This is a genomic window from Pseudomonas sp. DF11, assembly GCF_058148565.1.
On record NZ_JBYVYN010000008.1, the window covers coordinates 113,143 to 168,472 of the forward strand.

A 55,330-nucleotide genomic window follows, 5' to 3' on the forward strand; every position below is an offset into this window, starting at 1 on the left:
GCTCAGGCGCTCGGCCGCCTCGCTCAGGCGCTGGATTGGTCGGGTCAGGAGTTTGGCGCCGTACCAGGCCGCGACGATCAGGAACACGAATTGAAAGGTCAACGGCACCACCGGGCCACCGAACCAGGGACGTGGTGGACGGTTGGGGGGCGGGCCGTATCGCGGAGGGGCTTCGCCTTGTTGGTTCATGCCAGGTGGCGGTCCGGGTGGCGGCTGGTCGTAATGGAAAAACCAGGCAAAGGCCAACAGGTGCGCCAGGACAATCGCCAGCAGGAGCACGCCAAACAGGCGGCCGAACAGGGAGTCCAGGCGCAGTCGCATCAACCGATGTCCCGGGCGTCGAACAGGTAGCCTTCACCGCGCACGGTCTTGATCAATTGGGGGGCCTTGGGGTCGTCGCCCAGCTTCTGGCGCAGGCGTGATACAAGCAGGTCGATGCTGCGATCGAAGGCCTCGATGGAGCGCCCGCGAGCCGCGTCCAGCAGTTGCTCGCGGCTGAGCACCCGGCGCGGTCGTTCGATGAAAACCCACAGCAGGCGGAACTCGGCGTTGGACAGCGGCACCACCAACCCATCCACGGAGATCAGCTGGCGCAGCACGCTGTTGAGCCGCCAGTTGTCGAAACGGATATTGGCCCGCTGCTCGGTGCGGTCGTCGCGCACCCGACGCAGGATGGTCTGGATACGCGCCACCAGTTCCCTGGGTTCGAACGGCTTGGCCATGTAGTCATCGGCGCCAAGCTCCAGGCCGATGATGCGGTCGGTGGGCTCGCAGCGAGCGGTGAGCATCAGGATCGGGATGTCCGATTCGGCGCGCAGCCAGCGGCACAGTTGCAGGCCGTCTTCACCCGGCAGCATCAGGTCGAGCACGACCACGTCGAAGTGCTCGGCCTGCATCGCCTGGCGCATCGCCGCGCCATCGCTCACGCCGCTGGCCCGTATGCTGAAGCGGGCCAGGTAATCGATCAGCAGCTCGCGGATCGGCACGTCGTCATCGACGATCAGCGCGCGGGTACTCCAGCGCTTGTCATCGTCGGATACTTTTTGCTCGTCAGAATTTGCAACAGGGGTGTTCTGCATGGATGCATCATCTGCCAGGTAAGCTGCCAACCGCAAAGCAGGCGGCGAGGTTGAGGCTTCAGCATAGGCTTCGTGCCGCGGGGCGTGAAGCGCTGAAAGGACGGGGTGCGGCGCCAGACGGTAGCGTGCCTGCGTGTTGCGCGCATGTCATGAATGTATCGGCTTCGACACAAAGTCCGGTATCGTCCATGCTGCTCTGGACGCGATGATGATTTACCGATCATCGGGTCCCGCACGGGCGCTGGTTCCGCTACAATGCGCGCCGATTTCGACTTGCCTGAGAGCCCGCTCATGTCCGCCTGCCAGACGCCCATTATCGTCGCCCTGGATTTCCCTACCCGTGACGCCGCCCTGAAGTTGGCCGACCAGTTGGACCCTAAACTCTGCCGGGTCAAAGTCGGCAAGGAACTGTTCACCAGTTGCGCTTCGGAAATCGTCGGGACCTTGCGTGACAAGGGTTTCGAAGTATTCCTGGACCTGAAATTCCACGATATCCCCAACACCACCGCCATGGCCGTCAAGGCTGCCGCGGAGATGGGCGTGTGGATGGTCAACGTGCATTGCTCCGGCGGCCTGCGCATGATGGCGGCCTGCCGCGAAGTGCTGGACCAGCGCAGTGGGCCGAAACCGTTGTTGATCGGCGTGACCGTGCTGACCAGCATGGAGCGCGAGGACCTGGCCGGGATCGGCCTGGACATCGAGCCTCAGGAGCAGGTGCTGCGGCTGGCGGCGCTGGCGCAGAAGGCTGGCCTGGATGGCTTGGTCTGTTCGGCCCTGGAAGCCGGCGCCTTGAAAGCGGCCCATCCGTCGCTGCAACTGGTGACCCCGGGGATTCGCCCGGCGGGCAGCGCCCAGGACGACCAACGTCGCATCCTGACCCCGCGTCAGGCACTGGATGCAGGGTCCGATTACCTGGTGATCGGCCGTCCGATCAGCCAGGCGGCTGATCCGGCCAAGGCGTTGGCGGCGGTCGTGGCCGAACTGGCCTGACCAAACCCTGAAGATCCCTTGTGGGAGCGGGCTTGCTCGCGAAGGCGGTGTGTCAGTTGGCATAAATGGCGCCTGACACACCGCCTTCGCGAGCAAACCCGCTCCCACAGGTGTCTTGTGACTAGACCTTCAATACCAGTTTCCCGAAATTCTCCCCACTGAACAATTTGGTCAGTGTCTCGGGGAACGTCTCCAGCCCTTCGACGATGTCTTCCTTGCTCTTGAGTTGCCCCTTGGCCATCCAGCCGGCCATTTCCTGCCCGGCGGCGGCGAACTGCGCGGCGTAGTCCATGACCACGAAACCTTCCATGCGCGCCCGATTGACCAGCAGCGACAGGTAGTTGGCGGGGCCCTTCACCGCTTCCGTGTTGTTGTACTGGCTGATGGCGCCGCAAATCACCACGCGGGCCTTGAGGTTCAAACGGCTGAGCACGGCGTCGAGGATGTCGCCCCCGACGTTATCGAAATACACATCCACGCCCTTGGGGCATTCGCGCTTGAGGCCGGCGTGGACGTCTTCGTTCTTGTAGTCGATGACGCCGTCGAAGCCCAGCTCATCGATCAGGAACTTGCATTTATCGGCTCCGCCAGCGATGCCCACCACACGACAGCCTTTGATCTTGGCGATCTGCCCGGCAATGCTCCCCACCGCCCCGGCGGCACCCGACAGCACCACGGTCTCGCCGGCCTTGGGCGCGCCGACGTCCAGCAAGGCGAAATAGGCCGTCATGCCGGTCATGCCCAGCACGGACAAATAACGTGGCGGCGGCGCCAGTTTCGGATCGACCTTGTAGAAACCCCTTGGCTCGCCGAGGAAATAATCCTGCACACCCAACGCACCGTTGACGTAGTCCCCGACCGCGAACCCCGGGTTGTTCGAAGCGATCACCTGGCCGACACCCAATGCCCGCATCACTTCGCCGATGCCGACCGGCGCAATGTAGGACTTGCCCTCGTTCATCCAGCCGCGCATGGCCGGATCCAGGGACAGGTATTCGTTCTTTACCAGGATCTGGCCGGCTGCCGGCTCGCCCACCGGGACTTGTCGATAGGTGAAAGTTTCGCGGGTCGCCGCGCCTACCGGGCGCTTGGCGAGCAGGAACTGGCGATTGGTCTGGGCAGTCATGGCTGGCACTCAAGATGAATGGAGTCTTGTTGATAGACCTTCGAAGCATTTGCCGCAAGGTTTGCTGATCCAGCGAATGCAGTTCGATCCAACCCAGTGATAGTTCGCCCAGGGGCGTTATCACTGGCGCCCATGAATGCTCAAACGGCAATTGGATAGTGCTGCCGCGTCATCGGGACCTGTGACTAGACTGGCGGCATCCCCCGCATTCTTCGAGGAACAGACAATGAGCATGACGTTTTCCGGACAGGTCGCCGTGGTCACTGGCGCAGCCGCAGGCATTGGCCGCGCCACGGCGCTGGCGTTCGCGGCCGAGGGCCTGAAAGTGGTGGTGGCCGACCTGGACGTGGCGGGCGGCGAGGGTACGGCGCAGTCGATTCGGGAGGCGGGCGGCGAGGCGGTATTCGTGCGCTGCAACGTGACGTTGGAAAGCGATGTACAGCATCTGATGAACGAAGTGATCAATACCTACGGTCGCCTCGATTATGCCTTCAACAACGCCGGGATCGAGATCGAGAAGGGCAAGCTGGCCGATGGCACTGTCGATGAGTTCGACGCGATCATGGGGGTCAATGTGAAGGGCGTCTGGCTGTGCATGAAGTATCAGTTGCCATTGCTGCTGGCCCAGGGCGGCGGCGCGATCGTCAATACGGCCTCGGTGGCTGGTTTGGGAGCGGCGCCGAAGATGAGTATCTATGCCGCGTCCAAGCATGCGGTGATCGGCCTGACCAAATCGGCCGCCATCGAGTACGCAAAGAAGAAAATCCGTGTGAATGCGGTCTGTCCGGCGGTGATCGATACCGACATGTTCCGTCGTGCCTATGAGGCGGACCCGAAAAAAGGCGAGTTCGCCAATGCCATGCACCCGGTGGGGCGTATTGGCAAAGTCGAGGAAATCGCCAGTGCCGTGCTGTATTTGTGCAGCGATGGCGCAGCGTTCACCACGGGGCACTCCCTGGCGGTGGACGGCGGGGTCACGGCTTTCTGAGGACGGTCTGCCAAGGTTGTAGGAAATAGCCCGCACTGGTTGCGGGCTTTTTCTTGGGCGGCGCGAAAGTTCTTGGAAGGGACCATCAATGTGTTTCAAAGAGTGAGAATCAGCGGTTTTGATGATGTTGTCTTACATCGTCTGGCGGCGGCCTGTGCTTAACTGTTTCCGGAAATAAAACAAACGCTTAGGAGCTTGGTTACTCATGGAATTGAGAATCGACCGACAGGCCCTGGTGCCCGTCGTGCAGCAGATTGTCGATGGGCTGGCGGGCTGGATCCGACAGGATGCGGTGCAACCGGGGACTCGGCTGCCATCCGTCCGCCAACTGGCGCGGGAGAACCTGCTCAGCCAGTCCAGCGTCAATGAAGCGTGCGAACGCCTGGTCGCCCAAGGCCTGTTGGCGTCCCGCCATGGTTCCAGTTTCTTTGTCGCACCACCCCCTTCGCCCGTGCACGAGCCCACTGATCAGAATCGACAGCCAGACACGCTTGCCGATGGGGGTGACAGCGCGCAATGGGAATTGAAGCTGGGATGTGGCGGGTTGCCCGAGAGCTGGCGTGAAAGTGATGACCTGGGCTATGCGATCCGTCAGGTCACCCGTACCGACATGGCGGGGTTGTTCAACTACAGCACGCCGTTGGGGCTGCCCGCCCTACGCGAGCAACTGTCCAGGCGCCTGAAACAATTCAGTATCGAGGCCGATAAAAACCGGATCCTGACCACCACCGGGGCGACCCATGGGTTGGACCTGATCGTACGGACACTGTTGCCGCCAGGCTCCTGTGTGATGGTGGAGAGTCCCGGCTATTCAAACCTGTTCGACCTGCTCAAGTTGCACAAGATCGACATGATCGAACTGCCCAGGACTCCGCGCGGCCCGGACGTCGATGCGCTGCAAGAGCTGCTGGCGATGCACCGGCCCACAGCGCTGTTCGTCAACAGCGCCTGCCACAACCCGACCGGCAGCAGTCTGGCTCCGGCCGTCGCTCAACGGCTGCTGCAACTGACGAAGGAGCACGCCGTGCTGGTGATCGAAGACGATGCTTATGGCGACTTCCAGAGCTCGGCACGGACCCGGCTGGCGGCGCTGGATCCCGATGTGGTCTACGTGGGCAGTTTCTCGAAAACCCTGAGCAGTTCCTTGCGCGTCGGTTTCGTGGTGGCCGGGCCATCCATCATCGCGCAACTGAGCGAGGTCAAGGGCATTACCAGCATGGGTGGGTCGCGGTTCTGTGAGTCGGTCCTTGCCTGTCTCCTGGCCAATGGGGCCTATCGCAAGCTGGTCCAGCGCCAGCGCCAGCGTCTGGGCGCCGATATGGCGGTGTTGTTACAGGTATTGGAGGACGCCGACTGGGAGGTCTTTGGCAAACCGGCCGGTGGGCTTTTCATCTGGGCAAGACCGCCATTGTGTGACTACGCTGGAGTACAGCGTCTGGCCAAGCGGTTCGGCGTGCAGCTGTCTTCGCGTACTGCGTTCAGTCCTTCGGGCGCCAACAGCGACTGGCTACGGATCAACGTGGCCTATGCCCGTGACCCCAGGGCGCAGGCATTCTTTCGGGCCACAGCTCTGGATCGACCTCGAATGTCCTGAAAACGACGTGGCTGTAGCTTTTTGCCATTATTCCGACGCCAGCATCTTGTGTTGCAGGGCGTCTCGTTGCGAATCTGCAATCAACACACACTGGCAGAGGACTGAGCGCAATGATTTCGGCCGTGCAAGGACGTTTTGCCAACCTGGGTATGGCAAAGAAACTGGGTATCGGGTTTGTCCTGGTGTTGCTGCTGACCGCCGTGGTCGCGGCCATCGGTGTCTGGTCCCTGCAGACCATCAGCTATCGCTTCGACGGCCTGAAACAGATGTCGTCCCTCAACAGCGGATTGCTCAAGGTCCGGCTGCTGGAGCAGGAATACGCCTCGCGTTCCGACCCCAAGACCGCCGATGCCCTGCGCCAGGGTGTCGATGGGCTGGTGGTCCAGGCGAACGAACTCAAGGTGCAGTCGGCTGCCAACGTGCCGGTGATGAACGACGTGGAGCAGGCGCTGGCCGCGTATCGCAAGGCGTTCGACGAATTTGTCGGGTTGAGCCAGAGCAAGGACCTGGCGCTGGAAATGGCCAGTTGGTCGGTGTCCAGCGTCGCCAATAACCTGGATGTGTTGCAGGCCGGGCTGGCGGATGACGGCGCCTATACCTTGAAAGACACCGAAGGCAAGGAGGGGGCCGAATTCATCGAGCAGGCCAACCAGGTCAGCGAAGTGTCGCGGTTGATGTTGCAAGCCATGAATGAAGCGCGGGTCCGCCTGGACCAGAGCCGCAAGGGCAATGTCGAGGGCGCCGGGCAAGGCAGCATCGAACAGGCCGAGCAGGCGATGAAACTGGCCGAAGCACTCAAGACCACCGTCAAGGACCCGGGCTACCAGACCGTGCTCAATGAAGTGGCCGGGCATATTGGCGGTTTCAATGATCAACTGGCCGAATACACCGGCCTGTTGGCAAAGGAAAAAGTCGTCTACCAGCAACTGCACGAGCGCGCCGCCCAGGTGGTGGAGCGGGTGGACCAGGCCTTCAGTGCCGAAGACCATGCCATGCAGGCCGAACTGAAGAAAAACTCGCTGCTGATCATCGGTTCGTCGGCCTTGGCGTTGCTGGTGGGATTGATCGCGGCGTGGGTCATCACCCGGCTGATCGTGACGCCGTTGCGCAGTGTCATTCGTGTTGCCCAGCGGATTGCGGCGGGCGACTTGAGCGCCACGGTCGAAGTGACGCGCCGGGACGAAATTGGTCAGTTGATGCAGGCGATGCAACAGATGGGCGAGGGGCTGAGCAGTATCGTCAGCGGCTTGCAGGCCGGTATCGAGCAATTGGCCAACTCGGCCCAGTCGCTGTCGGCCGTGACTGAACAGACCAATCTGGAAGTCAGCAGCCAGAAAGAGGAAACCGAGCAGGTCGCTACGGCGATGAACCAGATGACGGCCACGGTGCATGACGTGGCGCGCAACGCCGAAGAAGCGGCCCAAGCGGCCCAGACCGCCGACGACAAGGTCGAAAGCGGCCAGCAGGTGGTGCGTCAGAGCATGGTGCGCATCGAGCAGTTGGCCGATTCGGCCACCTCGGCCAGCTCCAGCATCGAAAGCCTCAGCGCCGAGATCCAGAATATCGGCACGGTGTTGAGTGTGATCAAGAGCGTGGCCGAGCAAACCAACCTGTTGGCGCTCAATGCCGCTATCGAGGCCGCCCGGGCCGGGGAGCAGGGCAGGGGCTTCGCGGTCGTGGCCGATGAGGTGCGGGCGTTGGCCAAGCGCACGCAACAGTCCACCGAGGAAATCGAACGCCTGGTGAGCGCCTTGCGATCAGCGGCCCAGGCTTCCGTGCAGCAGATCCAGAGCAGCGGCGAGTTGGTGAAAATGGCGGTCAGCGATGCACTGCAGACCGAAAGCGCCTTGGGTAGTATTGCGGCAGCGGTGTCCTTGATCCAGCAGATGAACCAACAGATCGCGGCGGCGGCCGAGCAGCAGAGTTCGGTGGCCGAAGAGATCAATCGCAGTGTCACCAGCATTCGCGCCAGCGCCGATCAATCCTCCCTGGCGATGCGTGGCAATGCCGCTTCCAGCATCGAGCTGGCGCAGTTGGGGGTTGAGCTGAAAGGGATGGTGGGGCATTTCAGGTTGTGATGGAGCCGCGGGAGCAGCCGTGGCGAGGGGATGGGATAAATCCTCTCGCCAGGAAGGGGAAGGCTTGATAGCCCGGCCCGAGTATCAGTCGTAGACCTTTTTCTTCTTCCACTCGTCGTTCATTTCGTCGTCCTTCAAGCCTTCGGTCAACTGGTTGACCTCGCCTTCGACCGGCTGGGTACTGGCCAGGACCTGGGCATTGGCGCGGGCCAGGAGCTTCTCCAGGTAGGCCAGTTGTTCGGCGTAGACCTGTGGTTCCTGTTGCTTGCGCAGGTATTGCACGCCGCGCTCGAAGGCCAGGCGAGCCTGTCCAGGCTGCTCCTGCTGTAGGGCTTGCTGGCCGAGATTATTGAAGAATTCGATGTGCAGCAGCACCAGGATATGTCGTACTTCACGAATCCAGCGCTTGGCTTCGTTAGGCGGCAGGAAACCGTCCTGGGCGGCGCGGGTGATCTGGCCATGCAAGGCCTCGAGCAGGAAACGTACGTCCTTGGCCTTGGCTTCGGTCTGGATCGGCGCCGGCGGATTGTTCACCGGGATCGATTCACCCTGGGCGGCCAATGCACTCAGCTCGTCCAGGCGTGCCTTGACCGCAGAGTTGGTTTTTTCCAGGTTCAGCAAGCGCTGGCAGACATTCATCTCAAGGCGCGTCATCAACAACTTCAGGGCAGGCGTCATCAACTGCCCGGGGAAGGTTTCGGTGAGTTCGCCACAGCGGCGCATCCGGTCGTTGAGTTCTACCTTGGTGCGGGCCTTTTCCAGCTTGTTGTTCTCCACCACGTGGTTCATGTAGCCAATGGCGATCAACAGGGCGATCCCGGCTACGACGAGCAGGGTGATCATGAGTGGTGTCACCGGTAAGACCTCTTTATTAGGGTACGCATGTCATGAGTGTAGTGGCTTGGCTTTTAAGCGCATAGGCCCGAGCGACGCGATTAGACGGGCGTCGTGCTGTTTATAGGAAGCACAACCGGGTGAATGCACATTGCCATCATTTGCCGGACACGACTATAGCGCCCCGGCGGGTGACAGAATATAGGCGCCAGAGACTGGACGAGCAAAATGTCCGGATCCGTCCCTTAAACAGGGCGAAGTCATTGATTTAAATAAATTTATATCTGGGGGTTGACGACCCTTCAATCCATCCATAGAATGCGCGCCACTTACAGCGTAAAGCACTCAGCCAAACACTGTAAGCAGTGAATGTTGTACGTGTGTCCCCTTCGTCTAGTGGCCTAGGACACCGCCCTTTCACGGCGGTAACAGGGGTTCGAGTCCCCTAGGGGACGCCAATGCGGGAATAGCTCAGTTGGTAGAGCACGACCTTGCCAAGGTCGGGGTCGCGAGTTCGAGTCTCGTTTCCCGCTCCAATTTTAAACAGCGTTGCTTTCGGGCAAGGCTGAGTGAAACCAGAACCAACTCTTCGGATGCGGATCTGGGCACTGGAATACACACCATGTATTCCGGGCAGCGTGTCCCCTTCGTCTAGTGGCCTAGGACACCGCCCTTTCACGGCGGTAACAGGGGTTCGAGTCCCCTAGGGGACGCCATTTGCGGGAATAGCTCAGTTGGTAGAGCACGACCTTGCCAAGGTCGGGGTCGCGAGTTCGAGTCTCGTTTCCCGCTCCAAATTCAAAAGAACGCCGCTCATTGAGCGGCGTTTTTTTATGCGCGTGCAGAAGCCATTTCGTTAAAAAGCTTAAGGCAATCCATCACAGAGTTTTCCAAGCACGCGGGTCTTTCTATTCCTGCCACTAATGACAGGTTGCGCAAACTGGAAGATTCAGGGGCATCAAGGGCTATTGCGCCCAGTTAGATCCCATCAAACTGGCGGCATATCAGTTGTCGTCCGCATCACTACGCTCAAGCCGGCGAAGTCCAAACTAATAGCGACGCTCGCTCACATGCCCGAAGTGTCCTGTCCATTCCTATCGAGAGAAGCAAGCTCTCCCCCGTGAGCCAGGGCTTCTGTGGGGCAGGGGCGGGGAGTGGTCGATCGACGAGGTCACTCCCCGGCCTCTAGCTCCGGCAGGGATGGGGATGCTTATGCGGCCAGCGAGACATCCATACGAGTAAGAGCATCATGGCGGCGGGGCAGAGAGTGACCGTCAACAAACCGATGTGCAAATCCGAATGCGCTGAAACAATCCCCACAAGCCATGGAATCAGACTGCATCCGGCATTACCCGCGGCGGTCAGCACAGAGAACATGGTTGCGCCACCTTGAGGGTAGGCATCTGCCGTAATGGCAAGCATCGTTGGCCATAGACAACTACCTGAGAAGCCTGCGGCGATGGCAGCGGTTAACGCTATCGCGGGGTTGGGTGCAAAACTGATCACGAAAAACAGGGCGACGGTAACGGCACAGCAGCCCAGCATCAGGGAAACGGCGGGTATCCGCTCTTGCAGCAAGGCGGCGGCAATGCGCCCGAGGGCCATGCCTACTGAAAAACCGGCAAGCGCAAAGCCACCCACTTCTTTCGAATAGCCCAGTCCTTGTTCAGCAAAGGCGGGTAGCCATTGGGACAGGCCCGTTTCCGTAGCCCCACCCAGGAAGATCGCGATCATGCAGGCAATGAAATAGGGCTGCCTGATAAGCGTGGGCATGGATTCACGTTGCACGTGTTCCTGTATCAGGGGGGGCAAGGTTAATCGCATGAATAGTAGAAAGGTTGCAAGCGGGGCAATGATCAGGCCCAAGGCAACCATGCGCCAGGAAATATCCCACTTCAACGCGATGCTTGCGATCAACACGGCACTTACCGCACCGATGCAGAAATACGAATGCAGCCAGTTCATGGCGGCACTTCGGCGTTCGGGTTGCAGGGCTGCGACAATGGGGCTGAGGATCATATCCAGTACACCCGCACCGAAACCCATGATGGCAACAGCCAATAGCAGGAAGGCATAGGAGGGGGCGAAAGCCACAAGGCCCAAACCTGACGCAGTGGTCATCAGTCCGAAGAGAATGATGAGCCTGGCGTTCCCTCTGTCTGCCAATGGCCCGGTGATCAGAATGGCGATTATGAAACTGAGGAACATGACTGCGGGAATTCGCCCCAGTTGCTCCGTTGTCAGCCCTGACGAGGGGCCGAAGGCATCACTGAACGTTGTCAGATAGACCGGCAGAAAGTTGAGTGCCATGGCCAGACACATCATGGCGGCATAACAAGCGTAAAGCGCGTAGCGATTAGTGGGCGCAGACAGCATCAGGTATAGGACTCTTGAGATTAGAAACGTGGAGCGCCGTGTGCTTTCCAACAGCATTCAGTCCATTCAATCTCTGAGAAGTGTGCTGCGAAAGACGAATCGCCTGGGCTACTGGCAAAAAAGCCGAATTGGACAAGTTCTTCTGCGTGAAACAGGTGGAACATACGCATCATGCAGAAATCTTTCCCATCAACCGAATTTTCAAGGAGGAAGTCGCTGCCTCTTCGGCTCAGACGGTAATACATGGTCTGGGTGACCCGATCGAAATCAGCCATGGACCAGTCCGAAAAGCCATTATTGGTCACGACAGAGAACAGTTGTTGGAAACCGTTTTTCTGATACTCGATGCCGCTTTTCATCCAGTTGTCTTTATCTTGATAGATGAAAAGGCCGCATTGGTCGAAGTAGGTATCTGAAGAAAAGGATACCTTGGCTTTCAATGTCCAGTAGCGTTCCTGGCTTGCAACCACGATGGCGGGTGCATTGTCATACTCCAGGCCATAATAGGTGCCTCGCCAGAAGTCAGTGTCGGGCGAAGTGTGGATAATTATTTCCCGGTCGCTGATGGACGAACGCTCGGGTACGTTAATCCAGGTCCAGTCTGAAATGTTCAGTGTCTTCATACTTTTTATTGCCCGGAAAACCAATGGTTTATTTCACTGTGCTGGTGCACACATAAATCCGCCGCGCTCAGGTTCTGCTGCCCAGAGTTGGGGTTGAGCAAGCCAATACAAAACATGGTGGCGGCCTTTGCCGCCGCGACGCCATGGGCGGAGTCTTCAATCACCACACAGGACGAGGGCGGAATACCCAGGCGCTTGGCAGCCATGAGAAAAATCTCGGGATCCGGTTTGCTATGTTTAACGTCATCGCCACAAATGACTTCATTGAAAAAAGGTTGTAGCCCGGCGTTACGCAAAATAAGCTCGACGAGCTCTCGAGGTGAAGAAGAGGCGACTGCACAGGGTATTCCGGCTTGATTCAATGCGCCGAGAAGTTCTGTCACGCCTGACATGGGAGGCAGGGGGGCTGAATTTAATACCCCCATTAACTGCCGATGATGCTCTGACATAAGACTGTGCAGAGAATCCGCAAGCCCGTATTCGGTTTTGATGGCACTCCACATATGACGCTGCGTGGTGCCTACGAAACGTGACAGTTCTGCCTCATCAAGCACTACGCCATGCCGCGCATAAGAGTCTCTTTCCTGTTTCATATAGACAGGTTCACTATCAACCAGAACGCCATCCATATCAAAAATGAATCCCTGAATAGCCAGCATCAATGTGCGCTCTGCTGTTTAGGGGCACGCTTGAAATGTAAGAAGTTATAGTTCGGGCGTGCTTCGAATTCGTGCAGTCTGAATGATTTAGTCATTTCAATATCTTGGAAACCTTCACCGTCTATTAGCGTAGTGGTGTCTGCCCCACCGATAATGATGGGTAGTTGCATGAGCATGATTTCGTCGACCAAATCGAGGTTGAACACCTGCCAATTCAACTGGCCGCCACCCTCGACCATGATGTGGTTTATTCCGCGGGCTTCCAGCATCGGGAAAAGCTGTTTGAAATCGACTCGTGCGTTGCCTGCAAAAAGCACCTCTTTACCGTGGGCGCGGATTTGCTCGACCATCTCGTGGTCACGAGCCTGTTCTGTGGTCGCGATGATCGTGTGCTCGGGGGAGCTTAGAATTTTTGCCGATGCTGGAAAGTTCAGCGATGTCGTCGGAATGATACGCACAGGGTTGCGACCGCTCCCGTACCGATTGGTCAATTGGGGATCGTCGGTGATAATCGTGTTACGACCGACCATGATCGCATCGACTTCGCCACGAAATTTGTGAATAAAACGCATGTCCTCATCGTCGAAGTGCTGAAAGAGCGGTTTGCTCGATGCTTCATTGCCGAGGGTCAGTTTGCCGTCAATGGAAATCTGACTAAATACAGTAACTTTCATAAGGAAGAGTCCACTTGGAGTGCTTGTGAGTCTTAGCGCGACAGGTACTTGGGGTTGGGTGTGAAGACGCTTTTTATCGTGGGGGCGCAAGGATCATTCAATAAACTGTCAAATACCGCTGAATACGCTTCAAGGGGATAGTGATGGGTGACCAATTTTCCAAGTTCAGGAAGTCTATGGGCAATACGCAGCGCCAGGGGGAAGTGCTGGTTGTATTCGCCCGCGGCAATGATGCTGATGGCGTTGACCAGAAAATGTTTTGCAGGGAGCGAATATTTATAATTCCCATTAAATCCGAACAGGACAATCCTACCGCCTCGGCTAACCCTGCTGGCGGCTGTCTCGAGCTGGTTACCCACGGTATCGATGACGACATCAAATTTTTCTTGGTTTTGCCCAAGGCTCTCAAGTTCCTGGGGATGAACGATGTCCAAGCCCAAGGAGTGCCCGAATTCAATTCGAAATGTATTCAAATCGGTAGCGCGGGTATGGACGCCTATGCCGCGCAAAAGTATTTGTGCGACCAGGCTCATTGGGCCTGATCCCAGAAGCAACACCCGTTCTCCCGCCTTGATGGACGCTTGCTCGATGTTGTTCAAGATACACGCTACGGGTTCAATCAAGACGGCTGTTTCCCAGCTCATGTCGTCTGGGATGCAGTGTACAAAACGCTCGTGTGTGATAAATCGCTCTGCAAATGTACCGTGCTTGTTGACCCCGGCGATGTTCAGGCCCGCATTTGAACCACCACTGCATAGATGGGTTTTGGCTGAGTTGCAGTACGCACAATTGCCGCAATATTCGTTAGGGTCTACAACCACACGCATACCTTTACGCGTGCGGGTAACATCTGCTCCTACATTGACAACGACGCCGACCGCTTCGTGACCACGAACGATTCCCACCTGTCCTTCTTCGCGCCCTGACAGTACCGCCAAATCTGTTCCGCAGATACCGGATAGAACAATTTCTATTTCTACACCGTCGGCGGGCAGCGTTTTGAATTCGTCGAGACTCACCAAGCTCAACTTTTGCGCGCTCACTAAACTGATTGCCTTCATATACCCATCAGCGCTCTATTTGATTTTTGGATGAGGCATGCCAACTAGAGAACTCGCTCCGCTGTACCTGGAGCGGTCCACGGACGAAGCCTGTTAGTCCATTTGGAAACGGCCGGCATTATGCAAGGCTGACAGAGTTGGTTTCAGTCTAAAAAGAATTACCGATAACGACATGATGATTCGTATTGTTTCAGCTCGGCAGTCCAAGCGCCGAAAATATGGGCAATGTATTATTTTTTCTAATCTGCCGGAGTGCGAATTTTATTATTTGGATACAAGTTGCAGGCGCTATGGAACTAAAGAAAGTGAGAAACCCTTTCATCCCTCAAGGCTATGCACCAGGTTTTCAATCGCTTCCAGGGCCGCCTCATCCGGAGGCTGCGGTGCAGGACTTGCGTTGCGCATCTGGTACGCGAGACGGTATTCGCTGGGGGTGCAATTGGCGTATTGCTTGAAAGCGCGGGCGAAGTAGGACGGGTCCTTGAAGCCCGCCTCATAACCGATGCTGGTGATGGGCATCTGACTGTTGTCGAGCAGTTCCTTGGCAAAGCTCATGCGTTTGTTCAGCACGTAGTCGGTGAAGCCGAGCCCATTGGCTTCCTTGAACACCCGGCTGAAGCGAAACGTCGTCATGCCACAGCGTTTGGCCAGATCGCGTTGATCGATGCTTTCGCGAAAATGCTGGTCGATGTACAGCATGATGTGATTGAGGGCCTGGTGCTTCTGGTGTCCTGCGGTCAGGCGGATGCTGTCCGGCAGGGTTGGGGAGTGATCGATCTGCGAGGTCTTTCCCCGGCCATTGGCAGTGCGGCGCAGCTCGCACAGTTGCATCACGGCCGTCAGGTAGCGTTTTCTCTCGGAGGCAGACAGGGGCAACACCATGTATTCCCAGACGCTGGAGCGCATGGCCCATACCGCCAGTTCTTCGGAGTGCTGCACAGTGAACATGGTGATGGGGATGGCGGGAGCGGTTCGCTTGATCTCCAGCAGGCGCCGCAGGCCTGGGGTGTCCGGGCGATCGAAGTGGATGCAGATCATGTCGACCTGTTCCCCGCTGGGCAGCATGGCGTTTTTTGCCAGCGTGCAGTCGCACGCGTCCTGGAACTGGGCGACGAGTTCCTGGGTGGACCGATCATGAGTCAGATCGAACCATAACAGCTTCGGCTTTTCAGTCGGGATTGAGGCCATAGGACGACTACTCACAGGTTCTTTCTGCCCTTTAGCTAGCAGTATTGTCACTGTGCTATCACTTCGCCGAATAAATTTTTATAAAAATTCGCTCCTTTAGCGCCATCCCCCATCACGGGATGCGGGTGAGCGCCCGTCTGTGCAGTGGCGTGGATGGATTTTCCGACTCCGCAGCCTTTCTCGTCCCCCGCAAAAAAATCCTAGCGATGTGCAAAATCCTCCTAACGGCTATCACCACCTGCTGACTAGGGTTGCATCAGGCAGTTCGCAATGTACTGCCTCTTGAGAAAACAACCCCGATGAGGTGTGCGAAATGACTCTTCAAGCAATCAAGGCTTCGGTACTGAAGTTCGCCAAAGATGAAGATGGCCTGACCATTGTGGAATACGCCGTGGCCGGTGGGTTGATCACCGTATTGGTGGCCGCAGCGTTTGTTCTCCTGGGCGGTGCCGTGAATACCAAGATCCGTGCACTGTGCCAGGCGGTCAACGGCAACGTTGCCTGCTGACAGCGGCAACTCGCGGGGACACGGCAACTTTCAAGGAATAACGCTTGCGACTCTTTTGCAGTGAGTACAACGAATAAATCAAATGGACTTCGCGCTGTCCCCTCCAACTTAAGTTCGTAGCAGTACTACTTACGAGTGTGAGGTCCATGCCATGACTCTCCAGACATTAAGTACTTCGATCAGCAAGTTCGCCAAAGATGAAGACGGCCTGACCATCGTTGAATACGCGGTGGCGGGTGGCTTGATCACGGTGTTGGTGGCGGCGGCATTCGTCCTTCTGGGCGGCGCCGTGGATACCAAGATCCGGGCGTTGTGCCAAGCCGCCAATGGCAACGTCGCCTGCTAACGATAACCACCCCTAGGGAGACGCATCATGTCCATGGAATTGCTGGTGTCGACGGTACTGCTGCTAGGACTGTTGGGTGTGGCGGTGGTGAGCGATCTGCTTCGCCACCGCATCCCCAACGCATTGGTCCTGTTGGGCCTTGCCCTGGGATTGGCCGGCCAGGTCTATACCGGCGGGATCGGCGGCTTGGGCGATAGCCTGTTGGGCATGCTTATCTGTTTCGGGCTGTTCCTGCCGATGTACGCCGTCGGTGGCATGGCCGCCGGTGACGTCAAGCTGATGGCCATGGTCGGCAGCTTCCTGCCTTTTCATTACGCACTGTGGGCGGCGCTGTTCAGCCTGATCGCTGGCGGTGTATGCGGTTTCCTGATCGTCCTGGCCCGCGGCCAACTGCTCCAGACCCTGGGGCGCTACTGGCTGATTGTGCGCGCCCAGTCTTATCTGGCGCCGACTTCGGATGAAGTGGCCGGCAAACCCTTTCCTTATTCGATTGCGATCCTGATCGGTACTTTGAACAGCGTTTACTGGCAACTGGTCGCCAGCGGCTGGGGAGTCTAGTCATGCACGTCATCAACGATAGCGATGCCTACCCCAGCGAACGGGAAGCGGTGCAACGCCTGGCGCCACAGCCATGCAGCATTCGCGATACCGGCCTGACCGACAGTTTCCTGGGTGAGTTGGTATGCAAGCATCTGCACGATGCTGGTGTACTGGACATGACGCGGCTGGTGGAGCGCTTGGCCCTGACCGGCGCGGTACTGGAAGAAGTCCTGGCGTTCCTGCGCAAGGACGGTCGCGTCGAAGTGCTGGGCCAGTTGGGACAAACGGGCGTGCAGACGCTGCGTTATGGCTTGACCGAACGTGGCCGCAGCTCGGCGCGCGATGCCCTGGCCCGCAGCGGCTACATCGGCGCTGCCCCATTCCCGGTGAGCACCTATCGTTCGCTGATCAAGATCCAGACCATTCACCATGGCCGCATCACCGCCAAGGACATGCACCACGCCTTGGCCGGCCTGGTGCTGAGCCAAGGCATGCTCGACCAGTTGGGCGTCGCCCTGAATTCCGGGCGGGCAATCATGATCTACGGTCCGGCGGGCACGGGCAAAACCTATGTCAGCAGCCGATTGATCCGGTTGTTCGCCGAGGCCATCTGGGTGCCCCATGCCATCGTCATCAACGAGTCGGTGATCGAGATCTACGACCCGCAGGTGCACCAGCGCCTGGATGACAACGGCCAATCGAACAACCTGATGCTCAACGAAGGCATCGACCGCCGGCTGCTGTGCTGCAAACGTCCGATCGTCATCACCGGCGGTGAACTGAGCATGGAACAGTTGGACGTGCGCTACGACCCGTTCACCCGGCAATACCAGGCGGCGTTGCAGCTCAAGGCCAGCAACGGCCTGTTCATCATCGATGACATGGGCCGCCAGCGCATGGCCCCGGCCGAATTGCTCAATCGCTGGATCGTGCCCATGGAGGAGAAGCGCGACTTCATCAACCTGGGGGGCGGCCGACATTGCGAGCTGCCGTTCGACCTGGTGCTGGTGTTTTCCACCAACCTCAATCCCCTCGAATTGGCCGACGAGGCCTTCCTGCGGCGCATTGGCTACAAAGTGCAGTTCGGCTACCTCAAGCCCGAGGAGTACGAACGCATCTGGCGCCAGGAGTGCGAACGCCTGGGCATCCCCTATGACCCGCTGCTGGTGCGCCATGTCCTGCAGCGGCTGTATGCAGGCGAAGGCATGCCGCTGGTGCCCTGCCATCCCCGTGACCTGTTGAACATGGCGCTCGACCGCCAGCGTTACCTGGGCGGTTCCGGACCCCTGTTGCCGCAAGAGGTGGAATGGGCCTGGCACAACTACTTCGTTCAGCTCGACTTCCTTTGATCTGGAGATACCGACATGAGCTCTCGTACGCTTCCGCTGATAGGCGTTTCCCTGGTAATGGGCCTTGGTGCCGCATGGATGGCCGACTCCTGGTTGAGTGCGCGACTCAACGCGACCCCCGATGATCACTTGCGAAGCGTGGTGGTCGCCACGGTGGAAATCCCCTTCGGGCAAATGGTCGAGGCTCAGCAAGTCACCACTGTGCGCATGCCCATGGACACGATTCCTGACGACGCCTTCAATTCCAGCGAACAGGCCGTGGGCAAGATCGCCACCTTCGACATCCTGCGCGGCGACATTGTGCGCGGCGCGCGCCTGAGCGAGCACTTGGGTGGCAGCACCCTGGCTTCGCTGATTGCACCGGACAAGCGGGCCATATCGGTACGCGTGGATGATGTGGTCGGCGTTGGCGGCTTCCTCTTGCCGGGCAACCGGGTCGATGTGTTGGCAACCAAGACCACCAGCGCCGGCAGCAACAGCGCGACGTCCCGGACCCTTCTGGAAAACCTGCGGGTACTGGCGGTGGACCAGACAGCGGGCACCGACAAGACCCAGCCGGTGGTGGTGCGGGCCGTGACGCTGGAAATGTCGGCCACCGAGGCGGAGGCGCTGGTCACTGCGCAAACCGAAGGCAAGCTGCAATTGGCCTTGCGCAACCCGTTGAACCTGGAGAAAAAGACCGTGGCCGTTGCGCCGCCAGCCCCGGCGCCGGTCATGGCGGTGGCTGCCGCTGCGCCGCCAAAACCTGTGGTGCAGCGCAGTGCCAAGCCCCAAGGCGGCTCGATCACGCTGATCCGTGGGATTGAAAGCAGCGTGATCAATCTTCGCTGAATAACACCTCCATACCAGGCTCTCCCGGGCCGTGGTGATGCCGATCCTCAAATGTTGTAGGTGAGGGCTCGATGATGAATGCCAATATCCGGCGCCAGGGAGGGGCGGTGAGTGTTCTGATGGTAATCGCTCTGGTGGCGATTTCCATGATGGCAGCGTTGGCCCTGGATGGCGGGCACATGCTGCTGAACAAGACGCGCCTGCAGAATGCGGTGGACGCCGCCGCCTTGGGCGGTGCCAAGACCCTGAGCCAGGTCAGCGGCGGCATCAACATGGCCAGCACCACCCGCGCGGCGGCCCTGGACACGCTCAACAGGAATGCCAACGCCGCCGGTAACACCGAGTTGGCAACGGCGATTGCTGGCAACCCCGGCGCGTTTGCCGTGGTGGAGTTGTCCAGCAGCGTCTACGGCCCGTTCTCCTACCCAGGACCTACCGATGCCAAGTACGTACGGGTGTCGGTGTCCAGCTATCAATTGAGCGGATTTTTCTGGAGCTTCGTGCAAACGATGGGCAGCGCCGGCTTGGGTAACAAGCGAGTCGCGGCGATTGCCACTGCGGGGCCCAGCCCGACCTCGCCTTGTGACCTGGCGCCGTTGATGGTCTGTGGTGATCCCACTCAATACAACCCCGCCGCCGGCAACTTCTGGGGGTATCAATTTGGCGACCTGGAAGTCTTGAAGACCGCGGCCGGGAACACATCGCCCATCGGTCCGGGCAACTTTCAATTGCTGGATTTCGGCTCAGGCGGCAGCTCAGTCCGTGAAGACCTGGCCGGCGGTGGCTCGATTTGCCGCAGTGTCGGCGACAACGTCCAGACTGCGCCAGGCAATAAAGCCGGCCCGACCTCCCAAGGCTTGAACACGCGCTTTGGTATCTACAACGGCCCGGTCAGTTCTTCGGACTACCCACCGGACCTGGTCACGGCCTCAGGCACCCCGGCGATCACCTATAACGATGCGCTCTCCCAGGCCCAATACAAAGGCCAGCCCGTCACGTCGAGCAACGGCGATCTCTCGGCGGGTGGCGAGGCGATACAGGATTACAACGACTGGCGAGCCAAGGTCGCCGCCTGCGTGGCGGGAGGCGCCAGCGGCTGCCAAAGCAACGGGGTTTTCGAGCGTCGGATGCTGAAGATCGTGATTGGCAATTGCACCGGTAAGCAGGGCGGTTCCACCTCGATTCCGGTTCTGGGGTTCGGTTGCTATTTCGTTGTGCAGCCGGTGGATGGCGGGGGCTCGGACTCCCTGGTTTTCGGCCAGTTCGTCCAGGAGTGCGAGGGCGACAACGTACCCGGTCCCACGCCGTCTACCGATTCGGGCCCACAGATCATCCAGCTCTACAAAACCTATCTCAACGGCAGCGGCACTCCGAGTACCGACTCGTAGGAGGCGTCATGGGACTTTCTCATTTCAAACCGGCGCAAGCCCAGCGAGGCGTGGCCCTGGTGGAGTTCACCCTGGTATTGCCGTTGCTGCTGTTGCTGCTGCTGGCCTTCGGCGAGTTCGGCCGCATGCTCTACCAGTACAACGTATTGCTTCAGGCCAGTCGCGATGCCGACCGCTTCGTCGCCAGCCAGGCCTGGAACGCCACCCTCGGCGGCATCACGCTGAACAACACGCTGCTGACCCAGACGAAAAACGTCGCGGTGTATGGCGTGCCCAGTGCTGCCGGCACCGCCGTGGTGTCAGGGTTGACCACGGCTAACGTGCAGGTCGCCGCCGAGGGCATCGATCACGTGCGCGTCACGATTACCTACACCTTTTGTCCGGTGATCGGTACAGGCAATTGCACCGGGTCGATTCCAGGATTTTTCGGCAATGCCATTCCGCTGGGCATCCAGTTGGTCGCGACCACCGTCATGAGGGCGTTGTGATGAACCATAAACGCATGCGCGGTACTTACATCGTGGAGTTTTCCTTCGTGGGCTTACTGGTGTTCATCCTGCTGTTCGGCGTGGTGGAAATGGGCCGGCTGTACTTTACGGTCAACGCGCTGGATGAAGCGGCGCGGCGTGGAGTGCGCCTGGCGGCGGTGTGCAATATCAGCGATCCGGTGGTGTTGCGCCGGGCCATCTTCAACGCCGCGACGGACGCCGGTACCAGCCAACTGATCACCAGCCTGGCGACCTCGAACCTGGCGCTGACCTACCTGGACGTCAATGGCGCCGTAGTGGCGAACCCCGCCGATGTATCCGGCAGCACGGGCTTTCGTGCCATCCGCTATGTCCGGCTGAGCGTGCAGAACTTCGTCTTCAACCTGTTCATTCCCGGCTTAGGCGTGCCCATTACCTTGCCCACATTCAGGGCAACCTTGCCACGCGAAAGCCTTGGGCGTCATTCCGATTCCGGGGAGATCACACCATGCTGAACACCAGGGAAACTCCGCTTTCGACCACGACTGGCAGAGCCGGGCTGCGGATACTGATCAGCAGCCGCGATGCCACGGCCCTGCGCGACCTGCAATGCGTCTGCCAACGTATGCCTGGCCTTGAGGTCAGTACACGCCTGGTCAGCAACGGGCATGTCGACCCGCTCTACGGCCTGGACCGCATGCCCGACCTGCTGCTGCTTCGCGTCAGCCACCTGTGGCGCGAAGAACTGTCGGCATTGTTGCAGCGTCCGGCCCATGAACGTCCACCGATGCTGGTGTGTGGTCCTTTGGGCGAGCAGGAGGGCATGCGTCTGGCGATGCAGGCCGGCGCTCGGGATGTACTGCCCGAACCCGTCGCCGATACGGAATTGGTCGCGGCGCTCAATCGCCTGGTGATGGAAGTCCGCCTCGGCAGCGGGAACGAAGGGAAGCTGGTCGCGGTGATCAGCGCCAAGGGCGGCTCCGGCGGAACCTTGGTAGCCTGCAACCTGGCCCAGCAGCTCAGCGCCCGGGCGGGCAATACCCTATTGCTGGACATGGACCTGCAATTTGGCAGCGTGACCCATTACCTGGACGTGGCGCAGTCCCACAGCCATCTGGAAGTGCTGCAGCAGATCGATGACATGGACAGCGTCGCGCTGCGGGGCTTTTGCAGTCACTTCAGTCCGACCCTGCACATACTCGGTGGCCGGGCTGGCGAGTTGTGCCTGCCTCAGGACGCCCAACCCGAACAGCTCGATGCCCTGTTGCAACTGGCCCGTGCCAGCTATGACTGGGTGGTGGTGGACCTGCCGCGGCAGATCGATCACCTCACCGGCTCGGTGCTGGAACAGGTGGACCGGGTGTACGTGGTGGTGCAACAGAGCGTCAGCCACCTGCGCGATGCCAGTGCCCTGGTGCGGATCCTGCGCGAAGACCTGGGCGTGCGCGGCGACCAGTTGCAGATCGTGGTCAACCGCTATGACAAATCCGCCGCCGTCAGCCTCAAGGACATCGGCGAGGCCCTGCGTTGCGCGAACGTGTCGAAATTGCCCAATGACTTCAACCTGGTCAGCCAGAGTCAGAACACTGGCGTGCCGTTGGGGCTGCATGCGCCGAAGGCGGCCATCACCACCGCCTTGCGCGATTTGACCGAAGACCTGGTCGGTCACCAGATGGCCACGGACAAGGGCCTGCTTAAACGTGCCTTCAACCGTTTTTTCGGGGGATGACCCATGATCAGCGACTTTCGTAACCGCTTGCGCAAACAGCCCGCCAAACCGGGCGCTCCAGTGGGCTCTCAGCCCGGCGACGGCCTGTCGGACCCGACAGATGGATTGATGGCCTGGGAGCAGGCCATCCCGGATGTGCTTTACGAAACCCGCAGCCAGGTCACGCCGGTGGAGGCCGAATGGCGGGAAAAGATCTACCAGCAATTGCTCAAGGTCATGGACCTGTCGTTGCTCGATGCCCTCGAACAAGTCGAGGCCGCGCGGCAGATCCGCGATATCTGCCAGCGCCTGCTCGAGGAGCATTCGGCGCCGGTGAGTACCGCCAGCCGGCAGTTGATCATCAAGCAGATCACCGACGAAGTGCTCGGCCTCGGGCCGCTGGAACCGCTGTTGGCCGACCATAGCGTGTCCGACATCCTGGTCAACGGGTTTGCCTCGGTCTATGTCGAGCGCTTCGGCAAGTTGCAACGCACCGACGTGCGTTTTCGCGACGACCAGCATCTGCTGAACATCATCGACCGCATCGTTTCCAGCCTGGGGCGACGTATCGACGAATCCTCGCCTTTGGTGGACGCCCGGCTCAAGGACGGTTCGCGGGTCAACGCGATCATTCCGCCGCTGGCCATCGACGGTCCGAGCATGTCGATCCGGCGTTTCGCCGTGGACCTGCTCAACACCGACAGCCTGATCCAGGTCGGCACCATGACCCCGGCCATTGCCTTGCTGCTCAAGGCCATTGTTCGCGGTCGCCTGAACGTGCTGATCTCCGGCGGGACCGGCAGCGGCAAGACCACCATGCTCAACGTGCTCTCCAGCTTCATTCCCCATAACGAACGCATCGTCACCATCGAGGATTCGGCCGAGTTGCAACTGCAGCAGCCCCACGTGGTACGCCTGGAGACCCGGCCGTCGAACATCGAGGGGCGCGGCGAGGTGAGCCAGCGGGAACTGGTGCGCAACAGCCTGCGCATGCGCCCGGACCGCATTGTCATCGGCGAGGTGCGCGGCGCCGAGGCGCTGGACATGCTCACGGCGATGAACACCGGCCACGACGGCTCCCTGACCACCATTCACGCCAACACCGCACGGGATGCCCTGGGGCGAATCGAGAACATGGTGTCGATGACCGGGGCGACTTTTCCGATCAAGGCCATGCGTCAACAAATTGCCTCGGCCATCGATGTGGTGATCCAACTGGAGCGTCAAGAAGACGGCAAGCGACGCGTGGTGAGCATGCAAGAGATCAACGGGATGGAAGGGGAGGTCATCACCATGACCGAAATTTTCTCCTTCGTACGCCAAGGCATCGGCGAGCACGGCGAGGTGCTCGGGGAGTATCGGCCCAGCGGCATGATCCCGGCCTTCCGCGATGTGCTGGCCAAACGTGGCATCGAGTTGCCGCTGACCTTGTTTCGCCCTGAGTGGATGGAGGGCCGGTCGTCATGAACAATATTCCCGGCGAGTTCATCCTGATTTTCCTTGGCATGGTGTTCATTGCCGTGTTCCTGCTGTCCCAGGGCGTGGTAGTGCCGGTGTTCGGCGAGGCCGGCAAAATGCGCAAGCGCATTCGCGGGCGCTTGCATGTGCTGGAGAAGGCCAACCACTTGCCCAACATGCAGACCGTGTTGCGGCAGAAATACCTGACGCGCCTGTCACCCCTGGAAGCCCGTCTGGAACAACTGCCGTTCATGGCCAACCTGACGCAGCTGATCGAGCAGGCCGGGCATGAATACCGGGCTTATCGGGTCATGCTGCTCGGTCTGATCCTGGGTGTGGCGGCCGGTGCGCTGGTGCTGATGGTCTCGCCGGTCTGGTGGATGGCACTGCTGGCGGCATTTGCGGTGACCTGGGTGCCGGTGTTGAAGATCCTGCGTGACCGCAGCAAGCGTTTCGCCGCGTTCGAAGAGGGTTTGCCGGATGCGCTGGACGCCATGTGCCGGGCCTTGCGCGCCGGCCACCCGTTCAACGAAACCCTGCGTCTGGTCGCCGAGGAGCACAAGGGGCCGGTCGCCCAGGAGTTCGGCATGACGTTTTCCGATATCAACTACGGCAACGACGTGCGCCGGGCCATGCTCGGCCTGTTGGAGCGCATGCCCAGCATGACGGTGATGATGCTGGTGACCTCGATCCTCATCCATCGCGAGACCGGCGGCAACCTGACCGAAGTGCTGGAGCGCCTGAGCCGCTTGATTCGTGGACGTTTTCGTTTCCAGCGCAAGATCAGGACGCTGTCGGCGGAAGGGCGCATGTCGGCCTGGGTACTGGTGGCGATCCCGTTCGTGCTGGCGATCGCCATCGTGCTCACCAGCCCCAGCTACATGCCGGTGCTGATCAATGACCCCATAGGGCACAAGCTGATCATCGGCGCGTTCTGCGCCATGTTGATCGGGATTTTCTGGATAAGAAAAATCATCCGGATCCAGGTTTAAGCGCTGTTGCGCCGAGAGGTTTCAATCATGGACTTTTTGCTCGGATTGTTGAGTCGGTTTACCGGTAACGAAGAACTGGCGCGCCTGTTGTTCATTGCCGCGATTGGCCTCAGTACAGTGCTGGCGGCCGTCGCACTCCTGCTATTGTTGCTGGGCTTGCAGGATCCGGTACAGCGGCGCCTGGCGCTGATCAAGCGTGGTTACGGTGGCAATACAGGGCAGGAGGCGCCCAGTAACCTGCAGCTTTTGCTGGAACGGGTCGGCCAGCGCTTTGCCTCGACCGACCAAGCCCACACGTCCGCTACCCAGACCTTGTTGACCCACGCCGGTTACCGCTCTGCCTCGGCGGTGCAGATGTACTGGGCCGTGCGCCTGATGCTGCCGCTGTTGCTGGTCGGCGTTGCGTTGTTGCTGTTGCCGATGGTCAAGGTTTCAGTGGTCGTCGGCCTGTTGGCGGTGACCCTCGTGGCAGGCATTGGCTGGTTGCTGCCGGCGATCTATGTCGGCAAACGCAAGCAGGCACGACAAGGCCGGTTGCGCGCCGCGTTCCCGGATGCATTGGACCTGATGGTGGTCTGCGTCGAGTCAGGCCTGGCCCTGCCCACGACGATTGAACGGGTGGCTGAAGAAATGTCGGTCAGTCAGGTTGAGTTGGCCGAGGAGCTGGCGCTGGTCAATGCACAGATCCGGGCTGGTATCACCAGTACCGAGGCGCTCAAGCAATTGGCCGCGCGCACCGGCCTGGAGGATATCCAGGGGCTGGTCAGTCTGCTGGCGCAAAGTATCCGTTTTGGTACCAGCGTGGCCGATACTCTGCGCATCTACGCTGATGAGTTTCGTGATCGGCGGACCCAGGCGGCGGAAGAAATGGGGGCCAAGATTGGCACCAAGCTGATCTTTCCGTTGATTTTCTGTCTGTGGCCGAGCTTTTTCCTGGTTGCCATTGGGCCGGCCATGATTGGTGTGTTCAGGGCTTTCGGGAATATGTAAGGCAGCAGGGCTCTTGTGGGAGCGAGCTTGCTCGCGATGGCGGTTTGACAGTCAATGAAGGTGTTGAATGTCGGTCCGTCATCGCGAGCAAGCTCGCTCCCACGGTTGATTTTGGGTGTTCAGGAGACTTGTGTTCACCGCAGGCCCATTGTGGGAGCGAGCTTGCTCGCGATAGCGGTGTGACAGTCAATGAAGGTGTTGAATGTGGGGCCGTCATCGCGAGCAGGCTCGCTCCCACGGTTGATCTTGGGTGTTCAGGAGACTTGTGTTCACCGCAGGCCCATTGTGGGAGCGAGCTTGCTCGCGATAGCGGTGTGACTGTCAATGGAGGTGTTGAATGTGGGGCCGTCATCGCGAGCAGGCTCGCTCCCACAGTTGATCTTGGGTGTTCAGGAGACTTGTGTTCACCGCAGGCCCATTGTGGGAGCGAGCCTGCTCGCGATAGCGGTTCGACAGTCAATGAAGGTGCTGATCGTGAGGCCGCCTTCGCAAGCAAGCCCGCTCCCACAGGTTCAGGCCTGTGCTCTACCGACCATTCAAGCCAAAAGACCGCAGCCTTCAGGAGTACCTACATCGGATCAAATGTAGACACTGCCGAAGGCCGCGATCTTTCGTTGCCTGCGTGTTTCATTTACTACTGGTGATCTCTCCCCCCGAGTCCTGGTCAAAGAATTCCGGGATCGGGTAGTTGAAGCTGTTGAGCCAGCGCTGCATGGCCAGTTCGCGTTCGGCGGCCGAGGCGGTTTGCAGGTTGGTGGAGGCTACCACGCCGCGAATCTGCAGTTGCATCCAGCTCTCTGTGCCTTGCTGTGCTGGCGAAGAGGGGCCTGGTTCGATTGCCCAGGCGGTGCTGGAAAGGCCCACCAGGCATGCGATCATCAATTGTTTGGTCATCATCTCTTGGACTCCTCGTAACGCTCTACTTGATCGCGCCGGTTGAGGCATCGACGATCTCGGTGGGGCGGTTGGCGGGTGACGTCATTGCGTTAGGGGCCGAACCCCTGATTCTTTCCGCGCGGGCTTGGGCATCTGCCACTTGCTGGGGGCTCAGCTTGGCCATGTTCGCGAGCTCGGCGGCCTGCTTCCAGTTGTCCTGGTAGATCAGCAGGGTCACCATGTTGAGCGCTGCCAGCGGGTCTGACTGCTGGAGCTCCATGGCGGTCATGAACTCGAAGCGGGCTTCTGAAATGCGTCGTTGATTGAGGTAGACAACCCCCAGGTCATTGCGGATCTTGCCTTCGGTGGGAGCCATTTTCGCTGCGCGTTCGAGGTATTGCGTAGCGGCCGCATTGTCATTTCTGGCGGCCGCCAACTGGCCAAGGCCATGTTCACCGTCAGCGGCCAGGCATGTCCCGAGCAGGCTTTTGTATAACGGTTCAGCCTCGTTGCGCCCCATCAGGCGCAGTACCCGAGCCTTGCGCAGGCGGACCTGGACCAAGTCCTCGGGCAAGCGTTCGAGGTTCGCCAGGCTGGCGTACAAACGGCCCTCGTTGGCCATGTCTTCCGCCATGTTCAGGGCCAGTTCCTGGTCGGATCCAGGCTTGGCGCAATCGGCCGTGCGTGGAGCCACCGCGCTGTTGCTGGCACAGCCGGCGAGCATCAAGGTCGCCGTTAATGCGATCACTGTTTTCATTGAATGCCCCTTGGCAACCCGTTGGATATTGGATGCCTTGCACATCAGGCGCCGGCTCATTGGGAAAGCCCGCTGCGGTTGTCAAATTCGCCATGTTCAAGGAAGTACATGCGATAGAAGTTCGGGTCGTAATTGCGCAGTTGTTCACCTGGCAATGTTGGCAGTTGCGCGTCGGCGGCCAACGGTTGAACCAGGTGTGGCGTGACGATCATCAGCAGTTCACGCTCTTCGCGGTTGATGGAGTTGTCGCGAAAGAACGCGCCGAGAATCGGTATATCTCCCAGCCCCGGAAACTTGTTCACCTGTGAGCTGTTGCGGGTGCTGATCAGGCCGCTGATGACGAAGCTTTCGCCGTCGGCCAGGGCGATGCTGGTATCGGTACGGCGCACCGTGAGTGCTGGCACTAATGTCCCGGCGATGTTCACCGCGTTGGTGAAGTCCAGTTCACTGACTTCCGGCGCCACCTTCAAGGCGATGCGATTCTTGCCGATGACGGTGGGGGTCAGGGTCAGGCGAATACCGAATTCCTTGTACTCGATGGACACATTGTCGCTGCCGGCACTGGGCACCGGAATCGGCACCTCCCCGCCGGCCAGGAAACTCGCGCTCTGCCCGCTGAGGGCCACCAGGCTGGGACGCGCCAAGGTATAGGCGAAGCCGCTGCCTTCCAGTGCATTGATCATCAACAGGGTTTTACCGGTGGCGAAAGACAGGTTGAACATGTCGTTGTTGACCGGCAATGAAGGCCGGACAATGCCGCCGATGGAGGGCAGGGTCCTCGGCGCGCCGAACTGGAAATTGCCACGGCTGCCGAAAATAGACGTCGAGGCTTCCTTGAGTTTGTTCCGGCTGACTTCAACGAAACGAATGTCAGTCTGCACCTGGGCGAGCAGCATCGGGTCTTCGGAAGGCATGCTCGCTGCGCTGGTCAGCGCCTCAGTGGCCCTGCCTTTGACAAAAACCATGCTCTGGCGGGGGATCTTCGAACAGTCCGTCCAGACCATCAGGCTGGTGGCGCCGGGCGCCAGGCCCGTGAGAATGAAGGCATCGCTGCCGCTGGGTTGTACATCGGCAATTTTCGGGTCGCCGACTGCCAGCTTCGTCACGGGGGCGAGGATGCGCAGTTCGCTCTGGAGCCCTTGGCCGACTTCGAAGGTCGCTGGCAAATTGTCCAGTTGCGAACAGTTTGCCGCGGCGGCCTGGGCCGCATCCAAGCCAAGACCCATCCAGAACAGGCCATGAATGAAATGTTTTAGAACCGGAGCAGTACGATGGGTCATGAAGTGATCCTCGATAAAGAGACCATCCCTAGGCTTAACCATTTGCCTCGGATCACTTAAGAGGCCCGGGCTGCCCCTTTCCATCTCGCCGGCCTGTTCATATGCCGGTTTCAGGCCTCGTCGCTATAAGCAAACGGGCGCATTTCTCCGGCCTGACTGAACGACAGGCAGCTTGCGAACAACTTTTCGGTTCCCGGGTCTCCGGGGTTTTCGAAGGCAACGACGGTGTCGATCAGGTCGCTTCATGAGCGTTTTGCCGAGCCTGTCATCGCTTCTGTTTCACGGTAGTTCAAGCATGGCAAAGCGCCACGCCCCGAATCAAAAAAATGACTAAAAAGTGACGGGTGGAAAAATCAGCTCACATGGCCGTCAATAATTTGTCTTTTTGTGTTGTGAAGAGCGATACGCAGGGCATATCTTTCTGGGGACAGGGGGATGCCTGCGAGCCGTTTTTTGGTCGCAGGGTCTGGCGCAGATCAGGCCACGTGGTAGTGCACTGACAGTGTTCCTTTCTTTTGCGAAAGCGAGGCAATGGTGACTGTTCCCAATTCGCGCAGGCGCTGCACGTGAGTACCGCCGCAACCGTAGGCGGCCAGCTCACCGAAACCGACTTCCCGCAGACCTTCGCGCAACGTGACCAGGCGCGGCAGGTCGTCGGCAATCCATTCGTCGACGCCTTGCTGAATGATCGAGATGTCCAGCTCTTGAGGGTTTTCCCCAGGCTGGAACTGCACACGGCTTTCGCCGGGCCAGTGATGGGCCTTGATCGGCTTCCAGCCACGGCTTTCGGCGAAATGGCCGATCAGGTGTCCGGCCGAGTGCAGGCGCGAATGCAATTGTCGCCGCTGCGCATCCACGCGGATCGCAGCCATGCCCAAGGCCACCGGGCTGTCGACGTAATGAACGATCTGTTGCCCGTCCTGGACCACGCGCAGCACCTGGCTTGCGCCGATCCATCCAGTGTCGCAGGGCTGACCGCCACCCTGGGGGTGGAACAGGGTGGCGTGCAGTACCACGGCAAATTCATGTTCCCGGGGGCTGCAATCCAGGACTTCCACGTTGGCCTCGAGGTCATCGCTATGGAAAAAGAGGCGAAGCGTCATGTGCCATATCCACATCAGAAATTGTGACGGGATTATAGGTAGGGCATAAAAGGGTGATAATCCGTTCGAATTTCAAAGGACTGTTGCGTCATGAGCACAAATCTACCGTTGCCGCTGCTGGCCGAAATGGCCATCTTCGTCAAGGTCGTGGAAACCGGCAGCTTCTCCGAAGCGGCCCGTCAGTTGGGTTCGTCACCGTCGGCCATCAGCCGCAGTATTTCCCGCCTGGAGAAAGCCCTGGCGACCCGACTGTTGCAACGCACCACCCGCAAGTTGCGTTTGAGCGATGGTGGGGAAGAGGTGTTCAAGCGCTGCCAGGAGATGGTCGCCGCCGCTCGGTCGGTGATGGAAATCAGCGGCCAGTTCACCCAGGAAGCTGAAGGGCGCATCCGCGTCAGCGTGCCCAAGGCAGTGGGGCGTTTTGTGATTCATCCGCACATGCCCGAATTCTTGCGTCGATATCCGAAGGTCGATGTGGAACTGTTGCTGGAGGATCGGCAGGTTGACCTGATCGACGATCACGTCGACCTGGCCATCCGGATTACCGATCAACCGCCGGTCGGGCTGGTGGGGCGTCAGTTGTTGACCATTGATCACCTGCTCTGCGCCACGCCGCAGTACCTGGCTGAACACGGTACGCCCACGCATCCCCATGACTTGTTGGAACACAGCTGCATTTACCTGGGGGCAACCCCGAACGACGCTCGCTGGAAATTCAAGAAAGGCACCAAGTCCGTCACCGTAGGCGTGCACGGACGCTACGCGGCCAATCACACGGGCGTGCGGTTGGGGGCTGTCTTGCAGCACATCGGCATCGGCAGCCTGCCGTATTTCACGGCCCGTCATGCCTTGGAGCAAGGCTTGATCGTGCAGGTACTGGCCGACTGGACGTTCCTGGCTTCCTACCACGGTGGCTTGTGGTTACTGCATTCGCCGACCCGCTACCTGCCACCCAAGCTGCGAGTGTTCATTGATTATCTGGTGGCGTGCCTGGAGAAGGAGCCGACCCTGGACAAGGTGGGCAGTGGGTATCGTCCCAGCAATGTCGCGGCGCACTATGAGTTGCCGGAGAGTGATGGGTTGTACTGACGGCCCGCCCAGGCGACACACTTTGGCAAGGCCAAAAAAAAAGGCCCGCCGGGTTAACCGTGCGGGCCTTTGCATGACCGGTCGCGATCAGTGCTTGCTGTCCTGGTCCGACATCGCCAGCAATTGCTTTTCCTGGTTCCAGTCGAAGGGCTCGTCGTTTTGCTCGGCTTCGAAACGACGTTCCTCCAGAGCCTGGTACAGGGCGATCTCTTCGTCGGGCATGTAGTGCAGGCAGTCACCGGCGAAGTACCAGAGCAGGTCGCGAGGCACCAGATGGGCGATCTGTGGGTAACGGACGATCACCTGGCACAGGAGGTCCTGGCCCAGGTACTGACTTTCGATCGGGTCGACGGGCAGTTGCGCGCGCAACTCGTCGAAGCGTTCCAGAAACAAGGCGTGGCTTTCTTCGGGCACCTGTTCGGCCTCACCCACGGCGACCAGGATGCTGCGCAAGTGGTCAAGCAAGACAAGGTGATCGGCAACGACATTGGACACGAGATAAGTCCTCAAGAGTAAAACGGGCGCAGGAGTATAAAGCCGTTGCGCCCGCTTTTATAGGTAGAGAGCTATAGGTGAAGAGCTATAGGTCGGGCCTCCCTGGTCGTCATCAACGAACCTTGTCCTGCGCCAGCGTCAGCTCTTCCTTATCGAAGTCATCCACGTCGATGACCTTGCGTCGCGCCGCCTCGGCCGCGCGCAAGGTCTGTGCTTCACCGGCTTGCAGCACGCCCGCTTCCAGGGCCGCGTCGATGAGCGGTTCGCCTGGCGCCGGATTGAGCTGACCCTGCTTGAGCGCTCCGTGGAGTTTCTTGTGCAGCGGATGGGCGGCGGCCAGCAGGTCGGCGGCGTGTTGCAGGGCGCCCACCGGATCGTCGCTCGATTGCGGGCGGTAGCAGCCTTGCAGCAACTCTTCGAGGGTCGGGTCACCCTTGGGCCGGCCGATGACCGCCGCCACCTCGGCGTCGAGCCTGTCGCTCGGGCCCTTGTGACGACGACCGAAGGGGAACACCACCAGGCGCAACAGGCAACCCAGCACCCGGTTGGGGAAGTTGCTCAGCAGCTCATCCAGCGCACGTTCCGACTGGCCCAGGCTTTCCTCCATGGCCCAGGTGAACAGCGGCGTCATGTGATCAGGCGAATCGAGGTCGTGATAACGCTTGAGCGCGGCGGAGGCCAGGTACAGGTTGCTCAAAACATCGCCCAGGCGGGCCGACAAGCGTTCACGGCGTTTGAGTTCACCTCCCAGCAACATCATGCTCAGGTCCGCCAGCAGGGCGAATGCCGCGGCCTGTCGGTTGAGGGCGCGGAAATAGCCCTGGCTCAAGGTGTTGCCAGGAGCCCTTTCAAAATGCCCCAGGCCCAGGTTTAGCACCAGGGTACTGGCGGCATTGCTCACGGCGAAACCAATGTGCTTGAGCAACAGGGCATCGAACTCGACCAGCGCCTGGTCTTTGTCTTCACGGGTTGCCAGGGCCATTTCCTTGAGCACGAACGGATGGCTGCGAATGGCGCCCTGGCCGAAGATCATCAGGTTGCGCGACAGGATATTCGCGCCTTCGACCGTGATGAAGATCGGCGCACCTTGCCAACTACGCCCCAGGTAATTGTTCGGGCCCATGATGATGCCCTTGCCGCCATGTACGTCCATGGCGTGGCTGATGCACTCGCGGCCGCGTTCGGTCAGGTGGTACTTGAGAATGGCCGACAGCACCGAAGGCTTTTCCCCCAGGTCCACCGCGTTGGCGGTCAGCATGCGTGCCGCGTCCATCAACCAGGCGTTGCCACCAATGCGCGCCATGGCTTCCTGGATACCTTCGAACGCCGAAAGCGGTACGTTGAATTGCTCGCGCACCTGGGCGTACTGGCCTGTCACCAGGCTGGTGAACTTCGCCGCGCCGGTGCCCACCGCCGGCAAGGAAATCGAGCGCCCGACCGACAGGCAGTTCATCAGCATCATCCAGCCTTTGCCCAGCATCGCCTGGCCACCGATGAGGAAGTCCAGGGGGATGAACACGTCCTTGCCCCAGTTCGGCCCGTTCATGAACGCGGCGCCGAGAGGCAGGTGACGGCGGCCGATATGCACGCCAGGGGTATCGGTGGGAATCAAGGCCAGGCTGATGCCCAGGTCTTCTTCATCCCCCAGCAGGTGGTCAGGATCATAAGCCTTGAAGGCCAGGCCGAGGAGGGTGGCCACCGGACCGAGGGTGATGTAGCGCTTTTCCCAGTTCAGGCGCAGGCCAAGGGTTTCCTGGCCTTGCCATTCACCTTTGCAGATGATGCCGGTGTCGGGCATCGCCCCGGCGTCGGAGCCGGCCAGCGGCCCGGTCAGGGCGAAGCAGGGAATATCGTCTCCACGGGCCAGTCGCGGCAGGTAATGGTCGCGTTGTTCATCGGTGCCGTAATGCAGCAACAGTTCCGCCGGGCCGAGGGAGTTGGGGACCATCACGGTGGAGGCCAGGTCGCCGCTGCGGGTGGCCAGTTTCATCGCCACCTGGGAGTGGGCATAGGCGGAAAAGCCTTTGCCGCCGTATTCCTTGGGAATGATCAGCGCGAAGAAACCGTGCTCCTTGATGTGGGCCCAGGCTTCAGGCGGCAGGTCCATGTCCTGGCCGATCTGCCAGTCGCTGACCATCGCGCAGAGCGCTTCGGTGGGGCCGTCGAGGAAAGCCTGCTCCTCCTCGGTCAGTTGCACCTTGGGGTAGGCCAGCAGCAAGTCCCAATCCGGACGGCCGCTGAACAGTTCGCCATCCCACCACACCGTGCCGGCATCGATGGCGTCGCGCTCGGTCTGGGACATGGGCGGCAGGGTTTTCTGGAACCAGTCGAACATCGGCGCACTGAAGTATCGACGGCGCAGGTCTGGCAGCAGCAACGGGGCGGCGACGGCGGCGAGTACCACCCAGAGGATCAGCAGCAGCCAGCCGGGCGCATGGCTGAAAATGCCCATGGCCAACAGGTAGACCGCGACGATACCTAGCGCGGGTAGCGGGTCGGTGCGCCGATGCGCCAGCCAGGCGATCCCGACGATCAGCACCAGTATCCACAACAACAGCATATGTAATCCTCCGTGAACCAAGGCAAAACCGACCTTCAGAGCTTAGACGGCATCTGCAAAACCGGCGGTCAGCGCGATGTGATTGATTTCGTGGGAAACCCCAGTTGTATTGCGCCAGTCTGGTTGGCAACAGCCGTGGGAAATCGTTCGTTAACAAGGTGAGAAAACGCCATTGTTTGGCCGGAATGCCGTTATCGCTGGGCTTGGGCTGTGGATAAACTCGAACACAGTCAGCCCCAGCCGAACACAGTACTTGTGGCGAGGGGATTTATCCCCGCTGGGCTGCGAAGCAGCCCCAAGGCAGGCCCACTCAATCTGCCTGGCACACCGAGGTGTCAGGTTTAGGGCCGCTTCGCGTCCAACGGGGATAAATCCCCTCGCCACAAAGACCGAGTTCGACCCTGAGGGGAGTGATGTTTCCCGAGAGGCTTTCCTTTTATGCAGCAATACCTGAACCCCGGCCCGTTCATCGACAGCGACCACCCCGCGGTTATCGACTTCACCGAAACCCACCGCGGTGCCGAGCGCGATCCGCAGGCCCAAGCGGTCAACCTCTATTACGCCGTGCGCGAGGCGGTACGCTACAACCCCTATACCTTCAGCCGCGACCCGGCGACCCTGCGCGGCAGTTACGCGCTGGCCGCAGGCGAAAGTTACTGCGTGCCCAAGGCCACCCTGCTGGCCGGCTGCGCCCGACATTGCGGTATCCCGGCGCGTATCGGCCTGGCGGATGTGCGCAACCACCTGTCCACCCCACGCCTGCTGGAATTGCTCAGGAGCGACGTGTTCGCCATGCATGGTTATACCGAGCTGTACCTGAACGACCGCTGGGTCAAGGCGACGCCGGCTTTCAACCAGGGGTTGTGCGAGTTGTTCGACGTGGCTCCCCTGGAATTCGACGGTCGTCACGACAGCGTTTTCCACCCGTTCAATCGACAAGGGGCGAAGTTGATGGAATACGTCACCGACCACGGTCAGTTCACCGATGTGCCCGAGGCGTTTTTCTTCGAACACTTGGAGAAATGCTACCCGCATCTGTTTGGCGAGCAGGTGCCGCTCCTGCTCGGTGACATGCAGGGCGATTTGAGTCACGCCTGATCCGGCGTATGCTGCGGCAGCATTTATCCATCGAGGACGCCGTGATGCTGAAGATATGGGGCCGGAAAAATTCATCGAATGTGCGCAAGGCGTTGTGGTGCGCGCAAGAGTTGGGACTGGCCTACCAGGCCATTGATGCGGGCGGGGCATTCGGGGTGGTGGACACGCCCGAGTACCGTGCGAAAAACCCCAACGGCCGCGTGCCGATGATCGAGGACGACGGTTTCGTGCTCTGGGAATCCAACACCATCGTGCGGTACCTGGCTGCTCGTCATGCGTCGGGTTCGGCCTGGTATCCCGCAGATGTCCAGGCACGGGCCAAGGCTGATAAATGGATGGACTGGACCACGTCCAGCTTTGCCGCACCGTTTCGCACGGTGTTCTGGGGCGTGTTGCGCACCCCGGCCGAGCAACAGGACTGGGCGGCCATCAACGCGGCGATCAAGGAGTGCGATGACTTGTTGGCGATGGTCGAACGAACCTTGAGCGAACAGCCCTACCTGTCGGGTGATGAAATCGGCATGGGCGACATTCCCCTGGGCAGTTTCATTTATGCCTGGTTCGAGATGCCCATCCAGCGCGCCGAGCTACCTGGCGTACAGGCCTGGTACGCGCGGTTGCAGCAGCGTCCGGCCTACCGCAAGGCCGTCATGACCGCGTTGACTTAATACTTACTATCGACACACTTGACTGTACTTGTGCGGCGACGCCACGCACCATTGCCTTCGCGCGCCGTGGTTGCATTGCTCGCCGCTCGCCCTTATCTATTGTTTTCTTCCCTCCCTTCTTGGTGCGTAATCCGATATGAGTTCCGCTCTGTCCATCCGGCAGCTAACCAAAACCTACGGCAACGGTTTCCAGGCCTTGAGTGGTATCGATCTGGACGTCGCCGAAGGTGATTTCTTCGCCTTGCTCGGCCCTAACGGTGCCGGCAAATCCACCACTATCGGCATTCTTTCCACCCTGGTGAACAAGACCAGCGGCACGGTGAATGTCTTTGGGCATGACCTGGACCGCGAGCCCGCCGCGCTCAAGCGCTGCATTGGCGTGGTGCCCCAGGAATTCAACTTCAACCAGTTCGAAAAGACCTTCGACATCGTCGTGACCCAGGCCGGCTACTACGGCATCCCGCCGAAGATCGCCAACGAGCGCGCCGAGCAATACCTGACCCAGTTGGGCCTGTGGGACAAGCGTGACGTGCCGTCCCGTTCATTGTCCGGCGGCATGAAGCGGCGACTGATGATTGCCCGCGCGCTGGTGCATGAACCGCGCCTGCTGATCCTCGACGAACCGACCGCCGGCGTGGACATCGAGTTGCGTCGTTCGATGTGGAGCTTCCTGACCGAGCTGAACCAGAAAGGCATCACCATCATCCTCACCACCCATTACCTGGAAGAGGCTGAGCAGTTGTGCCGCAACATCGGCATCATCGACCACGGCACCATCGTCGAGAACACCAGCATGCGCCAGTTGCTCAGCCAACTGCATGTGGAAACCTTCGTGCTGGACCTGAAAAACGACCTGAAGGCCGCGCCCCAACTTATCGGTTATCCGGCCCGCCTGGTGGACAGCCACACCCTGGAAGTCCAGGTGGACAAAACCGTGGGTATCACCGGGCTGTTCACCCAACTGGCCCTGCAAAACATTGAAGTGCAGAGCCTGCGCAATAAAACCAATCGCCTCGAGGAGTTGTTCGTGTCCCTGGTGGAGAAAAATCTGGCGAAGGTGGCGGTATGAGTGTGAGTTCTGAACTGCGCCCCAACCTCATCGCCCTCAATACCATCGTGTACCGCGAAGTCCGGCGTTTCATGCGGATCTGGCCGCAGACACTGCTGCCGCCAGCCATCACCATGGTCTTGTACTTCGTGATCTTCGGTAACCTGATCGGCCGGCAGATCGGCGACATGGGCGGCTTCACCTACATGGACTACATCGTGCCGGGGCTGATCATGATGTCGGTGATCACCAACTCCTACGGCAACGTGGTGTCGAGCTTCTTCGGCAGCAAGTTCCAGCGTTCGATCGAAGAACTGATGGTCTCGCCGGTATCGCCCCATACGATCCTCATCGGCTACACCCTGGGCGGCGTGTTGCGGGGGCTGGCGGTGGGCCTGATCGTGACCCTGCTGTCGTTGTTCTTCACCCATTTGCAGGTGCATCACCTGGGGGTGACGGTGCTGGTGGTGGTACTCACGGCGACGATCTTTTCATTGCTGGGTTTCATCAATGCCGTGTTTGCGCGCAACTTCGATGACATCTCCATCATCCCGACGTTCGTGCTCACGCCGCTGACCTACCTGGGCGGGGTGTTCTACTCGATCTCGCTGCTGCCACCGTTCTGGCAGACCGTGTCCCTGGCCAACCCGGTGCTGCACATGGTCAACGCCTTTCGCTACGGCATCCTCGGGGTGTCGGACATCAAGATCAGCATCGCGATTACCTTCATGCTGGTCGCGACCGTAGTGCTCTACATCGGTTGTGCGCGGTTGCTGGTCAGCGGGCGTGGGATGCGTACCTGACAAGACCGCGTCGCCTTCTTCGCGAGCAAGCCCGCTCCCACACTGATCTATGTCGAACGCTGATCTTGCGTTCACTGAATATCGAATGTGGGAGCGGGCTTGCTCGCGAAGAGGCCAATAAGAACACCAAAAAAAAGGCCTCCATTCCCAGGAGGCCTTTTTTTGCATCTCACATCCGGCTTTTCTTGCGCCGCCTCCACTGCCGCGCCACCCACCAGCGCCAGTAGCTCATGGTGACGAAGTAGGCCAGGGCGCCGAGTACCAGGCCGGTCACCACCGAACCGAGCAGGAACGGCTGCCACAAGGTGGACAACTGGCCGCTGATCCATTCCCAGGTCAGTTCTTCGGGCAATGTCCGGGCGGGTACGTCCATCAGCCAGGCGCCGGTCTGGTAGGTGCAGAAGAACACCGCCGGCATGGTGATCGGATTGGTCAGCCACACCAGGCTCACCGCAATCGGCATATTGCCGCGCACCGTGACGGCCAATGCGGCGGCCAGCAACATTTGCAACGGGATTGGCAAGAATGCGGCAAACAGGCCAACAGCCATCGCCCGGGCCACGGAGTGCCGATTGAGGTGCCAAAGGTTGGGATCGTGCAGCAGGGTACCGAGAAAACGTAAGGATTTGTGTTCCCGAATGCTCTCTGGGTCTGGCATGTAACGTTTGAATAGGCGCCGGGGCATAGGCTTCTCGGTCGGTTCAACGCAGTGAGGCCGCAAGTATGTCCGGATTCTACGGCTGGCAGATTCAGACTTTGTGACAATTGATAACGCCGACAGTGCCGTGGACCGTCTATGCCTGGAGAGGGCACTCTCAAGGACGGGTTATGCGCACAGGGTTAATCGCGCTTGCACTGGGGCTGTTGGCCCCGATTTTTTTACCGGCACTGCCACCGTTGTGGCTGATTGCAGCCATGCCGGTGCTGGCGCTGATGGCGTTGCCGTTTCGAACCTATCCGCTGGGTTTCTTCCTGTTCGGGCTGGCCTGGGCCTGTCTGTCGGCGCAGTTTGCGCTGGACGACCGGTTACCCGTCGCGCTCGATGGAGAAACCCGTTGGGTCGAGGGGCGCGTCGTCGGTTTGCCGCAACAGGACGATGGCGTGGTGCGTTTCGAACTGGCTGATGCCCATTCACGTCGTACCCGGCTACCGACGACACTGCGTCTCGCCTGGTTCGGTGGCCCGCCGGTCAACAGCGGCGAGCGCTGGCGATTGGCGGTGAAACTCAAGCGACCCGCCGGGTTGCTGAACCCACACGGCTTCGATTATTCAGCCTGGTTGTTGAGTCGCGGTATCGGCGCGACCGGTACGGTCAAGGACGGCCGTCTTTTGCAGGCGGCCCGGGGTGCCTGGCGGGATGAGGTGCGCCAGGCACTGGCACAGGTCGACGCCAACGGTCGCTCCGGTGCGCTGGCGGCGCTGGTGCTGGGCGACGGTGGCGGGCTGAGTCGCGAAGATTGGCAGGTGCTGCAAGACACCGGCACCGTCCACTTGCTGGTGATCTCCGGGCAGCACATCGGCCTGCTCGCCGGCCTGGTGTACCTGTTGGTGGCTGGCGCGGCGCGCTATGGCCTGTGGCCGGCAGGTCTGGCATGGTTGCCTTGGGCCTGCGCGCTGGCTTTCTGCGCCGCCCTGGGCTACGGCTTGCTCGCCGGGTTCGAGGTGCCGGTGCGGCGGGCCTGCGCGATGATCGGCCTGGTGCTGTTGTGGCGCTTGCGCTTCAAGCAGCCGGACCCGTGGTGGGCATGGCTGCTGGCCTTCGCCGGGGTGCTGGTGTTCGACCCGCTTGCCAGCCTGCGACCAGGGTTCTGGCTATCGTTTGCGGCCGTCGCCATATTGATGTTCACCTTTGGCGGTCGCCTGGGGCCCTGGCGCTGGTGGCAAACCTGGACCCGTGCCCAGTGGCTGGTCGCGGTCGGCCTGTGTCCGTTGTTGTTGATCGTGGGGTTGCCGGTCAGTCTCAGCGGGCCGCTGGTGAACCTGCTCGCGGTGCCCTGGATCAGCCTGTTGGTCTTGCCGTCGGCGCTGCTCGGCACGGCGTTGTTGCCGGTCCCTCTCATTGGCGAAGGCCTGCTGTGGATCGCCGGCGGACTGCTCGATCTGTTGTTCAAGGGGCTGACGCTGGTCGCCGGACGAATGCCGGCCTGGGTCCCGGCCGCAGTCCCGAACTGGGCCCTGGGTATCGCCGTCCTCGGCGCTTTTCTGCTGCTGTTGCCCAAAGGTGTGCCGCTACGTTTACTGGGGTGGCCGATGGTGTTGCTGATGGTTTTTCCACCGCGAGAACACCTGCCGCCAGGGCAAGCCGAGATCTGGCAACTGGACGTGGGCCAAGGGCTGGCGGTGCTGGTGCGGACCCGACGGCACACCCTGCTATACGACGCCGGGCCGCGTTTTGGCGAGGCTGATGTGGGCGAGCGGGTCGTCCTGCCGACCTTGCGCAAACTGGGGGTTCGAGGCTTGGACCTGATGCTGCTCAGCCATGCCGACGCCGATCATGCCGGTGGTGCCCCGGCCGTACGCAACGGGCTGCCGACGAAGGAAGTGATCAGCGGCGATCCCGATGCGCTGTCCGCCGAGTTGCTGGCCGGGCCCTGCGACAGTGGCCGGCGCTGGGAATGGGACGGGGTAGGGTTCGAGCTATGGCGATGGGCCTCTGCTGTCGAAAGCAACCAGAAATCCTGCGTCTTGCTGGTGGAGGCAGGCGGTGAGCGCCTGCTTTTGACCGGCGATATCGACATCCATGCCGAACGCGCCTTGCTCGACGAGCCCCTGGCGCTACCGATCCAGTGGCTGGCCGCACCTCACCACGGCAGTCGCAGTTCGTCGTCGATGACGTTGCTGTCACGTCTCAAGCCGCATTCGGTGTTGATTTCCCGAGGGCAGGGCAACGCGTTCGGCCATCCCCATCCGCAGGTGATGGCCCGCTACCGCCGCTCGGGCCTGGCGATCTACGACAGCGCCGAGCAGGGCGCCATTCGTCTGCAACTGGGGGCTTTCGAGTTGCCGCGCACCGAGGCCGGGCACCGACGTTACTGGCGCGATCGGCCAGCAGTCGGGCCACCGGGGCAATATTGATCCAACGCAATCGGCTGATGCGCTTATCGGCGGGGCGGGTCTGCAAGGCGAGTCTGTGTGATAAAGTGGCGCACTTTTTCGAGGGGGCAGTCACTGTGTGGGAATTGGTCAAATCCGGCGGCTGGATGATGTTGCCGATCATTCTGAGTTCCATCGCGGCACTGGGTATCGTTGCCGAACGCCTGTGGACCCTGCGGGCCAGCCGCGTGACCCCGGAGCATCTGCTCGGGCAGGTCTGGGTCTGGATCAAGGACAAGCAACTGAACAAGGACAAGCTCAAGGAGCTGCGGGCCAGTTCGCCGTTGGGCGAAGTCCTCGCCGCCGGCCTGGCGAACTCCAAGCATGGTCGCGAGATCATGAAGGAGTGCATCGAGGAAGCCGCCGCCCGGGTCATCCATGAACTGGAACGCTACATCAATACCCTGGGAACCATCGCCGCCATGTCCCCGCTGCTCGGCCTGCTGGGTACCGTGCTGGGCATGATCGACATCTTCAGCGCGTTTACCGGCTCCGGCATGACCACCAACGCCGCGGTACTGGCAGGGGGGATTTCCAAGGCCCTGATCACCACCGCCGCCGGCCTGATGGTGGGCATTCCGGCCGTATTCTTCCATCGGTTCCTGCAACGCCGCGTCGACGAGCTGGTGGTTGGCATGGAGCAGGAAGCCATCAAGTTGGTCGAGGTGGTGCAGGGGGACCGTGATGTGGACCTGGCTGGGGGCAAGAAGTGAAATTCCGCCGCAAGCCACGGGAAAACATCGAGATCAACCTCGCGTCGCTGATCGACGTGGTGTTCATCCTGCTGCTGTTTTTCGTCGTGACCACCACGTTCACCCGGGAAACCCAGCTCAAGGTTGAACTGCCGCAGGCCGTCAGCGGCTCGCCGGCCGAAGACCAGCAACTGAAGAACCTGGAAATCACCATCAGCGCCGAAGGGGCGTTTTCGGTGAATAACCAATTGCTGCCCAAGAGCGACCTGGCGAGCCTGATCGAGGCCTTGCAGAAAGAGTCTGGCGGTGACACCAACCTGCCGCTGTCCATCAGCGCCGACGGCAAGACCCCCCATCAATCGGTGATCACCGCCATGGATGCGGCCGGCAAGCTCGGCTTCAGCCATCTGCGCATGACCACGGTCGAGGCGGCTCCCGCACCCTGATGGCCATGTCCGATCGATTGCTTGCCGCGTGGTACGAAGGTCACCCGGCCCTGACCCTGCTACGGCCGCTGGAGTGGTTGTACCGACGAGTGGTGGTGGGCAAGCGCCAGCGTTTCCTGGCGGGTGGAGGGCAGATCTATCAGCCCCCCGTGCCGCTGGTGGTGGTGGGCAATATCACGGTCGGCGGCACTGGCAAGACGCCGCTGATCCTGTGGATGATCCAACATTGCCAGCGCAGCGGCTTGCGGGTCGGCGTGGTCAGCCGGGGTTATGGCGCCAAGCCGCCGCAACTGCCCTGGCGAGTCAAGGCCGAGCAGGGCGCCGACGTCGCCGGTGATGAGCCGCTGTTGATCGTCCAGCGCACAGGCGTGCCGTTGATGATTGACCCTGATCGCAGTCGTGCGGTCCAGGCGCTGCTTGCGGCCGAACCGCTGGACCTGATCCTGTCCGACGACGGTATGCAGCATTATCGGATGGCTCGGGACCTCGAGCTGGTGCTGATCGACAGCGCGCGGGGCCTGGGCAACCGCCGTTGTTTGCCTGCCGGGCCATTGCGCGAGCCGGTCGAGCGCCTGCAATCGGTCGACGCCGTGCTGTACAACGGCGCCAGCGCCGATCGTGAGGACGGCTTTGCCTTCCAATTGCGCCCCACCGAACTGGTGAACCTGGCCAGCGGCGAACGCCGTCCTCTCGACCATTTTCCATCCGGCCAGGCCTTGCACGCCGTGGCCGGCATCGGCAACCCCCAGCGTTTCTTCAAGACCCTCGAAACGCTACACTGGCGGCCAATACCGCACGGGTTTGCCGACCACGCCGAATACAGCGCCCAGGCCTTGAGTTTCACACCTTCGCTGCCAGTGGTCATGACGGAAAAGGATGCGGTCAAATGCCGTGCCTTCGCTGCACCTGACTGGTGGTACCTGGCGGTGGACGCCGCGCCATCGCCGGCCTTCGCGGCCTGGTTCGATACGCAGTTGATGCGCCTGTTGCCGGATCGGCTTTTGCCTTAAACCTTTTATCCAGGGGAATACCATGGACACCAAATTGCTCGATATTCTGGCCTGCCCGGTCTGCAAAGGCCCGCTCAAGCTCAGCGCCGACAAGACCGAACTGATCAGCAAGGGCGCCGGCCTGGCTTACCCGATTCGCGACGGCATCCCGGTGATGCTCGAAAGCGAAGCCCGCACTCTGACTACCGACGAGCGCCTGGATAAATGACCGCAGCCTTTACCGTTGTCATTCCGTCGCGCTTCGCCTCGACGCGTCTGCCCGGCAAGCCCTTGCTGTCGATTGCCGGCAAGCCGATGATCCAGCACGTCTGGGAGCAGGCTCGCAAAAGCAGCGCCCAGCGCGTGGTGGTGGCGACTGACGATGTACGCATCGTCGAGGCCTGCAAAGGCTTTGGCGCCGAGGTGGTCCTGACTCGTGAAGATCATAATTCCGGCACCGATCGCCTGGCGGAAGTCGCCGAGAAACTGGGGCTGGAACCCGACGCCATCGTGGTCAATGTGCAGGGCGACGAGCCGTTGATCCCGCCGAGCGTCATCGATCAGGTCGCCGCCAACCTGGCGGCCCACACCGAAGCGCGCATGGCCACCCTGGCCGAGCCGATCGAGGATGCGCAGACCCTGTTCAACCCTAGCGTGGTCAAGGTTGTGAGTGACCTCAATGGCCTGGCGCTGACCTTCAGCCGTGCAATATTGCCCTGGGCCCGGGACGCGTTTGCCCAGAACCCCGATGTACTGCCCGAAGGCGTACCGTACCGCCGCCATATCGGTATCTATGCCTACCGCGCCGGTTTCCTCCAGGACTTTGTCGCCTGGGGCCCATGCTGGTTGGAAAACACTGAATCCCTGGAGCAACTGCGTGCCCTGTGGCATGGCGTGCGGATCCACGTCGCCGATGCGCTGATCGCCCCGCCGACCGGAGTCGACACCGCCGAAGACCTCGAGCGCGTTCGTCGCCTGCTGGAGGCTTGATGCGGGTCCTGTTCGTCTGCCTCGGCAATATCTGCCGCTCGCCCACCGCCGAAGGCATCCTGCGCCACAAGTTGCGTGAGGCCGGGTTGGCCGGGCAGGTGGAAGTCGCTTCCGCCGGCACCGGTGACTGGCACGTCGGCAAAGCCCCGGACAAGCGCAGCCAGGCTGCGGCCCTGAAGCGAGGCTACGACTTGTCGGCCCAGCGCGCGCAACAGGTGACCCGTGCTGACTTCGCCACCTACGACCTGATCCTGGCGATGGACAGCAGCAATCTGCGCCATCTCAAGGCCCTGCAACCGGCCAATGCCAGGGCCGAGCTGGATCTGTTCCTGCGGCGCTACGAAGCCGAGCTCGACGATGTGCCGGACCCGTACTACGACGGCGAGCAGGGCTTCGAGCAGGTGCTGGACTTGATCGAGCGCGCCACGGATCGCCTGGTGATCGAATTGAAGGGGCGGTTATGACCTTGCAGGTACGGGCGGGCGTCAGCCTCAAGCCTTTCAACAGTTTTGGGGTGGACGTCAACGCCCGCTTGTTCGCTGAAGCCCACGACGATGGTGATGTCCGTGAGGCGTTGGCTTATGCCAGCGAACATGCCGTGCCATTGCTGGTGATCGGCGGTGGTAGCAACCTGCTGCTGACCGGTGACATCGACGCATTGGTGGTGCGCATGGCCAGCCGGGGAATTCGTTTGCTCAGCGATGACGGCGAACGGGTGGTGGTCGAAGCAGAAGCCGGGGAACCTTGGCACCCCTTCGTCCAGCACACGCTGGCGCAAGGCTGGTCGGGCCTGGAAAATCTCAGCCTGATTCCCGGTACGGTCGGGGCGGCACCGATGCAAAACATCGGTGCCTACGGCGTGGAGATCAAGGATGTCTTCGCCGGCCTCACCGCGCTGGATCGTCAGACTGGCGAGCTGCGCGAGTTCACCCTTGAGGAATGCCGTTTCGCCTACCGCGACAGCCTGTTCAAGCAGCAAGTGGGGCGTTGGTTGATCTTGCGGGTGCGCTTCGCCCTCAGCCGCGTCGCGCACTTGCACTTGGAGTACGGCCCGGTCCGCCAGCGATTGACCGAGCAGGGCATCGAGCAGGCGACGCCTGCCGATGTGAGCCGGGCGATTTGCAGCATCCGCAGTGAAAAACTTCCGGACCCGGCCGTGCTGGGCAACGCGGGCAGTTTCTTCAAGAACCCGCTGGTGCCGGCCACCCACGTGGCCCACCTCAAGCTGCAATACCCGGATCTGGTGGCTTATCCACAGCCTGAAGGGCAGATGAAAATCGCCGCTGGTTGGCTGATCGAACGGGCGGGCTGGAAGGGCTTTCGCGAGGGTGATGCCGGGGTGCATAAATTGCAGGCGTTGGTGCTGGTCAACTACGGCAAGGCCACTGGTCAGCAACTTCTGGACTTGGCCCTGCGTATCCAGAAAGACATTGCCGAACGTTTCCAGGTCGAGCTGGAAATGGAACCCAATCGGTACTGAAGCGGACTTTCGCAACCGCCTGAAAAAACGCCCTGCACACCCTGCGCACGATCATTTGTGCAGGATTGTGCAGGGCGTTTTGTTTGATCCTGGGTTAATTTAGCTTCCTAACGATGCGATCCTTGCATCCCTAAGGCCCGATACAGACGCCTGCGTGCGTCCGGATAAGAGAGCCCGATCAGCCTGAGCCAGTCTGCGACAACCGAACCGTTACCCAAGCGGCAGATTGCTCGACCCCATAACTCGATAACTATGCGGGCGTGCCCATGATTACCCTGAAACTCAATGGAAAAGACCATCAACTGGATGTGACCGAGGACATGCCACTGCTGTGGGCCATCCGGGACGTGGCCGGTTACAACGGCACCAAATTCGGCTGCGGCATGGGCCTGTGCGGCGCGTGCACCATCCACATCGACGGCGCCCCGGCGCGCAGTTGCATTACGCCCATCGGCTCGGTGAAAGGGCAGGACATCAGCACCATCGATGGGCTCCACGCCGACCCGATCGGGCAAGTCGTCCAGAAGGCCTGGCTCGACACCGCCGTGGCCCAGTGCGGTTACTGCCAGGGCGGGCAGATCATGTCCGCGACCGCCTTGCTCAAGACCAACCCCAACCCGAGCGATGAGCAGATCGAGGAAGCCATGGTCGGCAACATCTGCCGCTGTGGCACCTATAACCGGATCAAGACCGCGATCCGCCAAGCCTCCACTCACCTGAAGGAGGCCAAGGCATGAGCCGCTTGCCCAATGATTTTGTGCTGAGCAACCTCAGCCGTCGTGGCTTCCTCAAGGGCGCGAGCGCCACCGGTGTGCTGGTGCTGGCCGCCAGTTGGGGGATGCCGGATGCCTTTGCCGAGGAAAAGAAATTCGGCGCCGAGGGCATGCCCCATGGCGCGGTCGACGACCCGAAGGTGTACGTCAGCATTGCCGCCGACGGCAGCGTGACCGTGATCTGCAACCGTTCGGAAATGGGCCAGGGTGTGCGCACCAGCCTGAGCATGGTCGTGGCCGATGAGATGGAGGCCGACTGGGCACGGGTGAAGGTGCAACAGGCGCCGGCCGATGAGGCACGTTTCGGCAACCAGGACACCGACGGTTCACGCAGCATGCGTCACTGGTACGAGCCGATGCGCCGTTGCGGTGCTGCCGCGCGGACCATGTTGGAACAAGCCGCTGCCGCACAGTGGAAGGTCCCGGTGGGTGAATGCCATGCCCAACTGCACAAAGTGCTGCACCAACCTTCCGGTCGCGAATTGAGCTATGGCGAATTGGCCGCTGCCGCCAGTGCCCTGCCAGTACCGAGCCGTGACAGCTTGCGTCTCAAGCAGCCAGCCGAGTTCCGTTATATCGGCAAGGAAGCGAGCCGGGCCATCGATGGCGCGGACATCGTCAACGGCCGTGCCGTGTTCGGGGCCGATGTGCATTTGGACGGCATGCTCTACGCCGTCATCGCGCGTCCGCCGGTCTATGGTGGCAAGGTCAAGAGTGTGGACAGCAGCGCCGCGCTGAAAGTACCGGGCGTGGTCAAGGTGGTGCAGATCGAAGGGCGCCCGCTACCCTCGGAGTTCCAGCCGTTGGGCGGCGTGGCGGTGGTGGCGAAGAACACCTGGGCGGCGATCAAGGGCCGTGAAGCACTGAAAATCCAGTGGGACGACGGCCCGAATGCCGCTTATGACTCCATTGCCTATCGCAAGGAGCTGGAAGCGGCGGCCCTCAAGCCCGGCAAAGTCGTGCGCAGCAGCGGCGATCTCGATGACGCGTTGGCCAAGGCTGATTCGACATTGGAGGCGTCGTATTACTTGCCGCATCTGTCCCAGTCGCCGATGGAGCCGATGGTCGCGGTCGCTCGTTTCAAGGACGGCCAATGCGAGGCCTGGGCACCGAGCCAGGCGCCGCAGGTGACTCGCGAGCGTGTCGCCGAACGCCTGGGCATTCCTTTCGAGAAGGTCACGGTGAACATCACGTTGTTGGGCGGCGGTTTCGGACGCAAGTCCAAGCCTGATTTTGTCGTCGAAGCGGCGGTGCTCGCCAAGGAGTTTCCCGGCCAGCCGATACGGGTGCAATGGACCCGCGAGGACGACATCCATCACTCGTATTTCCATACCGTGTCAGCCGAATACCTCAAGGCCGGCCTGAACCAGGACGGCATGCCATCGGGCTGGTTGCATCGCACCGTAGCGCCGAGTATCACCGCGCTGTTTGCACCGGGCATGACCCACGAGGCGCCGTTCGAAATAGGCATGGGCGTGACCAACATGGCCTACGCCATTCCCAACCTGCGCCTGGAGAACCCCGAAGCGGTGGCTCATGCCCGGGTGGGTTGGTATCGCTCGGTGTCGAACATCCCCCACGGGTTCGCGATCCAGAGTTTCATCGACGAGTTGGCCCACAAGGCCGGTCAGGATCCACTGAAGTACCAGGTCAAATTGCTCGGGCCGGACCGTAAGATCGATCCGCGTACCTTGAGCGAAGAATGGAACTACGGCGAATCCCCTGAACGTTATCCGATTGATACCGCGCGGATCCGCACGGTGCTGGAAACCGCCGCGAAGGCCGCCGGTTGGGGCCGGGAACTGCCCAAGGGCCGTGGCCTGGGGCTGGCGGTGCACTACAGCTTCGTCACCTACGTGGCGGCGGTGATCGAGGTCGAGGTCAAGGACGATGGCACGGTGATCGTGCACAAGGCGGACATCGCCGTGGATTGTGGTCCGCAGATCAACCCCGAGCGCATCCGCTCCCAGTTCGAAGGTGCCTGTGTCATGGGCCTGGGTAATGCGATGGTGGGTGAAATCAGCTTCAAGGACGGCAAAGTGCAGCAGGACAATTTCCACATGTACGAAGTGGCGCGCATGTCCTTGGCACCCAAGCAAGTAGCCGTGCATCTGGTCACGCCGCCGGGTGACGTGCCGTTGGGCGGTGTCGGCGAGCCGGGCGTTCCGCCTATTGCGCCAGCGCTGTGCAACGCGATTTTCGCCGCCACCGGCAAGCGGATCCGTAACCTGCCTGTGCGCTATCAGTTGCAAGGCTGGCAGCAGGCGAAGGCCTGATGGACAGCGTTGATCTGAACGTCCTGCGCAGCGTGCTTGAATGGCGCCGCGCCGGGCAGCGGGTAGTGTTGTTCACCGTGGTCCAGACCTGGGGCACCGCGCCAAGGCCGCCGGGGGCGATGCTGGCCCTGCGCGAAGATGGCGTGGTGATTGGTTCGGTGTCGGGCGGTTGTGTCGAGGATGACCTGATCGCCCGGCTCCACGACGGTCGCATTCCGGCAGACGGTCCGCCGGTGCAACTGATCACCTATGGCGTTACTCGCGAAGAGGCGGCGCGCTTTGGCCTGCCGTGCGGTGGCACCTTGCGTCTGACCGAGGAGCGGATCGGCGATCCACAGTGGGTCGCCGAACTGTTGGAGCGCTGCGAAGCCCATGAAATCGTCGCCCGCGAGCTGAGCGTCGCCAGCGGCAATGTGGTCCTGACCCCGGCCAACAAGACCGACGCCCTGGTGTTCGATGGGCAAGTCCTGCGGGCCATCTACGGCCCGCGTTGGCGGCTGCTGCTGATCGGCGCTGGGCAACTGTCGCGTTACGTGGCGGAAATGGCCCGGCTGCTGGACTTCGAAGTGCTGATCTGCGATCCGCGCAAGGAGTTTGTCTACGGTTGGGAAGAGCAGCATGGCCGCTTCGTCTCGGGGATGCCCGACGAGGCTGTGTTGAGCATCCAGACCGATGAGCGCACCGCCATCGTGGCCTTGACCCATGATCCGCGCCTGGATGACATGGCGCTGCTCACGGCCCTGGACTCCAAGGCTTTTTATGTCGGCGCCCTGGGTTCGCGGGTCAACAGCCAGAAGCGCCGGGATAACCTGGCTCAGCTAGGCTTGTCAGCAGAGGCCATCGAGCGCCTGCATGGGCCCATCGGCCTGCACATCGGCAGCCACACCCCGGCGGAAATCGCCTTGTCGCTGCTGGCCGAAATCGTGGCGATCAAGAATGGTGTTGAACTGCGGCAGAAAAAAACGCAGTAGGCCGCAGATGAGGAGGGAATATGTCCCAGTCGATTGGCGTGATCATTCTCGCGGCCGGATCGGGCAGCCGTTTCCGTCAGGTCGCAGGCCCGGACAAGGATAAATTGCTGGCCGATTGCACGGGGCGCGACGGTGCCGTGCGGTCGGTGATCGAGCAGGTGTTAGTGAATCTCCCAGCTTCCTTGGAAAAGCGCGTGCTGGTGACCGGCCCGGAGCGTCCGCAGGCCATTCGTATGGCCCAGGCCTACGGCTGCGATTTCGTGGAACTGGACTCGCCCGGCTTGGGGGACAGCATCGCTGCCGGCGTCCAGGCTTGCCCGGACCTTGATGGCTGGCTGATTTTGCTCGGCGACATGCCGTTCATACTGCCGTCGAGCATCGAGCAGGTGAGGGCGGCGATCCGTGAGGATGGCATCAGTGTGCCGGTCCTTGCCGGTGAATACGGGCATCCGGTGGGGTTTGGGCGTGAGTTTGGAGCGAAACTAATGGCGCTCACCGGGGATCGCGGCGCCAAGATATTGTTTGCTGGGGCGCAAGTGGTCGAAGTACCGGTGGATGACCCTGGTGTTGTTTGGGATGTCGATGTGCCAGAGGCACTGACCTTCAAATAACAGACGACGCAAAACCCTGTGGGAGCGGGCTTGCTCGCGAAAGCGGTCTGACATTCACCATTGAGGTAAGCTGGCCCGACGCCTTCGCGAGCAAGCCCGCTCCCACATTGGATCTTCATGGGCATAAGTCTTGTGCCTGGTCCCAGACCCACTGTGGATAAGTCTGCAGGCATAAAAAAGCCCCGCCTGGCATGACCAGGCGGGGCTTTTTACTGGGCGGTGGAATCAGGCGTGAGGTTTAGGCTCGTGCTCTTTTTCCAGGGCTTCAGTGTGACGCGGCGCGATTTCTTCAGCAGTGTGCTGAGGTGCGTCGATTTCCGGAGCTGATTCAGCCGGGGTTTCCGCGACCGGGGCAGGGGCTGCCTCGACTGCTTCCACCACTGGAGCTGGCTCGGCAGCAGGCGCTTGAGCGGCGGCAGCGGCAGCTTGTTCGGCTTCCTTCTGCAGGCGCTCGGCTTCACGCTTGCGACGGCGCACTTCGCGCGGATCGTTCGGCGCACGGCCGTTCGGGGTCAGGGCGCTGACAGGTGCAGGCGCTTCAACCGGTGCAGGTGCTTCAACCACCACGGGGGCTTCGACCACTGGAGCCGGCTCGACCACTTCTGGTTCGACCGCTTTCACTGGCTCTGGTGTCGGCTCAGGCTCGACAACCGGTGCCGGTGCGGCTGGCTCGGCGGTCCAGTTGAACGCAGTCTGCTCCTCGCGGGCAGGCTCTGGTGCCTTTTCCTCGGCCGGTGCTTCGAAGGCTGGCTCAGCGGTTGCCACGGGTTGCTCGACGACCGGTGCAGGCTCGGCGACCACTTCAGTTTCAGGTGCCTGGGCTTCACGGGCCGGGGCGACTTCCACTTCTGGCGAAGCAGTGGTTTCTACCGGGGTAGTGGCTTCGACTACGGGGGCTTCGGCAACCGGCGCGCTTTCCACCGTGGCGGTGGCGCGTTCGGCTTGTTCGTGAGCCTGGGCTTCGGCCGGAGCGCTGATCGCGCTGCTGGCAACGGCCGCAGTCACGGCCAGGCCAGCGGCCAGGTCCGCAGTGCTTGGCGCTTCGGCGTTCTCGGTGGACTCGGACTCTTCCGAGCCTTCGATCACGTTGCCGTTGGCGTCGCGCTGACGTTCACGACGGTTGCTGCGACGACGCTGGCCACGGGAGCGGCGGCGTGGACGATCGCCTTCGGCGGTGTCCTGGCCATCTTCCTGCAACTGCTCTTCGGTGTTCAGCACTTCTTCTTCGCTGGCAGCGGCGGCTGCCTGCTCGGCACGTGGCTGACGTTCTTCACGTGGAGGACGCGGTGCACGTTCTTCACGCGGCTGGCGGGCCGGACGCTCTTCAGCAGTGGCGGCAGCCGCGGCCGGAGCGGCATCCAGTGGCTCGCGCAGTTCGCGAACACGTTCTTCACGCTCGCCACGAGGCTTGCGCTCTTCACGCGGTGCACGTGGTTGGCGTTCTTCACGCGGCGGACGTGGTGCGCGCTCTTCGCGGGCTACGGCTGGCGCTTCCTCACGGGCTTCGCGCGGCTGGCGTTCTTCACGCGGCTCACGTGGTGCGCGCTCTTCACGCGGTGCACGTTCTTCGCGAGGCTTGCGTTCTTCGTCGCGACGACCGTTGCGGTTGCGGGTCTGCTGGCGACCGTTGCGGCGTTCTTCGTTGCGGGCAGGACGCTCGGTGGCGGCAGGCTTGGCGACAACGGCTGGCGCGGCAGGCTCTTCCTTGGTGGCGAACAGGCTGACCAGCGACTTCACCAGGCCCTTGAACAGGCTCGGTTCTGGTGCGGCGGCCGGGGCGGCAACCGGAGCGGCCATTTCGGTCGGAACCGGAGCGTTGGCACGGGCCGGAGCGGTCTTGACCGCTGCTTCCTGGCGAACCAGGGTGCGCGTGGCGGCAGCCGGCTGGACTTCTTCCACTTCGGCAGCAGCCGCAGCGATTTCGTAGCTGGACTGGTTGGTGTGGGCTTCCGGGCTGTCATCGCGCAGGCGCTGCACTTCGAAGTGCGGCGTCTCGAGGTGATCGTTCGGCAGGATGACGATGCGGGCCCGGGTGCGCAGTTCGATCTTGGTGATCGAATTGCGTTTTTCGTTGAGCAGGAACGCGGCCACCGGGATCGGCACCTGGGCGCGAACTTCGGCGGTGCGGTCTTTCAGGGCTTCTTCTTCGATCAGGCGCAGGATCGCCAGGGACAGCGACTCGACGTCACGAATGATGCCGGTGCCGTTGCAGCGAGGGCAGACGATGCCGCTGCTTTCGCCCAGGGACGGACGCAGGCGCTGACGGGACATTTCCAGCAGGCCGAAGCGCGAGATGCGACCGACCTGTACCCGGGCGCGGTCGGCTTCCAGGCATTCACGGACCTTTTCTTCCACGGCGCGCTGGTTCTTGGCCGGGGTCATGTCGATGAAGTCGATGACGATCAGGCCGCCGATGTCGCGCAGGCGCAACTGACGGGCGATTTCCTCGGCGGCTTCAAGGTTGGTCTGCAGGGCGGTTTCTTCGATGTCGCTGCCTTTGGTGGCGCGCGCCGAGTTGATGTCGATGGACACCAGTGCTTCGGTCGGATCGATGACGATGGAGCCGCCGGACGGCAGTTCGACGACGCGCTGGAAAGCGGTCTCGATCTGGCTTTCGATCTGGAAACGGTTGAACAGCGGAACGCTGTCTTCGTACAGCTTGATCTTGCTGGCGTACTGCGGCATCACCTGGCGAATGAAGGTCAGGGCTTCGTCCTGGGCTTCGACGCTGTCGATCAGCACTTCGCCGATGTCCTGGCGCAGGTAATCGCGGATGGCGCGGATGATCACGTTGCTTTCCTGGTAGATCAGGAACGGCGCGGAGCGATCCAGCGAGGCTTCTTTGATGGCAGTCCACAGTTGCAGCAGGTAGTCGAGGTCCCACTGCATTTCTTCGCTGCTGCGGCCAAGGCCGGCGGTGCGAACGATCAGGCCCATGTCAGCCGGGGTGACCAGGCCATTGAGGGCTTCACGCAGTTCGTTGCGCTCTTCGCCTTCGATGCGGCGGGAGATGCCGCCGGCACGCGGGTTGTTCGGCATCAGGACCAGGTAACGACCGGCCAGGCTGATGAAGGTGGTCAGGGCGGCGCCCTTGTTGCCACGTTCTTCTTTTTCGACCTGGACGATGACTTCCTGGCCTTCGCTCAGGACGTCCTTGATATTGACGCGGCCTTCAGGGGCTTTCTTGAAGTATTCGCGGGAGATTTCTTTGAGGGGCAGGAAGCCGTGGCGCTCGGAGCCGAAATCGACAAAGGCAGCCTCAAGGCTTGGTTCGATGCGAGTAATCCGGCCTTTATAGATGTTGGCCTTCTTCTGCTCGCGTGCACCGGATTCGATATCCAGGTCGTAGAGGCGCTGGCCGTCTACCAGTGCAACACGCAACTCTTCGGGTTGAGTCGCGTTAATCAGCATTCTTTTCATGTAGTACCGTCGGTTTCCGGGCTGCCGGAAACGGCGTTCGGCACACACGACTTCTCACGGTCGGTGTCAGGTGCGTCCTGGATATGGCAGGGCCAATCCAGTGTCCAGCGAGTTCGACCCAATGATGGCGAAGTCGCGACGGACGCGTCCTGCTTGCTGGTACTCAAGCACTCAGTCAGGAGGAGGAATCAACCGGCGTCTGTGGACGAGATGAAGCGTCTAAATATAAGCCTAGTGCTACACAGACCGACGGTTGTACATCTCCACCCTACACGTATCCCTGATAATTCGGGTGCTGCCGCGCGCAGAATCCGCAGCGGGTTGGCATTTACCGTGAGCTCCGGAAGGGGAGGTCACGCATCATGGCTAATTTAGGCGTTGTTTCCGAAGCTCTCGCTCGGGGTCGTTCGCAGCTGACTGCACTTTGTGAACTGGCCGTGAATGTGGCGCGCAAGGCGAGTCAAAACCCTGCTTTGCGGCGTATTTCAGGCCTCATGTCACCTGCGCTCGTTACACCTGCAAACTCTACCGTTACGTAGCGAAAGCCCCGTAGGACGGCCTCTCGTCCTCGTGAATTGCGTTGGTCAGGGCCGGTTTTTGACCGTTAGTCCGCTGTCCAGCCACTTTTGGCGGCGTTCGCGACTATAGCAGCAATGATTAAGTGCTTCAATTCCATAAAAAATTGTTATGATCGCCGCCATGACAACTACTGCCCCTTCGACCCCTGGCGTTCAACTGCTCGAGGTCTCGCCGGAATATGCCGGCCAACGAATCGATAACTTCCTGCTGGCCCGGCTCAAAGGCGTGCCCAAGACCTTGATCTATCGCATTTTGCGCAAAGGCGAAGTGCGGGTGAACAAAGGTCGGATCAAGCCCGAATACAAGCTGCAGGCTGGTGACGTCGTGCGCGTGCCACCGGTTCGCGTGCCCGAACGCGATGAGCCGGTGCCCCTTGCCCAAGGGTTGCTGCAGCGCCTCGAGGCGTCGATTGTCTATGAAGACAAGGCCCTGATCGTGATCAACAAGCCCGCAGGCATTGCGGTTCACGGCGGCAGCGGCCTGAACTTCGGTGTGATCGAAGCCTTTCGTCAGTTGCGTCCGGACGCCAAGGAGCTGGAGCTGGTCCATCGCCTCGACCGCGACACCTCCGGCCTGCTGATGATCGCCAAGAAGCGCAGCATGTTGCGTCACCTGCACGAGCAATTGCGCGGCGACGGCGTCGACAAGCGTTACATGGCGCTGGTGCGTGGCCGCTGGGAAACCGCCGTCAAGCAAGTCCGGGCGCCGTTGCTCAAGAGCAACCTGCGTTCCGGCGAGCGCATGGTCGAAGTCAACGAGGAGGGCAAGGAGGCGCTGACAGTGTTCAAGGTGCTGCGTCGCTTCGACGACTTCGCCACCCTGGTCGAGGCCAAGCCGGTGACCGGACGTACCCACCAGATTCGTGTCCATACTTTGCACGCCGGGCATTGCATTGCCGGTGACAGCAAGTATGGCGATGACGATTTCACCAAGGAAATCCGCGATCTGGGCGGCAAGCGGCTGTTCCTCCATGCCTACATGCTGACCGTGCCGCTGCCCGATGGCGGCGAGCTGAAATTGCAGGCTCCGGTGGATGACATGTGGGCCAAGACCGTGGAGCGGTTGAGTGCATCCTGACTACAAACTGCTGATCTTCGATTGGGACGGCACTCTGGCGAACTCCATTGGTCGGATCGTGGAGGCGATGCATGTCGCATCGGATCGCATGGGGTTTGCCCGGTGCGATGACTTCGCGGTCAAAGGCATCATTGGTCTCGGATTGCCGGAAGCCATTCGCAGCCTGTATCCGGCCATTGACGACGATGAACTGCTGGTTTTTCGCCAGCATTACGCCGATCGCTACATTGCCCTGGAAGCCGAGCCTTCACCATTGTTCGATGGTGTGGTGGAAACGCTCCAGGCCTTGCGGGCCGAGGGTTACCGTCT

The 55,330-nt window shown here is 60.8% G+C and carries 53 protein-coding genes, 4 tRNA genes and 2 pseudogenes (2 of these 59 running past the window's edge); 41 read left to right on the forward strand and 18 right to left on the reverse strand.

Translation table 11 applies throughout. From position 1 onward, the window contains the following. Together AC30D9_RS22205 and AC30D9_RS22210 are read right to left on the reverse strand one after the other, a co-directional pair. A protein-coding gene (locus AC30D9_RS22205; RefSeq protein ID WP_134925295.1) for a sensor histidine kinase crosses the window boundary here: on the reverse strand, nt 1-321 show its start. It extends 723 nt beyond the left edge of the window; 321 of the gene's 1,044 nt are visible here — the first part of the coding sequence; it begins with the start codon at nt 319-321; the stop codon falls past the left edge of the window. After that, nucleotides 321-1,079, reverse strand: a complete 759-nt coding sequence (locus tag AC30D9_RS22210) for a response regulator (RefSeq protein WP_134925294.1) — start codon at nt 1,077-1,079, stop codon at nt 321-323. The genes AC30D9_RS22205 and AC30D9_RS22210 overlap by 1 nt, the downstream gene beginning before the upstream one ends. 291 nt (nt 1,080-1,370) lie before the next feature. On the opposite strand from AC30D9_RS22210, the gene pyrF reads away from it, so the two are divergent. Beyond that, nucleotides 1,371-2,069, forward strand: coding sequence for an orotidine-5'-phosphate decarboxylase (pyrF, locus tag AC30D9_RS22215; protein ID WP_167659345.1), 699 nt, complete (start codon nt 1,371-1,373; stop codon nt 2,067-2,069). Nucleotides 2,070-2,190: 121 nt separating this feature from the next. On the opposite strand, the gene AC30D9_RS22220 is transcribed toward pyrF, so the two are convergent. Then, a complete protein-coding gene (locus AC30D9_RS22220; protein ID WP_490144849.1) occupies nt 2,191-3,195 on the reverse strand; it encodes an NADP-dependent oxidoreductase in 1,005 nt (334 codons plus the stop codon). Between the two features lie 226 nt (nt 3,196-3,421). Here AC30D9_RS22220 and AC30D9_RS22225 point away from each other — a divergent pair, with 226 nt between their 5' ends. From AC30D9_RS22225 to AC30D9_RS22240, 4 genes and pseudogenes are all read left to right on the forward strand, one after another. Further along, on the forward strand, nt 3,422-4,183 hold the full coding sequence (locus AC30D9_RS22225) for an SDR family oxidoreductase (RefSeq protein ID WP_307573993.1): 762 nt from the start codon (nt 3,422-3,424) through the stop codon (nt 4,181-4,183). A 205-nt stretch (nt 4,184-4,388) separates the two neighbouring features. Beyond that, a complete protein-coding gene (locus AC30D9_RS22230) occupies nt 4,389-5,777 on the forward strand; it encodes an aminotransferase-like domain-containing protein (RefSeq protein ID WP_134925290.1) in 1,389 nt (462 codons plus the stop codon). 992 nt (nt 5,778-6,769) lie between these two features. Next, a pseudogene (locus AC30D9_RS22235) lies at nt 6,770-6,994 on the forward strand (HAMP domain-containing protein); the annotation flags it as partial. Further along, a complete protein-coding gene (locus AC30D9_RS22240) occupies nt 6,992-7,855 on the forward strand; it encodes a methyl-accepting chemotaxis protein (protein ID WP_490144942.1) in 864 nt (287 codons plus the stop codon). The pseudogene AC30D9_RS22235 and the gene AC30D9_RS22240, both read left to right, overlap by 3 nt. Before the next feature lie 84 nt (nt 7,856-7,939). On the opposite strand, the gene AC30D9_RS22245 is transcribed toward AC30D9_RS22240, so the two are convergent. Further along, nucleotides 7,940-8,698, reverse strand: a complete 759-nt coding sequence (locus AC30D9_RS22245) for a hypothetical protein (RefSeq protein WP_134925288.1) — start codon at nt 8,696-8,698, stop codon at nt 7,940-7,942. Between the two features lie 373 nt (nt 8,699-9,071). Here AC30D9_RS22245 and AC30D9_RS22250 point away from each other — a divergent pair. From AC30D9_RS22250 to AC30D9_RS22270, 5 genes and pseudogenes are all read left to right on the forward strand, one after another. Continuing rightward, nucleotides 9,072-9,147 (forward strand) — tRNA-Glu (locus AC30D9_RS22250). Between the two features lie 2 nt (nt 9,148-9,149). Further along, nucleotides 9,150-9,225 (forward strand) — tRNA-Gly (locus AC30D9_RS22255). Between the two features lie 104 nt (nt 9,226-9,329). After that, nucleotides 9,330-9,405, forward strand: a tRNA-Glu gene (locus tag AC30D9_RS22260). A gap of 3 nt (nt 9,406-9,408) precedes the next feature. Beyond that, nucleotides 9,409-9,484 (forward strand) — tRNA-Gly (locus tag AC30D9_RS22265). Between the two features lie 55 nt (nt 9,485-9,539). Continuing rightward, nucleotides 9,540-9,771 (forward strand): annotated as a pseudogene (locus AC30D9_RS22270) (Lrp/AsnC family transcriptional regulator); the annotation flags it as partial. 103 nt (nt 9,772-9,874) lie between these two features. On the opposite strand, the gene AC30D9_RS22275 reads toward AC30D9_RS22270, so the two are convergent. The 6 genes from AC30D9_RS22275 to AC30D9_RS22300 all read right to left on the reverse strand — a co-directional run bounded on the left by AC30D9_RS22275 (nt 9,875) and on the right by AC30D9_RS22300 (nt 15,270). Continuing rightward, nucleotides 9,875-11,122: an MFS transporter gene (locus tag AC30D9_RS22275; protein ID WP_490144850.1), complete on the reverse strand. Its 1,248-nt coding sequence runs from the start codon at nt 11,120-11,122 to the stop codon at nt 9,875-9,877. Next, nucleotides 11,086-11,688, reverse strand: coding sequence for a DUF1349 domain-containing protein (locus AC30D9_RS22280; RefSeq protein ID WP_134925287.1), 603 nt, complete (start codon nt 11,686-11,688; stop codon nt 11,086-11,088). Before AC30D9_RS22280 ends, AC30D9_RS22275 begins: the two co-directional genes overlap by 37 nt. A gap of 5 nt (nt 11,689-11,693) precedes the next feature. Beyond that, nucleotides 11,694-12,347, reverse strand: coding sequence for an HAD family hydrolase (locus AC30D9_RS22285; protein ID WP_490144851.1), 654 nt, complete (start codon nt 12,345-12,347; stop codon nt 11,694-11,696). Continuing rightward, on the reverse strand, nt 12,347-13,021 hold the full coding sequence (locus AC30D9_RS22290) for a dihydrofolate reductase family protein (protein ID WP_490144852.1): 675 nt from the start codon (nt 13,019-13,021) through the stop codon (nt 12,347-12,349). Before AC30D9_RS22290 ends, AC30D9_RS22285 begins: the two co-directional genes overlap by 1 nt. A 32-nt stretch (nt 13,022-13,053) precedes the next feature. Further along, on the reverse strand, nt 13,054-14,082 hold the full coding sequence (locus AC30D9_RS22295) for an alcohol dehydrogenase catalytic domain-containing protein (RefSeq protein ID WP_490144853.1): 1,029 nt from the start codon (nt 14,080-14,082) through the stop codon (nt 13,054-13,056). 318 nt (nt 14,083-14,400) lie between these two features. After that, nucleotides 14,401-15,270, reverse strand: a complete 870-nt coding sequence (locus tag AC30D9_RS22300; RefSeq protein ID WP_307574232.1) for a response regulator transcription factor — start codon at nt 15,268-15,270, stop codon at nt 14,401-14,403. A 313-nt stretch (nt 15,271-15,583) separates the two neighbouring features. Between AC30D9_RS22300 and AC30D9_RS22305 the strand changes: the two genes are divergently transcribed. The 12 genes from AC30D9_RS22305 to AC30D9_RS22360 all read left to right on the forward strand — a co-directional run bounded on the left by AC30D9_RS22305 (nt 15,584) and on the right by AC30D9_RS22360 (nt 25,847). Then, entirely contained in the window at nt 15,584-15,778 is a 195-nt protein-coding gene (locus AC30D9_RS22305) for a Flp family type IVb pilin (RefSeq protein ID WP_134925282.1), read from the forward strand. 151 nt (nt 15,779-15,929) lie between these two features. Further along, nucleotides 15,930-16,124: a Flp family type IVb pilin gene (locus AC30D9_RS22310; protein WP_134925281.1), complete on the forward strand. Its 195-nt coding sequence runs from the start codon at nt 15,930-15,932 to the stop codon at nt 16,122-16,124. A 27-nt stretch (nt 16,125-16,151) separates the two neighbouring features. Continuing rightward, nucleotides 16,152-16,682 (forward strand): A24 family peptidase, encoded by a 531-nt coding sequence (locus AC30D9_RS22315; RefSeq protein WP_134925280.1) that lies wholly within the window; start codon nt 16,152-16,154, stop codon nt 16,680-16,682. Nucleotides 16,683-16,684: 2 nt separating this feature from the next. Continuing rightward, a complete protein-coding gene (locus tag AC30D9_RS22320; protein ID WP_490144854.1) occupies nt 16,685-18,013 on the forward strand; it encodes a DUF8689 domain-containing protein in 1,329 nt (442 codons plus the stop codon). Between the two features lie 15 nt (nt 18,014-18,028). After that, nucleotides 18,029-18,844, forward strand: a complete 816-nt coding sequence (cpaB, locus tag AC30D9_RS22325) for a Flp pilus assembly protein CpaB (protein WP_490144855.1) — start codon at nt 18,029-18,031, stop codon at nt 18,842-18,844. A gap of 71 nt (nt 18,845-18,915) precedes the next feature. Then, nucleotides 18,916-20,232 (forward strand): TadE/TadG family type IV pilus assembly protein, encoded by a 1,317-nt coding sequence (locus AC30D9_RS22330; RefSeq protein ID WP_490144856.1) that lies wholly within the window; start codon nt 18,916-18,918, stop codon nt 20,230-20,232. 8 nt (nt 20,233-20,240) lie between these two features. Next, nucleotides 20,241-20,720, forward strand: coding sequence for a TadE/TadG family type IV pilus assembly protein (locus AC30D9_RS22335; RefSeq protein ID WP_134925277.1), 480 nt, complete (start codon nt 20,241-20,243; stop codon nt 20,718-20,720). Further along, nucleotides 20,720-21,214, forward strand: coding sequence for a TadE/TadG family type IV pilus assembly protein (locus AC30D9_RS22340; RefSeq protein WP_307573974.1), 495 nt, complete (start codon nt 20,720-20,722; stop codon nt 21,212-21,214). The genes AC30D9_RS22335 and AC30D9_RS22340 overlap by 1 nt, the downstream gene beginning before the upstream one ends. After that, a complete protein-coding gene (locus AC30D9_RS22345) occupies nt 21,208-22,428 on the forward strand; it encodes an AAA family ATPase (protein WP_307573973.1) in 1,221 nt (406 codons plus the stop codon). The genes AC30D9_RS22340 and AC30D9_RS22345 overlap by 7 nt, the downstream gene beginning before the upstream one ends. 3 nt (nt 22,429-22,431) lie before the next feature. Further along, the gene (locus AC30D9_RS22350; protein WP_134925274.1) at nt 22,432-23,874 is read left to right on the forward strand and encodes a TadA family conjugal transfer-associated ATPase; all 1,443 of its coding nucleotides are present in this window, start codon (nt 22,432-22,434) and stop codon (nt 23,872-23,874) included. Beyond that, nucleotides 23,871-24,857 (forward strand): type II secretion system F family protein, encoded by a 987-nt coding sequence (locus tag AC30D9_RS22355; RefSeq protein ID WP_109754412.1) that lies wholly within the window; start codon nt 23,871-23,873, stop codon nt 24,855-24,857. The genes AC30D9_RS22350 and AC30D9_RS22355 overlap by 4 nt, the downstream gene beginning before the upstream one ends. Nucleotides 24,858-24,884: 27 nt before the next feature. After that, a complete protein-coding gene (locus AC30D9_RS22360; RefSeq protein WP_490144857.1) occupies nt 24,885-25,847 on the forward strand; it encodes a type II secretion system F family protein in 963 nt (320 codons plus the stop codon). 627 nt (nt 25,848-26,474) lie between these two features. Here the strand turns inward: AC30D9_RS22360 and AC30D9_RS22365 are convergent. From AC30D9_RS22365 to AC30D9_RS22380, 4 genes are all read right to left on the reverse strand, one after another. Then, complete coding sequence (locus AC30D9_RS22365) at nt 26,475-26,744, reverse strand: DUF3613 domain-containing protein (RefSeq protein ID WP_109754409.1); 270 nt, start codon at nt 26,742-26,744, stop codon at nt 26,475-26,477. 22 nt (nt 26,745-26,766) lie between these two features. Then, complete coding sequence (locus AC30D9_RS22370; protein WP_109754530.1) at nt 26,767-27,480, reverse strand: tetratricopeptide repeat protein; 714 nt, start codon at nt 27,478-27,480, stop codon at nt 26,767-26,769. Nucleotides 27,481-27,536: 56 nt separating this feature from the next. Continuing rightward, nucleotides 27,537-28,760, reverse strand: coding sequence for a type II and III secretion system protein family protein (locus tag AC30D9_RS22375; protein ID WP_249015411.1), 1,224 nt, complete (start codon nt 28,758-28,760; stop codon nt 27,537-27,539). 476 nt (nt 28,761-29,236) lie between these two features. Continuing rightward, nucleotides 29,237-29,863 carry an alanyl-tRNA editing protein gene (locus AC30D9_RS22380; protein WP_490144858.1) on the reverse strand — a complete coding sequence of 209 codons (627 nt, stop codon included), beginning with the start codon at nt 29,861-29,863 and terminating at the stop codon, nt 29,237-29,239. Nucleotides 29,864-29,953: 90 nt separating this feature from the next. Between AC30D9_RS22380 and AC30D9_RS22385 the strand changes: the two genes are divergently transcribed. Then, nucleotides 29,954-30,952, forward strand: coding sequence for a LysR family transcriptional regulator (locus AC30D9_RS22385; RefSeq protein WP_490144859.1), 999 nt, complete (start codon nt 29,954-29,956; stop codon nt 30,950-30,952). A gap of 87 nt (nt 30,953-31,039) precedes the next feature. On the opposite strand, the gene AC30D9_RS22390 is transcribed toward AC30D9_RS22385, so the two are convergent. Further along, on the reverse strand, nt 31,040-31,447 hold the full coding sequence (locus AC30D9_RS22390; protein WP_003204309.1) for a PA2817 family protein: 408 nt from the start codon (nt 31,445-31,447) through the stop codon (nt 31,040-31,042). Nucleotides 31,448-31,559: 112 nt separating this feature from the next. Then, nucleotides 31,560-34,007 (reverse strand): acyl-CoA dehydrogenase, encoded by a 2,448-nt coding sequence (locus tag AC30D9_RS22395; RefSeq protein ID WP_490144860.1) that lies wholly within the window; start codon nt 34,005-34,007, stop codon nt 31,560-31,562. A gap of 438 nt (nt 34,008-34,445) precedes the next feature. Between AC30D9_RS22395 and AC30D9_RS22400 the strand changes: the two genes are divergently transcribed. From AC30D9_RS22400 to AC30D9_RS22415, 4 genes are all read left to right on the forward strand, one after another. Beyond that, a complete protein-coding gene (locus AC30D9_RS22400; protein ID WP_307573966.1) occupies nt 34,446-35,105 on the forward strand; it encodes a transglutaminase-like domain-containing protein in 660 nt (219 codons plus the stop codon). Nucleotides 35,106-35,149: 44 nt separating this feature from the next. Then, entirely contained in the window at nt 35,150-35,773 is a 624-nt protein-coding gene (locus AC30D9_RS22405) for a glutathione S-transferase family protein (protein WP_134925267.1), read from the forward strand. A gap of 136 nt (nt 35,774-35,909) precedes the next feature. Continuing rightward, the gene (locus AC30D9_RS22410) at nt 35,910-36,842 is read left to right on the forward strand and encodes an ABC transporter ATP-binding protein (RefSeq protein WP_109754403.1); all 933 of its coding nucleotides are present in this window, start codon (nt 35,910-35,912) and stop codon (nt 36,840-36,842) included. 2 nt (nt 36,843-36,844) lie between these two features. Further along, the gene (locus AC30D9_RS22415) at nt 36,845-37,624 is read left to right on the forward strand and encodes an ABC transporter permease (RefSeq protein ID WP_072347169.1); all 780 of its coding nucleotides are present in this window, start codon (nt 36,845-36,847) and stop codon (nt 37,622-37,624) included. Nucleotides 37,625-37,793: 169 nt separating this feature from the next. Here AC30D9_RS22415 and AC30D9_RS22420 read toward each other — a convergent pair whose 3' ends face one another. Further along, nucleotides 37,794-38,309: a DUF2062 domain-containing protein gene (locus tag AC30D9_RS22420; protein WP_046063671.1), complete on the reverse strand. Its 516-nt coding sequence runs from the start codon at nt 38,307-38,309 to the stop codon at nt 37,794-37,796. A gap of 143 nt (nt 38,310-38,452) precedes the next feature. On the opposite strand from AC30D9_RS22420, the gene AC30D9_RS22425 reads away from it, so the two are divergent. The 12 genes from AC30D9_RS22425 to AC30D9_RS22480 all read left to right on the forward strand — a co-directional run bounded on the left by AC30D9_RS22425 (nt 38,453) and on the right by AC30D9_RS22480 (nt 49,945). Next, on the forward strand, nt 38,453-40,699 hold the full coding sequence (locus AC30D9_RS22425) for a DNA internalization-related competence protein ComEC/Rec2 (RefSeq protein WP_490144861.1): 2,247 nt from the start codon (nt 38,453-38,455) through the stop codon (nt 40,697-40,699). A 95-nt stretch (nt 40,700-40,794) separates the two neighbouring features. Continuing rightward, nucleotides 40,795-41,430, forward strand: coding sequence for a MotA/TolQ/ExbB proton channel family protein (locus AC30D9_RS22430; protein WP_024616893.1), 636 nt, complete (start codon nt 40,795-40,797; stop codon nt 41,428-41,430). Next, nucleotides 41,427-41,855 carry an ExbD/TolR family protein gene (locus tag AC30D9_RS22435; RefSeq protein WP_013694002.1) on the forward strand — a complete coding sequence of 143 codons (429 nt, stop codon included), beginning with the start codon at nt 41,427-41,429 and terminating at the stop codon, nt 41,853-41,855. The genes AC30D9_RS22430 and AC30D9_RS22435 overlap by 4 nt, the downstream gene beginning before the upstream one ends. After that, nucleotides 41,855-42,865, forward strand: coding sequence for a tetraacyldisaccharide 4'-kinase (lpxK, locus tag AC30D9_RS22440; protein WP_490144862.1), 1,011 nt, complete (start codon nt 41,855-41,857; stop codon nt 42,863-42,865). Before AC30D9_RS22435 ends, lpxK begins: the two co-directional genes overlap by 1 nt. Before the next feature lie 22 nt (nt 42,866-42,887). Further along, nucleotides 42,888-43,073, forward strand: a complete 186-nt coding sequence (locus AC30D9_RS22445) for a Trm112 family protein (protein WP_003179363.1) — start codon at nt 42,888-42,890, stop codon at nt 43,071-43,073. Then, nucleotides 43,070-43,834 carry a 3-deoxy-manno-octulosonate cytidylyltransferase gene (kdsB, locus tag AC30D9_RS22450; protein ID WP_307573956.1) on the forward strand — a complete coding sequence of 255 codons (765 nt, stop codon included), beginning with the start codon at nt 43,070-43,072 and terminating at the stop codon, nt 43,832-43,834. The genes AC30D9_RS22445 and kdsB overlap by 4 nt, the downstream gene beginning before the upstream one ends. Continuing rightward, the gene (locus tag AC30D9_RS22455) at nt 43,834-44,298 is read left to right on the forward strand and encodes a low molecular weight protein-tyrosine-phosphatase (protein WP_307573955.1); all 465 of its coding nucleotides are present in this window, start codon (nt 43,834-43,836) and stop codon (nt 44,296-44,298) included. Before kdsB ends, AC30D9_RS22455 begins: the two co-directional genes overlap by 1 nt. Then, nucleotides 44,295-45,314: a UDP-N-acetylmuramate dehydrogenase gene (murB, locus tag AC30D9_RS22460; RefSeq protein ID WP_490144863.1), complete on the forward strand. Its 1,020-nt coding sequence runs from the start codon at nt 44,295-44,297 to the stop codon at nt 45,312-45,314. Before AC30D9_RS22455 ends, murB begins: the two co-directional genes overlap by 4 nt. Before the next feature lie 266 nt (nt 45,315-45,580). Continuing rightward, a complete protein-coding gene (locus tag AC30D9_RS22465; protein ID WP_490144864.1) occupies nt 45,581-46,051 on the forward strand; it encodes a (2Fe-2S)-binding protein in 471 nt (156 codons plus the stop codon). Continuing rightward, nucleotides 46,048-48,363, forward strand: a complete 2,316-nt coding sequence (locus tag AC30D9_RS22470) for a xanthine dehydrogenase family protein molybdopterin-binding subunit (protein WP_490144865.1) — start codon at nt 46,048-46,050, stop codon at nt 48,361-48,363. Before AC30D9_RS22465 ends, AC30D9_RS22470 begins: the two co-directional genes overlap by 4 nt. Further along, the gene (locus AC30D9_RS22475; RefSeq protein WP_307573948.1) at nt 48,363-49,334 is read left to right on the forward strand and encodes an XdhC family protein; all 972 of its coding nucleotides are present in this window, start codon (nt 48,363-48,365) and stop codon (nt 49,332-49,334) included. Before AC30D9_RS22470 ends, AC30D9_RS22475 begins: the two co-directional genes overlap by 1 nt. A gap of 20 nt (nt 49,335-49,354) precedes the next feature. Continuing rightward, nucleotides 49,355-49,945: a nucleotidyltransferase family protein gene (locus AC30D9_RS22480; protein ID WP_490144866.1), complete on the forward strand. Its 591-nt coding sequence runs from the start codon at nt 49,355-49,357 to the stop codon at nt 49,943-49,945. A gap of 225 nt (nt 49,946-50,170) precedes the next feature. On the opposite strand, the gene rne is transcribed toward AC30D9_RS22480, so the two are convergent. Beyond that, nucleotides 50,171-53,365 carry a ribonuclease E gene (rne, locus tag AC30D9_RS22485; RefSeq protein ID WP_490144867.1) on the reverse strand — a complete coding sequence of 1,065 codons (3,195 nt, stop codon included), beginning with the start codon at nt 53,363-53,365 and terminating at the stop codon, nt 50,171-50,173. A 699-nt stretch (nt 53,366-54,064) separates the two neighbouring features. Here rne and rluC point away from each other — a divergent pair. Both rluC and AC30D9_RS22495 read left to right on the forward strand, forming a co-directional pair. Beyond that, a complete protein-coding gene (gene rluC, locus AC30D9_RS22490; RefSeq protein WP_134925256.1) occupies nt 54,065-55,021 on the forward strand; it encodes a 23S rRNA pseudouridine(955/2504/2580) synthase RluC in 957 nt (318 codons plus the stop codon). Then, a protein-coding gene (locus tag AC30D9_RS22495) for an HAD-IIIA family hydrolase (RefSeq protein WP_307573946.1) crosses the window boundary here: on the forward strand, nt 55,011-55,330 show its beginning. Its footprint extends 343 nt past the window's final position; 320 of the gene's 663 nt are visible here — the first part of the coding sequence; its start codon is at nt 55,011-55,013; its stop codon lies beyond the right edge, outside the window. Before rluC ends, AC30D9_RS22495 begins: the two co-directional genes overlap by 11 nt.

Excerpts from the sequence above, each read along its gene's own strand:
- AC30D9_RS22210 (WP_134925294.1), bottom strand. The coding sequence starts at position 1,079 with ATGCAGAACACCCCTGTTGCAAATTCTGACGAGCAAAAAGTATCCGAC.
- pyrF (WP_167659345.1), top strand. The coding sequence starts at position 1,371 with ATGTCCGCCTGCCAGACGCCCATTATCGTCGCCCTGGATTTCCCTACC.
- AC30D9_RS22220 (WP_490144849.1), bottom strand. The coding sequence starts at position 3,195 with ATGACTGCCCAGACCAATCGCCAGTTCCTGCTCGCCAAGCGCCCGGTA.
- AC30D9_RS22225 (WP_307573993.1), top strand. The coding sequence starts at position 3,422 with ATGAGCATGACGTTTTCCGGACAGGTCGCCGTGGTCACTGGCGCAGCC.
- AC30D9_RS22230 (WP_134925290.1), top strand. The coding sequence starts at position 4,389 with ATGGAATTGAGAATCGACCGACAGGCCCTGGTGCCCGTCGTGCAGCAG.
- AC30D9_RS22240 (WP_490144942.1), top strand. The coding sequence starts at position 6,992 with ATGGGCGAGGGGCTGAGCAGTATCGTCAGCGGCTTGCAGGCCGGTATC.
- AC30D9_RS22245 (WP_134925288.1), bottom strand. The coding sequence starts at position 8,698 with ATGATCACCCTGCTCGTCGTAGCCGGGATCGCCCTGTTGATCGCCATT.
- AC30D9_RS22275 (WP_490144850.1), bottom strand. The coding sequence starts at position 11,122 with ATGCTGTTGGAAAGCACACGGCGCTCCACGTTTCTAATCTCAAGAGTC.
- AC30D9_RS22280 (WP_134925287.1), bottom strand. The coding sequence starts at position 11,688 with ATGAAGACACTGAACATTTCAGACTGGACCTGGATTAACGTACCCGAG.
- AC30D9_RS22285 (WP_490144851.1), bottom strand. The coding sequence starts at position 12,347 with ATGCTGGCTATTCAGGGATTCATTTTTGATATGGATGGCGTTCTGGTT.
- AC30D9_RS22290 (WP_490144852.1), bottom strand. The coding sequence starts at position 13,021 with ATGAAAGTTACTGTATTTAGTCAGATTTCCATTGACGGCAAACTGACC.
- AC30D9_RS22295 (WP_490144853.1), bottom strand. The coding sequence starts at position 14,082 with ATGAAGGCAATCAGTTTAGTGAGCGCGCAAAAGTTGAGCTTGGTGAGT.
- AC30D9_RS22300 (WP_307574232.1), bottom strand. The coding sequence starts at position 15,270 with ATGGCCTCAATCCCGACTGAAAAGCCGAAGCTGTTATGGTTCGATCTG.
- AC30D9_RS22305 (WP_134925282.1), top strand. The coding sequence starts at position 15,584 with ATGACTCTTCAAGCAATCAAGGCTTCGGTACTGAAGTTCGCCAAAGAT.
- AC30D9_RS22310 (WP_134925281.1), top strand. The coding sequence starts at position 15,930 with ATGACTCTCCAGACATTAAGTACTTCGATCAGCAAGTTCGCCAAAGAT.
- AC30D9_RS22315 (WP_134925280.1), top strand. The coding sequence starts at position 16,152 with ATGTCCATGGAATTGCTGGTGTCGACGGTACTGCTGCTAGGACTGTTG.
- AC30D9_RS22320 (WP_490144854.1), top strand. The coding sequence starts at position 16,685 with ATGCACGTCATCAACGATAGCGATGCCTACCCCAGCGAACGGGAAGCG.
- cpaB (WP_490144855.1), top strand. The coding sequence starts at position 18,029 with ATGAGCTCTCGTACGCTTCCGCTGATAGGCGTTTCCCTGGTAATGGGC.
- AC30D9_RS22330 (WP_490144856.1), top strand. The coding sequence starts at position 18,916 with ATGATGAATGCCAATATCCGGCGCCAGGGAGGGGCGGTGAGTGTTCTG.
- AC30D9_RS22335 (WP_134925277.1), top strand. The coding sequence starts at position 20,241 with ATGGGACTTTCTCATTTCAAACCGGCGCAAGCCCAGCGAGGCGTGGCC.
- AC30D9_RS22340 (WP_307573974.1), top strand. The coding sequence starts at position 20,720 with ATGAACCATAAACGCATGCGCGGTACTTACATCGTGGAGTTTTCCTTC.
- AC30D9_RS22345 (WP_307573973.1), top strand. The coding sequence starts at position 21,208 with ATGCTGAACACCAGGGAAACTCCGCTTTCGACCACGACTGGCAGAGCC.
- AC30D9_RS22350 (WP_134925274.1), top strand. The coding sequence starts at position 22,432 with ATGATCAGCGACTTTCGTAACCGCTTGCGCAAACAGCCCGCCAAACCG.
- AC30D9_RS22355 (WP_109754412.1), top strand. The coding sequence starts at position 23,871 with ATGAACAATATTCCCGGCGAGTTCATCCTGATTTTCCTTGGCATGGTG.
- AC30D9_RS22360 (WP_490144857.1), top strand. The coding sequence starts at position 24,885 with ATGGACTTTTTGCTCGGATTGTTGAGTCGGTTTACCGGTAACGAAGAA.
- AC30D9_RS22365 (WP_109754409.1), bottom strand. The coding sequence starts at position 26,744 with ATGATGACCAAACAATTGATGATCGCATGCCTGGTGGGCCTTTCCAGC.
- AC30D9_RS22370 (WP_109754530.1), bottom strand. The coding sequence starts at position 27,480 with ATGAAAACAGTGATCGCATTAACGGCGACCTTGATGCTCGCCGGCTGT.
- AC30D9_RS22375 (WP_249015411.1), bottom strand. The coding sequence starts at position 28,760 with ATGACCCATCGTACTGCTCCGGTTCTAAAACATTTCATTCATGGCCTG.
- AC30D9_RS22380 (WP_490144858.1), bottom strand. The coding sequence starts at position 29,863 with ATGACGCTTCGCCTCTTTTTCCATAGCGATGACCTCGAGGCCAACGTG.
- AC30D9_RS22385 (WP_490144859.1), top strand. The coding sequence starts at position 29,954 with ATGAGCACAAATCTACCGTTGCCGCTGCTGGCCGAAATGGCCATCTTC.
- AC30D9_RS22395 (WP_490144860.1), bottom strand. The coding sequence starts at position 34,007 with ATGCTGTTGTTGTGGATACTGGTGCTGATCGTCGGGATCGCCTGGCTG.
- AC30D9_RS22400 (WP_307573966.1), top strand. The coding sequence starts at position 34,446 with ATGCAGCAATACCTGAACCCCGGCCCGTTCATCGACAGCGACCACCCC.
- AC30D9_RS22405 (WP_134925267.1), top strand. The coding sequence starts at position 35,150 with ATGCTGAAGATATGGGGCCGGAAAAATTCATCGAATGTGCGCAAGGCG.
- AC30D9_RS22410 (WP_109754403.1), top strand. The coding sequence starts at position 35,910 with ATGAGTTCCGCTCTGTCCATCCGGCAGCTAACCAAAACCTACGGCAAC.
- AC30D9_RS22420 (WP_046063671.1), bottom strand. The coding sequence starts at position 38,309 with ATGCCCCGGCGCCTATTCAAACGTTACATGCCAGACCCAGAGAGCATT.
- AC30D9_RS22425 (WP_490144861.1), top strand. The coding sequence starts at position 38,453 with ATGCGCACAGGGTTAATCGCGCTTGCACTGGGGCTGTTGGCCCCGATT.
- lpxK (WP_490144862.1), top strand. The coding sequence starts at position 41,855 with ATGGCCATGTCCGATCGATTGCTTGCCGCGTGGTACGAAGGTCACCCG.
- AC30D9_RS22445 (WP_003179363.1), top strand. The coding sequence starts at position 42,888 with ATGGACACCAAATTGCTCGATATTCTGGCCTGCCCGGTCTGCAAAGGC.
- kdsB (WP_307573956.1), top strand. The coding sequence starts at position 43,070 with ATGACCGCAGCCTTTACCGTTGTCATTCCGTCGCGCTTCGCCTCGACG.
- AC30D9_RS22455 (WP_307573955.1), top strand. The coding sequence starts at position 43,834 with ATGCGGGTCCTGTTCGTCTGCCTCGGCAATATCTGCCGCTCGCCCACC.
- murB (WP_490144863.1), top strand. The coding sequence starts at position 44,295 with ATGACCTTGCAGGTACGGGCGGGCGTCAGCCTCAAGCCTTTCAACAGT.
- AC30D9_RS22465 (WP_490144864.1), top strand. The coding sequence starts at position 45,581 with ATGATTACCCTGAAACTCAATGGAAAAGACCATCAACTGGATGTGACC.
- AC30D9_RS22470 (WP_490144865.1), top strand. The coding sequence starts at position 46,048 with ATGAGCCGCTTGCCCAATGATTTTGTGCTGAGCAACCTCAGCCGTCGT.
- AC30D9_RS22475 (WP_307573948.1), top strand. The coding sequence starts at position 48,363 with ATGGACAGCGTTGATCTGAACGTCCTGCGCAGCGTGCTTGAATGGCGC.
- AC30D9_RS22480 (WP_490144866.1), top strand. The coding sequence starts at position 49,355 with ATGTCCCAGTCGATTGGCGTGATCATTCTCGCGGCCGGATCGGGCAGC.
- rne (WP_490144867.1), bottom strand. The coding sequence starts at position 53,365 with ATGAAAAGAATGCTGATTAACGCGACTCAACCCGAAGAGTTGCGTGTT.
- rluC (WP_134925256.1), top strand. The coding sequence starts at position 54,065 with ATGACAACTACTGCCCCTTCGACCCCTGGCGTTCAACTGCTCGAGGTC.